Annotated in this window: 41 protein-coding genes and 5 pseudogenes (1 of these 46 running past the window's edge); 7 read left to right on the forward strand and 39 right to left on the reverse strand. The window is 34.3% G+C overall.

The window, feature by feature from the left end; all coding sequences use genetic code 11:
- Positions 1-481, reverse strand: a 481-nt coding sequence (locus RCJ96_RS16825; protein WP_446699820.1) for a lyase family protein, incomplete at its 3' end; no start/stop codon positions are given.
- Positions 482-534: 53 nt separating this feature from the next.
- The gene (gene ansA, locus RCJ96_RS16830; protein ID WP_229138121.1) at positions 535-1,539 is read right to left on the reverse strand and encodes an asparaginase; all 1,005 of its coding nucleotides are present in this window, start codon (positions 1,537-1,539) and stop codon (positions 535-537) included.
- A gap of 184 nt (positions 1,540-1,723) precedes the next feature.
- Here ansA and ansR point away from each other — a divergent pair, with 184 nt between their 5' ends.
- Positions 1,724-2,101, forward strand: coding sequence for an HTH-type transcriptional regulator AnsR (gene ansR / locus RCJ96_RS16835; protein WP_000893554.1), 378 nt, complete (start codon positions 1,724-1,726; stop codon positions 2,099-2,101).
- Between the two features lie 331 nt (positions 2,102-2,432).
- Positions 2,433-2,546: pseudogene (locus RCJ96_RS16840) on the forward strand (IS3 family transposase); the annotation flags it as partial.
- 106 nt (positions 2,547-2,652) lie between these two features.
- On the opposite strand, the gene RCJ96_RS16845 reads toward RCJ96_RS16840, so the two are convergent.
- The 8 genes and pseudogenes from RCJ96_RS16845 to RCJ96_RS16880 all read right to left on the reverse strand — a co-directional run bounded on the left by RCJ96_RS16845 (position 2,653) and on the right by RCJ96_RS16880 (position 11,869).
- Positions 2,653-3,294 (reverse strand): nucleotide excision repair endonuclease, encoded by a 642-nt coding sequence (locus tag RCJ96_RS16845; RefSeq protein ID WP_074607309.1) that lies wholly within the window; start codon positions 3,292-3,294, stop codon positions 2,653-2,655.
- 166 nt (positions 3,295-3,460) lie between these two features.
- Complete coding sequence (locus tag RCJ96_RS16850) at positions 3,461-4,876, reverse strand: amino acid permease (RefSeq protein WP_074607308.1); 1,416 nt, start codon at positions 4,874-4,876, stop codon at positions 3,461-3,463.
- A gap of 133 nt (positions 4,877-5,009) precedes the next feature.
- Positions 5,010-5,828 carry a pyrroline-5-carboxylate reductase gene (gene proC, locus RCJ96_RS16855; protein ID WP_074607307.1) on the reverse strand — a complete coding sequence of 273 codons (819 nt, stop codon included), beginning with the start codon at positions 5,826-5,828 and terminating at the stop codon, positions 5,010-5,012.
- 458 nt (positions 5,829-6,286) lie between these two features.
- A pseudogene (locus RCJ96_RS16860) lies at positions 6,287-6,546 on the reverse strand (Ger(x)C family spore germination C-terminal domain-containing protein); the annotation flags it as partial.
- A 294-nt stretch (positions 6,547-6,840) separates the two neighbouring features.
- Positions 6,841-7,785 carry a response regulator gene (locus RCJ96_RS16865; protein ID WP_000274078.1) on the reverse strand — a complete coding sequence of 315 codons (945 nt, stop codon included), beginning with the start codon at positions 7,783-7,785 and terminating at the stop codon, positions 6,841-6,843.
- Positions 7,786-7,789: 4 nt separating this feature from the next.
- Entirely contained in the window at positions 7,790-9,106 is a 1,317-nt protein-coding gene (locus RCJ96_RS16870) for a sensor histidine kinase (protein ID WP_000584796.1), read from the reverse strand.
- A 233-nt stretch (positions 9,107-9,339) separates the two neighbouring features.
- Entirely contained in the window at positions 9,340-10,320 is a 981-nt protein-coding gene (gene glsA, locus RCJ96_RS16875) for a glutaminase GlsA (protein ID WP_074607305.1), read from the reverse strand.
- Positions 10,321-10,444: 124 nt separating this feature from the next.
- On the reverse strand, positions 10,445-11,869 hold the full coding sequence (locus tag RCJ96_RS16880; protein ID WP_060631427.1) for an alanine/glycine:cation symporter family protein: 1,425 nt from the start codon (positions 11,867-11,869) through the stop codon (positions 10,445-10,447).
- A 952-nt stretch (positions 11,870-12,821) separates the two neighbouring features.
- On the opposite strand from RCJ96_RS16880, the gene RCJ96_RS16885 reads away from it, so the two are divergent.
- Positions 12,822-13,973: an anion transporter gene (locus RCJ96_RS16885; RefSeq protein WP_074607304.1), complete on the forward strand. Its 1,152-nt coding sequence runs from the start codon at positions 12,822-12,824 to the stop codon at positions 13,971-13,973.
- A 261-nt stretch (positions 13,974-14,234) separates the two neighbouring features.
- Here RCJ96_RS16885 and RCJ96_RS16890 read toward each other — a convergent pair.
- Both RCJ96_RS16890 and RCJ96_RS16895 read right to left on the reverse strand, forming a co-directional pair.
- Positions 14,235-14,493: pseudogene (locus RCJ96_RS16890) on the reverse strand (cytochrome P450).
- A gap of 341 nt (positions 14,494-14,834) precedes the next feature.
- Positions 14,835-15,992 (reverse strand): serine hydrolase domain-containing protein, encoded by a 1,158-nt coding sequence (locus tag RCJ96_RS16895; protein ID WP_416504084.1) that lies wholly within the window; start codon positions 15,990-15,992, stop codon positions 14,835-14,837.
- Between the two features lie 625 nt (positions 15,993-16,617).
- Between RCJ96_RS16895 and RCJ96_RS16900 the strand changes: the two genes are divergently transcribed.
- Positions 16,618-18,195 carry an FAD-dependent oxidoreductase gene (locus RCJ96_RS16900; protein WP_080493708.1) on the forward strand — a complete coding sequence of 526 codons (1,578 nt, stop codon included), beginning with the start codon at positions 16,618-16,620 and terminating at the stop codon, positions 18,193-18,195.
- Positions 18,196-18,505: 310 nt separating this feature from the next.
- Here RCJ96_RS16900 and RCJ96_RS16905 read toward each other — a convergent pair whose 3' ends face one another.
- The 10 genes and pseudogenes from RCJ96_RS16905 to RCJ96_RS16950 all read right to left on the reverse strand — a co-directional run bounded on the left by RCJ96_RS16905 (position 18,506) and on the right by RCJ96_RS16950 (position 30,803).
- On the reverse strand, positions 18,506-19,834 hold the full coding sequence (locus tag RCJ96_RS16905; protein WP_416504125.1) for an MATE family efflux transporter: 1,329 nt from the start codon (positions 19,832-19,834) through the stop codon (positions 18,506-18,508).
- An 872-nt stretch (positions 19,835-20,706) separates the two neighbouring features.
- Positions 20,707-20,814, reverse strand: a pseudogene (locus RCJ96_RS16910) (spore protein); the annotation flags it as partial.
- Positions 20,815-20,928: 114 nt separating this feature from the next.
- Complete coding sequence (locus RCJ96_RS16915; protein ID WP_416504083.1) at positions 20,929-22,515, reverse strand: APC family permease; 1,587 nt, start codon at positions 22,513-22,515, stop codon at positions 20,929-20,931.
- Between the two features lie 807 nt (positions 22,516-23,322).
- Positions 23,323-24,912 carry a bifunctional metallophosphatase/5'-nucleotidase gene (locus RCJ96_RS16920; RefSeq protein ID WP_000913798.1) on the reverse strand — a complete coding sequence of 530 codons (1,590 nt, stop codon included), beginning with the start codon at positions 24,910-24,912 and terminating at the stop codon, positions 23,323-23,325.
- 555 nt (positions 24,913-25,467) lie between these two features.
- Positions 25,468-27,108 carry a catalase gene (locus RCJ96_RS16925; protein ID WP_242303689.1) on the reverse strand — a complete coding sequence of 547 codons (1,641 nt, stop codon included), beginning with the start codon at positions 27,106-27,108 and terminating at the stop codon, positions 25,468-25,470.
- 113 nt (positions 27,109-27,221) lie between these two features.
- Positions 27,222-27,395 (reverse strand): annotated as a pseudogene (locus tag RCJ96_RS16930) (alpha/beta fold hydrolase); the annotation flags it as partial.
- Positions 27,396-27,470: 75 nt separating this feature from the next.
- Positions 27,471-28,421, reverse strand: a complete 951-nt coding sequence (locus tag RCJ96_RS16935; protein WP_416504082.1) for a magnesium transporter CorA family protein — start codon at positions 28,419-28,421, stop codon at positions 27,471-27,473.
- A 458-nt stretch (positions 28,422-28,879) separates the two neighbouring features.
- On the reverse strand, positions 28,880-29,905 hold the full coding sequence (locus tag RCJ96_RS16940) for a ParM/StbA family protein (protein WP_103102596.1): 1,026 nt from the start codon (positions 29,903-29,905) through the stop codon (positions 28,880-28,882).
- 35 nt (positions 29,906-29,940) lie between these two features.
- The gene (locus RCJ96_RS16945; protein ID WP_416504081.1) at positions 29,941-30,342 is read right to left on the reverse strand and encodes a peptidase U61; all 402 of its coding nucleotides are present in this window, start codon (positions 30,340-30,342) and stop codon (positions 29,941-29,943) included.
- Between the two features lie 74 nt (positions 30,343-30,416).
- Entirely contained in the window at positions 30,417-30,803 is a 387-nt protein-coding gene (locus tag RCJ96_RS16950) for a general stress protein (protein ID WP_074607292.1), read from the reverse strand.
- Between the two features lie 150 nt (positions 30,804-30,953).
- Here RCJ96_RS16950 and RCJ96_RS16955 point away from each other — a divergent pair, with 150 nt between their 5' ends.
- Positions 30,954-31,070, forward strand: coding sequence for a hypothetical protein (locus tag RCJ96_RS16955; RefSeq protein WP_001982460.1), 117 nt, complete (start codon positions 30,954-30,956; stop codon positions 31,068-31,070).
- A gap of 173 nt (positions 31,071-31,243) precedes the next feature.
- Positions 31,244-31,609, forward strand: coding sequence for a YxeA family protein (locus RCJ96_RS16960; RefSeq protein WP_000714946.1), 366 nt, complete (start codon positions 31,244-31,246; stop codon positions 31,607-31,609).
- A 38-nt stretch (positions 31,610-31,647) separates the two neighbouring features.
- Here the strand turns inward: RCJ96_RS16960 and RCJ96_RS16965 are convergent, their stop codons facing one another.
- The 12 genes from RCJ96_RS16965 to RCJ96_RS17020 all read right to left on the reverse strand — a co-directional run bounded on the left by RCJ96_RS16965 (position 31,648) and on the right by RCJ96_RS17020 (position 47,177).
- Entirely contained in the window at positions 31,648-32,358 is a 711-nt protein-coding gene (locus tag RCJ96_RS16965; RefSeq protein ID WP_074607290.1) for an alpha/beta hydrolase, read from the reverse strand.
- A 103-nt stretch (positions 32,359-32,461) separates the two neighbouring features.
- Positions 32,462-32,974: a carbonic anhydrase gene (locus RCJ96_RS16970; RefSeq protein ID WP_074607288.1), complete on the reverse strand. Its 513-nt coding sequence runs from the start codon at positions 32,972-32,974 to the stop codon at positions 32,462-32,464.
- 78 nt (positions 32,975-33,052) lie between these two features.
- Positions 33,053-35,677 carry a DUF2309 domain-containing protein gene (locus tag RCJ96_RS16975; protein ID WP_416504080.1) on the reverse strand — a complete coding sequence of 875 codons (2,625 nt, stop codon included), beginning with the start codon at positions 35,675-35,677 and terminating at the stop codon, positions 33,053-33,055.
- Positions 35,677-37,209, reverse strand: a complete 1,533-nt coding sequence (locus RCJ96_RS16980) for an NADH dehydrogenase subunit 5 (RefSeq protein ID WP_074607286.1) — start codon at positions 37,207-37,209, stop codon at positions 35,677-35,679. Before RCJ96_RS16980 ends, RCJ96_RS16975 begins: the two co-directional genes overlap by 1 nt.
- Positions 37,210-37,815: 606 nt before the next feature.
- The gene (locus RCJ96_RS16985) at positions 37,816-38,178 is read right to left on the reverse strand and encodes a DUF2294 domain-containing protein (RefSeq protein ID WP_000798158.1); all 363 of its coding nucleotides are present in this window, start codon (positions 38,176-38,178) and stop codon (positions 37,816-37,818) included.
- A 660-nt stretch (positions 38,179-38,838) separates the two neighbouring features.
- Complete coding sequence (locus RCJ96_RS16990) at positions 38,839-40,074, reverse strand: MFS transporter (protein ID WP_416504079.1); 1,236 nt, start codon at positions 40,072-40,074, stop codon at positions 38,839-38,841.
- Positions 40,071-40,931 carry an LpxL/LpxP family acyltransferase gene (locus tag RCJ96_RS16995; protein ID WP_074611040.1) on the reverse strand — a complete coding sequence of 287 codons (861 nt, stop codon included), beginning with the start codon at positions 40,929-40,931 and terminating at the stop codon, positions 40,071-40,073. The genes RCJ96_RS16990 and RCJ96_RS16995 overlap by 4 nt, the downstream gene beginning before the upstream one ends.
- Entirely contained in the window at positions 40,910-42,331 is a 1,422-nt protein-coding gene (locus RCJ96_RS17000) for a radical SAM protein (RefSeq protein ID WP_242303686.1), read from the reverse strand. Before RCJ96_RS17000 ends, RCJ96_RS16995 begins: the two co-directional genes overlap by 22 nt.
- A 657-nt stretch (positions 42,332-42,988) precedes the next feature.
- Entirely contained in the window at positions 42,989-43,900 is a 912-nt protein-coding gene (gene menA / locus RCJ96_RS17005; protein ID WP_074608335.1) for a 1,4-dihydroxy-2-naphthoate polyprenyltransferase, read from the reverse strand.
- A 306-nt stretch (positions 43,901-44,206) separates the two neighbouring features.
- Positions 44,207-45,202, reverse strand: coding sequence for a CgeB family protein (locus RCJ96_RS17010; RefSeq protein WP_242303685.1), 996 nt, complete (start codon positions 45,200-45,202; stop codon positions 44,207-44,209).
- A 336-nt stretch (positions 45,203-45,538) separates the two neighbouring features.
- The gene (locus RCJ96_RS17015; RefSeq protein ID WP_087932059.1) at positions 45,539-46,138 is read right to left on the reverse strand and encodes a DJ-1/PfpI family protein; all 600 of its coding nucleotides are present in this window, start codon (positions 46,136-46,138) and stop codon (positions 45,539-45,541) included.
- Between the two features lie 55 nt (positions 46,139-46,193).
- A complete protein-coding gene (locus RCJ96_RS17020) occupies positions 46,194-47,177 on the reverse strand; it encodes a phosphotransferase (RefSeq protein ID WP_416504078.1) in 984 nt (327 codons plus the stop codon).
- Between the two features lie 146 nt (positions 47,178-47,323).
- Between RCJ96_RS17020 and RCJ96_RS17025 the strand changes: the two genes are divergently transcribed.
- On the forward strand, positions 47,324-47,809 hold the full coding sequence (locus RCJ96_RS17025; RefSeq protein WP_416504077.1) for a hypothetical protein: 486 nt from the start codon (positions 47,324-47,326) through the stop codon (positions 47,807-47,809).
- 218 nt (positions 47,810-48,027) lie between these two features.
- Here the strand turns inward: RCJ96_RS17025 and RCJ96_RS17030 are convergent, their stop codons facing one another.
- The 5 genes from RCJ96_RS17030 to RCJ96_RS17050 form a co-directional block, all read right to left on the reverse strand.
- Positions 48,028-51,498 (reverse strand): glycosyl hydrolase family 95 catalytic domain-containing protein, encoded by a 3,471-nt coding sequence (locus RCJ96_RS17030; protein ID WP_446699821.1) that lies wholly within the window; start codon positions 51,496-51,498, stop codon positions 48,028-48,030.
- Positions 51,499-51,659: 161 nt separating this feature from the next.
- The gene (locus RCJ96_RS17035; protein ID WP_416504075.1) at positions 51,660-53,729 is read right to left on the reverse strand and encodes a bifunctional aldolase/short-chain dehydrogenase; all 2,070 of its coding nucleotides are present in this window, start codon (positions 53,727-53,729) and stop codon (positions 51,660-51,662) included.
- A 187-nt stretch (positions 53,730-53,916) separates the two neighbouring features.
- Positions 53,917-55,707: an L-fucose isomerase gene (locus tag RCJ96_RS17040; RefSeq protein WP_074608327.1), complete on the reverse strand. Its 1,791-nt coding sequence runs from the start codon at positions 55,705-55,707 to the stop codon at positions 53,917-53,919.
- 1 nt (position 55,708) lies between these two features.
- Positions 55,709-57,202, reverse strand: coding sequence for a rhamnulokinase (locus tag RCJ96_RS17045; RefSeq protein WP_416504074.1), 1,494 nt, complete (start codon positions 57,200-57,202; stop codon positions 55,709-55,711).
- Between the two features lie 28 nt (positions 57,203-57,230).
- Positions 57,231-57,671, reverse strand: partial view of a class II aldolase/adducin family protein gene (locus tag RCJ96_RS17050; protein ID WP_000953728.1) — the 3' portion only. It continues 210 nt past the right edge of the window; the window shows 441 of its 651 coding nt (coding positions 211-651); its start codon lies off the right edge, out of view; the stop codon is at positions 57,231-57,233.

Genomic DNA, 57,671 nt, shown 5'->3' on the forward strand with positions numbered 1-57,671 from the left:
CTAATGCGTTTAATGTTGCGATATGAATCGCCGTTGGGAATGCATCGTTTGTTGATTGCGCCATGTTTACATGACTATTTGGACTAATATAATGATAGTCTCCCTTTTCCATTCCTAATAATTCAAGAGCACGATTGGCAATGACTTCATTTGCATTCATGTTCATTGAAGTACCTGCTCCGCCTTGGATTGGATCTACGATAAAATGATCATGCCATTTTCCATCGAGAATTTCTTGAGCAGCTTCTGCCATCGCGCCGCCCTTGTTCAATTCCAATCTTCCTACATCTGTATTGGCAAGCGCTGCAGCTTTTTTTACAACTGCGAACGCTTTAATTAAACTTTCATGGATTTTATACCCTGTAATCGGGAAATTTTCAACAGCGCGTAAAGTTTGAATTCCGTAATATGCCTCAATAGGTAATTCCTTTCCTCCCAAAAAATCATTCTCTACTCGCACGTTCTTGTTTGTCATTGCCATTTTAATTTCTCCCCCATATTAAATGTAAAACCTAAATAAATCATATGAAGTCGTTACCAATCCTTATCAGATTTTATTGTTAAATCGTAGGCTAAAGGCTCTTCAATAATTTTTTTAATCTCTTCTAATTTATTAGTTTTTCCAAGCGTCCACATCAATTTTGCTATGATGGCTTCCGTATTCATATCTCCAGACAATATTACTTGATGTTGTGCCACTTTCCGTCCTACTTCATAGAGAAGTATGTCTTCTCCTTCTTCCAGGCATTGAGTAGTAATCACTACAGCAATCCCCATTTCAGTCAACTCTTGAATTTTCGAAAGCAAGTTCCTTCCTTCAAAAGGTAATCCACCGTTTCCAAAACTTTCAATAATAATCCCTTTATACAAATCTTTTAAACAATCAAATATCTCTGGCTTTGTACCTGGATACAATTTCATAAGAAAAACATCCGTACATAAATTAGTATTTATTGAAAGTTCATTATGTGAGGAAGTTGGCTTCCAATGATATTTCACTTCATCTTCATTTACCTCAGCAACATATGGAGAATTCACACTTTCAAATGCATCATAACTTTTTGTTCGCATTTTAACTGCTCTCGTCCCAATAATCACCCTACTATCAAAAACAATAAACACACCGCCAACATTCTCACAGGCAAACCTAAGAGCATCAGCTACATTTTTCTTTGCGTCTGTCTTTTTAAAACTAATAGGTACTTGTGAACCTGTTAAAACAACTGGTTTTCTTAAACCTTGCAGCATATAAGATAACGCAGAAGATGTATAAGCTAACGTATCCGTTCCATGTGTAATCACAAACCCGTCATAGTCATCATAGTGATTAAAAACAGCATTAGCTATTTCTTTCCAGTGCTCAGGTTGCATATTGGTACTATCAATATTCATTAAGATTTTGCAATCTATTTCTAAGTTTCGAGAAGACTTCGAAAAATAATTCAATAATTCCTCAGCGGATAATCCTGGAACAAGCCCCTCATTCCCCTCCACAGATGCAATTGTCCCACCAGTTGCAAGTAATAAAATTTTCTTCATACACAACCCCTCCATAAAATAAACAACAATATATCGTTCGCGTAATGCGTATTTATATTTATCATTATAGAACTTAATTTGAATTAATCAAGATTTTGTATTCAATGCGCGTACTTTTTTTCTATTCTTGATTCTTTTTCTATGTTATAATTAATTTAATAAAATTAGATGGGGTATGAGACGAATGCTGGAACGTTTATCTGAATTAAGAAAAAATCAAAAGTGGTCCTTACAAGAGACAGCAGATCGACTTGGGATTGCGAAAAGCACCTATGCCGGGTATGAAAATGGTTATAGATTACCTTCCTTACAATCTTTATCTAAAATAGCCGATTTATTTGATACATCTGTAGATTATATATTAGGTCGAATTGAACATTCACATCAAAACAAAGATGTAATTGATATTACAAGACTCCTAAACGATCCAGATCCAACACTTTTCATAGATGGAGAAGCACTGTCAACAGAAGAGATAATAGATTTTATTGCTTTTGTGAGAAGTAAACGAGAACTAAGTTCCAAGAGAATAGAAAATATTGAACCAACATGTAAAAGTTGATTCAATAAAAAACGAATACACTGCACTTTTAAACTAAAAAATACTTAGACAATTAATTTGTAAACGGTATATATAGGATTAGCTTTAGGAATATTATTAATCCGAATTTATTTTATTAACTTCATATTTATAAATTACATTTTAATATTTTGTATATGCAAAATATTCTTCTAAAAACAAGGACTTACCGCTATTTTAGCGTTACTTGCCCTTTTATCAGTCATATAGAACTAAAGCTTTTCAATAAAGGAACTCATTTGTAAAAAATACGTTATTCTTTCTGTAGATTTATAAGAAAGGATGGCGTTTTTGTATGTCTATTTCTGTATCGAAAGAATTTGGAAGTATAACAGATTTCAAACAAGAATTAGCAAAGTATATAGAGTACTATAATCATGAAAGAATCAAGGGAAAATCAAAGGGAATGAACCCAGTATTGTACTAGGCTCATTCCCTAAAGGCTACCTAATAAACCGATCTTTCTAAATTTCGGGGGGGGGGGGGCACATTCTAGTTGAATTGCTAAAAGCAGCGAATTTACTAATTTAAAGTTAAGTGTTTAACCTTGACGTACTTAAATTCTTTTTTCCAGATAAAGCATACATTATATCTTGATGCTTTATTGTTCTCTTATAATTATGTGGTATCGGGAATTTATTTCGGTGTTCTTTCATTAGAATTAAAGTTTGAAGTTCTATACTCAATACTTTTGCGAGAACATGATAGTTATATCCATTGTTTAACAGAGAAATTATGTCATAAAACATAGTTTTTCCACCCACTAATTTTACTAATCTATTCTTTAACTCATCCCTTTTTTCTTTTGCTTCATCCATTTCTAACAACATGGATTTTTTATTTGTTTGCTTAATGTATTGAGTATATAACTCTGGGAATTCTTTTTGGACTTCTTTGTTTAATACTGGTTTATATTTAATCATATAAGTAACTTGTAACAATGAGCGTTTTAACAAACTATCTTCAATGAGATACGCTACTTTATTAAATAAATGCACATATTCCTTAATATTGGAATAACTATTAAAATGAGCTAATACTCTACTTTTTATACTAAAAGCCTTGCCTATATAAATAATATTGTCATTATAATCTTTAATGAAATAAATACCACTGTCATCTTTTTCTAATTCATGATCCAGTTTTTCTAGACTCATAAAATGCAATTCACTCATACTTTCCTCTCCTTATTAGCTTTAAATCATGAAAAACAGGCAAGTTTTCTAAAAAAGGTACTCTGCTGTCCTAGGTTTTTTCATTTTATCTCTTGCTAAATGTCAAAAAACTGTTTCTATGTTATTCAACTATCAATATGATTATTAATAAAATTTTCTATCGTTCTTATCTCGCAATTTTATCATGTAATTTCGAGATCGTTTCCTCATTTAAATTACTGTGTTTTATCGAATAAAGGAAATATATTACTCCCCCAATAGTAATCCAAATACTAAAGTACACCCATGTGCTTAACGGTAAATTTAGCATTAAAAATACACAGCATACAATTGCAACGCATGGTAATACAGGTACAAAAGGTACCATAAATCCACGTTTTAAATTTGGGTGTGATTTACGAAGGATAATAACTGATAGACAAACTAACGCAAACGTCACCAAACTACCAATATTAACCAAATTAACTAATTCTTTCAAATCAATAAACCCAGCTATTATAGAGCTCCCTATTCCTGCTAATCCAGTTATAAAAGTGGGTGCTCCAGTTTTCTTATTAACTTTCGCAAATGATTTCGGTAACAATCCATCACGACTCATTGCAAAGAATACTCGTGTTGCTGCATACATATTGGAAAAAATAACAGCCATAAGGCCAATTACAGCACCTGCAGCAATTGCACCAGCGACTTTTCCTTGTCCTACCACTTCCATTACATAAGCCATTGCCTCAGGAACATTTAATTCTTTATAGGAAACCATTCCTGTCATAACAAGGCATACCATAATATAAATAATTGTACATATGATTAATGATGCAATAATACCGATCGGAAGATTACGTTTCGGATCTTTTACTTCTTCTGCTGAAGTTGCTAATATATCAAAACCCGTAAAAGCGAATAAAATAGCTGCTCCACCCGTAAAAACTCCACTTAAACCGTATGGTGCAATTGGTATCCAGTTCATTGGTTTTACATAGAATATACCAACCGTAATAAACAACAGAATCATTCCAATTTTAATCAATACCATTATATTATTGATTCGTTTACTTTCCTTCGTACCACGGGATAACATCCATGCTAATATCAATGTAATGATTACTGCTGGTAGATTCACAATACCACCATGCGAAGGAATCGTTACTAGAGCTTTAGGTATCTCTAATCCAAACCCTTTTATTAAATTGTGGAAATAGCCTGTCCATCCAGCAGCGACAGCCGCTGTTGCCACAATATATATTAACAGCAATGACCAACCTACTAGATGAGCAACAAACTCACCAATTGTTGCATATGAGTACGTATATACACTACCAGATGCCGGGAGTGTGGAAGCAATTTCTGCGTAACATAATGCTATAAATCCGCATATAATTGCTGCAAATACAAATGAAAAAATAACTGCTGGACCAGCATCTCTTGCTGCTACTAATCCAGTTAACACAAGAACACCTGTTCCAACTATCGAGCCTACTCCTAACATAATTAAATCAAATGCTCCTAATGTTTTCGTTAAAGTCTTGCTTTGATTATGCTCTAACAATTGTGTAACGGATTTCTTTTTTAGTAAATTACTCATATTTTCTGTATCCCCTTTAAAATAAGGTTTGTTCGTCTCGTTAGTGTTGTATATAAATTTACTTAGTTATTAACTAGCCTCATAATATTTCTTTTACATTAAATAGATTTGAAATATTATATAAATTCGCTTCTCACTTACTAGTTAAACTAGACATTTCCATAGATTTTTGCGTACAACGTTTCATAGCTGAAATGATAGCTGTTCTTAAACCTTTTTCTTCTAGTGTTGCTACGGCTTCTATTGTCGTTCCACCTGGAGAACAAACCATATCCTTCAATTCACCTGGATGTATTCCTGTTTCCAATACCATTTTTGCAGAACCTAATGCAGCCTGAGCCGCAAATTTATAAGCTTGTTTTCTCGGCATACCGCCAAGTACAGCAGCATCTGCCATGGCTTCTATAAACATATACACATATGCTGGAGAAGAACCACTAATAGATGTAACAACATCCATTAGTTTTTCATTTACGACCTCCGTCTGGCCGAAAATATTAAATATGTTCAGTACCTCTTTTATATCTTTTTCTGTAACCATTTCATTAAAACATAACGCAGACATTCCTTCTCCAACAAGTGCCGGTGTATTAGGCATTACTCTAACAACTTTTAACTTTCTACCAAATTCATTCTCAGTGCTCTTAATACTTTTTCCTGCAGCAATAGTTACAACGATTACATCATTTTTTATTTGATCTTTTATTTGGTTAATTACCGATGAGTATAAATCTGGTTTGATTGATAAAATTAAAATGTCAGCACTGTTAGCGACTTCATTGTTGTTAGTAGTTATAGTTATGCCATATTCATTACTAGCATTTTTTAAATTAAGGACGTTTAAATCTGAACAAATTATTTGATCTGGAGAAACTATATTTTTTTTAATCATCCCACCTATCATAGCAATACCCATGTTTCCACATCCGATGAATCCTATTTGTTTATTCATAATAATTTGCTCTTGCTCCTTCTACTCTAAATTTTATTGATTTTGAAATTATTATTCTAAATAAGGGCTATTACAATTACTGGGTTTATCAATAGAATTTAAAAATTCTCCTTCCTATATAGAGCTTACATATACCTCTAATAATTACTTATTTTCAAAATCCCCTTCTATTTGCACTGCTTTCGCTTGCACTTCAAACTCCCTCCTATTCAAACTTGTAAAGGATATATAACGATTCCTCTTTTTTTCCTAACGTTAAATAAAACACCATTAGTAACGGTTGTTATTTACTTTATAGTGCAAAAGAAGTGTATAGGATAAAGAATGAACTTTTAATAAAATCATTTCTTTAATCTATAATAAGAAGGACATAAAAAAACAAAAAGTTACAAAAATTTTCAAATTAAAATTTTCGTAACTTTTTGTTTTTGTGTAAATATAAGGTCAATTGAGACGTCTCACCGTTTTAAACTTGATGCTCCATAATCTTGTATAGTTACGTTTATATGATATTTAATCGGTACTTTACTAAATGTTCGATCCCAATCTTTTTTGACTTTCTCCCATGTTCTCGGGTGCTTAATTCTTAATTGGTTTCCAAAACCCGCAATATCGACTTAATATTCTTTTTGTATTTTTTTGTAACATGACGTACTAAGTGCTTTACTTCTTTTTCAATAGCTTTTTCTTTCCTTTTTAAAAATTCATTTTCAAAATTTCCTCATGAAAGAAAAAAAGATGCTAGAAGATAGCATCTTTTTTTAAATTCAACTTACTATGTATTTATATTTTATTTTGGAAATACTCATTTTTTTAATGAATATTAATATGTAAAAAATACATATTCTTTTGTTCTAAGTTAGTACATTTCTATCGAATCGATACGGAATTTTCTGATTTTAAAACCAATATGAAATAAAGGAAAATACTCTCTTAGAAAAACTATATAAAACAAATAACTTTAAAACAACTATCAATCTATTAATTGAACGTAATAATGAGCAAGAGTTTATCATCTTAATTCCAAGTGTATTCGTTTTGCTTCAAAATAAAGAACTTGAATAAATTTTTTCGTATCAATACGAGCAGGTAATGTTGGTTCATTATTCAATTCTGTCATCTTTCTCCTTACGGTAGTAAAATCAAAAAATCTAGAAGCATAATTTTCGAACTTCGGGTTTAAAAAATCAGTAAGTCCAAGGGATGCTAAATGGTCTAATGATTGATAAATTGCTCTCCGAATCCGTTGTTTGGAAGCCTCTATGAATCTTTTTAATTCGGTATCTTCAGCTGAATCCCCAAGTTTTTTTTGAGCTAAATTCATAAAAATCTCTTTTAGTGAGGGAAAACCTTGTTCCAACGTGTTATCTTGTTCATATTTATATAAATAATCTAGCATATCCATTAAATCTTTACTTCCACTTTCACTGGCTATTCCTAATTCAGACAAAAGAAAATGAATGGAATTTTGAAAATGATTAAAAGTATTTAAATGTTTTTCATTACGGTATTTTTCTTGCACACTTGAATTACTATCCAATTTTAGTACTGTATTAAGCGATTCTTGAATGTTTTTTATCGATTTTTCCAAACGAATTCGTTCAATGACTTTCCGAACAACTGTTAATACTTCAATCCGGTTAATCGGCTTAATAATATAGTATTCAACGCCAAGCGAATAAGCTTCAGCAATTAATTCTTTTGATTCTACTTGAGAGACCATGATGATTTTCCCTTTAAACGAAGGTTTTATTTGACGAATAGTTTTTATTCCATCTTGAATTGGCATTAACAAATCGATAAATAAAATGTCTATATTTTTAAGGATTAGCATTTGTTGCTCTAAAGATAAACCATCCTCAGCTTCTCCTATAACCTCCCCAAGATCTTCATCCTCGATAATTTGAGCCAACATTGAGCGAACCGCTTTTTCATCATCTACTATATAAAAATACATAGAATCACCCTTTCGAAATTATATGATCAATCCCTAATCTAATTATAAAAATTGATCCTTTTCCTTCGGTTCTGTCCTCAAGCGTAACATCACCTTCAAGTTGTTCGACCATTTCTTTAACATACGATAATCCGATACCTGTCGATGGATTGCCTAAATCATCATATTTAGAAGTAAACCCAGGCTCAAAAATTGAATCTTTATATTTTGAAGAAATACCGGGACCATTATCGCCTATTTGGAATTCAACAAAATGATGGTCTTTATTAATGTCAATTGTGATGGTTCCCATACCTTTGATAGCCTCTACAGCGTTTGTAACGATATTATTTATAATAGATAAGATTGTGTAAATATGATAATGAGGATGCACACCATCAATTTTATACACAAATTGGATGTCTTTCTCTAGCAACCGTGCATATTTCGCATTTGCCCGTATAATGATATTTACTAGTTCATGTACAGACATATAATCTGTAAAACTTTCATCAGAAATTAATTTTGAAAGTCCCGCAAAAATACGTTGGTTATCCTTTTTAACGTCATGGACCTCACCAGCAATTTGTAATGCCTGTTGCCTTAAATCCCCAAACTGAAAATCCATCTGTTTGTGCTCAAAAGAGTCTAAAGTTTTATATAAATCATAGGATTTTTTTGTTATATTCTCAGCATCTTGTAATGTTTTTTTTAAATGAACAGCATCTTCATATAAATTAGAGATGAGCATGAGCATGTGTTCATTTTGTTTCTTTATGTGTTTCTCCCTTGATTGCGCTTCATACAATTTCATCATATTGAAAAAGCTTAGAACTATAAAACTATGGGAACATGCGATAACAATGATCTCATTTATTGCCTCGGATGTGATCGATGTTTTTAATACGAAATATTGAATCATTAATTCCACACAGTCTGACAGTATTTCAATCATGCAACCAATCAAACCAATCATTAGTGGTTGATGATAAAAACGTTTAATTTTTGCTAAATGAAAGAGATACGAATAAGTAAAATAAAAGAAAAAACTAGGATAGTGAGTATGAAAAGCGGCTAGCCAATCCATATTTCCCTTTATAATGACATCCATTGAGATACGAAATACTACCACGACTATCGCTGTTAAAAAACCCGGTAAAAATGCTGGAATTCGTCGAAACAATAACAAAAAAAAGAAAAATGTTGGTGCACCAAAGCTCATTCTAAATGTTTCATTTAAAGGAAATGACTTTATTTCACCTACTAAGGGTACTGTAAGTATCATTAAAACGAGAATATAGATGTCTTTTTTTACTAAATTACTAAGATTCAAAATAATCACTTCTCACTTTCGCCTAACAGTCAGTATACAAACCTATTTGCATTAATACAATACTTACTCTATTTTTTTCAAAAACTGATAAATAAGATATAAACGAAAGCATTATAGATTGTGAGTATTCATTACACTCTTCTACTTTAGAAAGATACTTTATAACTCAAAAATGTTCAGACACAATATAAGGTCTGAACACTTTTGGACTCGCTCTAACACCAAAATATCTGTGCTCCTTTTTAAAATATACTTAAATCCCATTCTTTTGCAATATGTTCTAACAACATAATTCCTGGTAAACTATTCCCATACTCATCAATGGCTGGTCCGTAAATACCAATACCACATCCATCTTGGAACGATAAATCCTTCCTAGATTTTGAGGGAACAAGTGTCATAATTCCGCCGGATACCCCACTCTTAGCTGGTAATCCAATGAAAGCAGCAAATTTTCCAGAAGCATTGTACATTCCACAAGTAAGCATTAAAGCTTTTGTTAACCTAGCTACTTCTTTAGGGAGCACTTGTTCTTTGCGAATAGGATGATATCCATCATGTGCCAGTATAAGCCCTATTAAGGCAATATCTTCTGTATTTATTTCAATCGAACATTGTTTTAGGTAAACCTCTAGTGTCTCCTCCACATCTGATTCTAGAAAACCGTTCTCCTTTAAATAGTATGCTAATGCTCTATTACGATGAGCCGTTTCCCATTCTGATTGAAATACTATTTCATTAATAGCGGGACGCTTCTCTATCATTTTTTCAATTAATACGTATATAGATTCTAATTTTTCTTGCACCGATGTCCCTGGCAAAAGTGAAGCTATCGTAATTGCTCCAGCATTAATCATAGGATTAAAAGGTTTTCCTGGTTTATGTATCTCCAAACGAATAATCGAATTAAAGGCATCTCCAGTTGGCTCTACGTCAACTCGTTCTAATACATAAGAAATACCGCGACTTAAACAAGCGGCTATAAAACCGATTACTTTTGATATACTTTGTAATGTGAAAGGTATCTCCCAATCTCCTGACTTTATCATTGTTCCATCTGGCTTTACTATACAAATACCTAACTGCGAAACATTTATTTCCCCCAGAGCTGGAATATAACTGGCGCTTCGTCCCTTAGCTGCATACGTTCGATAATGAGCTACCCATTGATCTAAGTAAACTTTTTCTTGACCCTCAACTTGAACGCTAGAATCCTTTATCATTTAATCATATTCCCCCGTACTATTAACTTTATATAGAATGATTTTTTCTTTACTATAATCAATAATATTTGCACTAGAACCAAGAAAAATATTCAGACATATTGCAGTCTGAATATCTTTCTTATTACACACTTTTCTTTTTTGAAGTTTCCTCATAACTATCCCAACATTCAATATTTTCAAGCCCTTTAATGTTTTCTTTATAAAAAATAGGATCTTTACCAGCTTTTTTCTGGTTTATATAATCTTGTAATGCCGCAAATGCTACTTTTGAAAGTAAGGTAATAGCAATTAAATTAATAATAACCATAAAGCCCATAAATAAGTCCGCTAAATCCCATACAATTTGAATCTTTGCAACAGAACCAAATACAATCATAGCCAATACACTTATTCTGTATATCATTAACCACACTTTACTTGTATGTAAGAAGCGAATATTTGTTTCACCATAATAATAGTTGCCAATTAACGCACCAAATCCAAATAAAAAAACAAAGATAGCAAGACAACCCGATGCCCAAGGACCGATGTGTTCACTTAATGCTGCTTGTGTCAGTGCAATACCATTTAATCCCGGTTGTTTATATGCATCAGACAGCAAAATAATAAAGGCAGTGCTAGTACAAATGATTAATGTATCCGTTAATACACCAAATGCTTGAATCAGTCCTTGTTTCACCGGATGGCTTGTTGTTGCTGTTGCGGCAACGTTTGGTGCACTTCCCATACCAGCTTCATTTGAGAATAAACCGCGTTTAACTCCATTCATAAGTGCTGCACCAATTGAACCACCTGCTATTTGTTTAAAACCAAATGCGTTTTGAACAATAAGAGAAAGAACTTCCGGCATTTTTGATATGTTGGTAACTACAACAAATAATGCAACTCCAATGTATAATACCGCTAAAAATACCACCTTGTATTCAGCCATTTTTGCAATACGTTGTACACCACCAAAGATAATTGCAGCAAAAGCAATGGCCATGATTATCCCAACTGTTAGACGATCTGTACCAAATGAGTTTTGAAAAGCGATTGTAACTGTATTTGATTGTACTGAATTGAATACAAGACCGAAAGTAATTGTGATTAAAATAGAGAATAATACTCCCATCCAACGTTTATTCAACCCTTTTTCCATATAATAGGATGGACCACCGCGGAAGCCAGTTTTATCTTTTACTTTATATATCTGTGCTAATGTGCTTTCGACAAAACTGGAGGCCGAGCTAATAATAGAAATAATCCACATCCAAAATACAGCTCCAGGACCACCTAATGCAATTGCAATCGCAATTCCTGTAATATTCCCTGTTCCAACGCGGGCTGCCATACCAATACAAAACGCTTGAAAAGGAGAGATTTGATCTTTAGAACCACTTTTTCCCTCCATTAATACACGGACCATCTCTTTTAACATTCGAAACTGTACAAAATTCAATTTAAATGTAAAATAAATTCCGCAAATAACAAGCATAATAATTAACAATTTAGACCATAAAAAATCATTTGTTGATCCGACTAACTCTACAAAAAACCTTTCCATATCATCACTCCATGCCAAAATTTATCTATCATAATCTATATAAAATCACCTATATTTCCTGGTATAAATACCTCTTTCATATTCAAATACAACAAGGATAAAAATTTTCTATATGAATCGGATTGGCCTGTTTAAGCAAACATCACAACATGTAACCGTAAAACTGAAATTTTGAAGTACTTAACGCTTATGCAAACAGATGTTCTACCTCTTTCTGCAAACTAATATTTTTATCCACTAAAATTGTTGTACTATTATGTTTGTTTCGTTTACCGGTGATTTAAATCATAATAATCAATAGTGATTAAGTGGTTTTTTTTATTTTCTCAAGAACATGGAAGTATCTCCTTTCTCACTACTAATCTCAAAAATAGGCTACGTAAAAACTTTACGAAAATTCTATAAAGCGCTTTCAATCTTCAACTAAGAGAAGCTTGTCTTTAATTTATAATTAAAAGTACAGAATGTTACGAAAAAGTACAGATTTTTATAAAAACAAAAAAATATTTTAAGATTTTTCATCTAAAAAACAGTGAGATTTTGTGAATTTTATACAGTATCCAAACGTCGCAGATGCTGTTCTACCTAATCTCTGACAAGCCTCTATTTTCTTCATAAAAACATGCATATTTTTTCTCTTTTAGAAGTTCATATAAAGTATTTGAAATCAAGAATCAATAGGATATTATAAGAATATTTAAAAAATAAAACATTTAATTTATTTATGGTATCATACAAAAAACATTTGTTTTCTCAATTAATCCCCCTAGTTGGGTTCGTCTATATTGCACATATTTACAACATTAAAGACACTAAGGAAAAAAGGATTTTGTTGAAGGGATGAAAACATTACAAAACTCTTATTTAGGACCTTATGACATCCTCTTTTCTAGCAATATCGAGTTTTCCCAAAAAACGTATATTTACTAACATAGATTACAGGTGGTGTATTGTGAAAGAAATAGTATTCGTTCAAAATAAAAAAAGACTCCTTATGAAATTCGAATTTTTAAAAAAGGATTTAGTACTTACCATTTCACTGATACTAGCAATTGTAAGCTGCTTAATACATTCGCCAAAGATCGAATATATTAACTTTGAAGTGTTAATTAGCTTATTTAATCTAATGGTGGCCATTAAGGCCTTGGAACAGCTAAAGATATTAGACAAACTTGCCGTTGCAATTTTAAATAAATGCAATAACAGCAGGTCAATATCTATTATTCTAATTTTGTTATGCTTTATTTTCTCCATGTTTGTAACAAATGATGTTGCTCTCCTCACTTTTGTACCAATAACACTTGTCATTAGTAAAAAAACACAAATGAACATGATGGATACAATCATCCTGCAGACAATCGCGGCAAACATCGGTAGTAGCTTGATGCCTATGGGAAACCCACAAAATTTATACCTATATTCTTACTATGGAATTAAGCTCATCCCATTTTTAGGTTCAATTCTGCTTTTAGCTGTACTTGGAATTAGTTTGTTATTTATATTTACTCAAAAACTTCAAAAAACAGATTTGAAAATAGAACTACCTGTTATTACCGTGAAAAATCGAAAAAAAGCTACCGTCTGGATTTTGATATTTATCACTATCATTGCATCTATTTTTGGTGTTATTAATTATTACATTGCACTAATAGTCACATTGATAGCAGCATTTACGTTAGATAGAAACTTACTATTTAAGATCGATTATTTTCTTCTAATAACCTTTGTCTGTTTTTTTATTTTTATCGGAAACATTTCCCATTCGGATATGCTGGGGACATTTGCTCGCGCTAATTTAAGAGGAGATACTTCAGTCTTCTTTAGTTCTATATTTTTGAGTCAATTGATTAGCAATTTTCCTACTTCAATTCTTCTATCAAACTTTACTTCTGATTGGAAAGCTTTATTACTAGGAGTAAATATTGGAGGGCTTGGAACAATTATCGCATCTTTAGCCAGTGTAATTTCCTATAAACTATTCATTCAGGCCAATGGTAAAGAGAGTAAGGCGTATTTCATTAAATTTAGCATTTACAACTTTTCATTTTTAATCATACTTACATGTATACAATACTTTATGTTTAAATTTCTAAAATTTTTTTAAAAAATTGATTCCTTTAGAAAAACCCAAATATCTCAGCATTCAATTGAGAAATTTGGGTTTTAATATAGGTATGTTTAAAGAGATACAACAAAGTTACCATCAATTTAATATTTTTAGATTTTCTCACAGCGAAAATCTTTTAGCTTTTACGTTATTTATTAGATTTCAGTTCATTTTTTATGCACTCAGTTATATAATAAATGACTGAATTTATAGGGTAATAACTTTCAATTAACAATAGAAATATAACTTATTTCAATGTTATTTCATTTTTGAAGTCCTCTTCACAAAATCCTTAATGTCCCTCAATTTTTTCCGCTAATATTATCTTTGATGGTTGAATCTAGTTCAATTTCTAATTTTGCAAATGCTACTCCTACACAATTATAGATACTTGATCCAAAAGCAAGATGTCTTGCAGTACCACTAAATGCCTTTTTAATATCAATGTCAGGACGATAAACGTTGAATTTATCAGATCTTTCAATACGTTAGAGTCACAATTCGTTGCACCAATCATACAGTAGTATCCACATAACTAGTTACATTCTCCTTTTTTCTATTGTTAATAGCTTCGTAATAAAAGCTGTTAAACAGCAAAAGTGCGAAGTCTTAAATTAGACTTCGCATCTTATACAAATTTACAATCCGTGACGATACCAACACAAATGCAATACTATATACATACTAATCACTCATTATATCTGTTGCCCTTTTAATTGGCCAATGTAACCCCTTAGCCATCTCTCATGATTGGTTTGATCGTTTCTATATACTTAATCCCCTCTATACTCATTTCAACCGATAATCTATTCCGATTGAAATTACAAATGACAAAATTTTTTCGTTTTTCCTTTTTGCCTACTTGCTAAATTCAGCAAGTAAAATATCTTTAAAAAATTCCGGATTATTAATGTTTAAACTGTTCGAATTGATAGCGAGTGTATGTTTACCTCCAAGTGTTCCACCAACAAAAGTGGAAAACCCTGGAACGGCCCCCCTGTGTCCCCATACCGAGACACCATTTGGAAGCTTAATTTCAAGTATTCCAAGACCATATCCAGTTCCCTCTCTTTCTGTAGGAACTGTAGTAAGCATTTGTTTTAATTGCTGTTCCTTCAGTAATTTGCCACCTAGTAAGTAAGAGAAGAATTTGTTTAAGTCGTCAGCAGTAGAAATCATATCTCCATCCGAGCTACCTGGGTTAATATAAGTAACGTCTTTTAGCTCATTTGCTCCGTCTAGTTGCAAATAGCCACGGGCATGCTTTGTGCCTGGAATCACGCTTGAATTGCCAGGTAGGAATGTATTTGACAAATCAAGCGGTTCAATAATGCGATTTTCAACCTCTTCCGCATAGCTGTTTCCAGTTACTTTTTCAATAAGGATCCCCAGTAATACGTATCCTGTGTTTGAATAAGACCACGCCTTTCCTGGAGCAAAGTCTGGGGGAAGAGAAATCCCCATCTTTACAAATTCTTCAGCTGTATACGATTTTTTTATATCCGTAATATCAAAATCTTTTGAATTTATATAGTCAGCAATACCACTTGTATGATTCAATATTTGCCGGATCGTAATCTGGTTACCATCATATCCGTTTCCTTGAATGACACCAGGCAACCATTTTTCAATGGAGTCATCTAGATTCAAACGGTTCTCTCCAGATAATTGAAGTAGCACTGTTGCAATGAACGTTTTCGTCACACTGCCAATGCGAAAGCGAAAATCTGCTTTCATTGGTTTCTTAGTTCTCAGATCCGCTACCCCAGCGGTATAACTCCAAGTTTTACCACCCTTAGAAATTTGAGCGAGTATTCCCGGGTATCCAAGTTGCAGTTCATCCCGTATTGCTTTCTTAACGGAAGTACGATTACTTTGCGTACTTGTTTGTAACGAACTAGATACATTTTGCGTAGGTTCTGCTTTTACAATTGAGGCTGGTGTTATGTATAACAGGGAACTTCCAGCTATTAAAAGCGCTAGACTTGCACATGTAATTTTACTACGTATTTTCATAAAGAATTCCTCTCTTCTATTAAAATTGTATAGATAGTTGATAGCAGTGTCCTATACGAACCACACAGCTATCCATTCTCCCAATGATGAAAAGGCAACAATGTATTTGCAATCATTGTATTCATTATTTTCACAAAACACTCTTGTTACTGATTGTTTTATATGTAGGACGTACTTATTCCCCCCTTTACGCCTCCTCATATTTTTATCCTACATATTGAAAATCTCTTTTTCCTTACCTATCCCTTACAAATTCCTTACATTCGAAATTGTTTCTATAATGATAGGATTGAAGTAGCGTCTGTGCCCGAAAGTGCAAAAAAACACCGATGTTTGTCGTTTCGGTGTTTTTTTACGTTTTAAATATTGAATATTCTTTTTACTCTTAACAAGTTAAATTCTTGTTTTTTTCTAATGTGATTATTCTTCTTGCTATATCACACAAATGAAATTGCACTGCACGAACCATTCCTAATGTTGTTAAAACCACTTGTTTCTATTTATACAAAAGTACAGATAAATTGAATACGCGTCCAATCACAAGTTGCTGTTTTCTAAACTCAAAGTTTACCTCTCTAATAAATGGAAATAATAGATCTATAAACCATTGGATGGAGGATTTATAGTGACAAATAACAATAATTACGATGGAATATTACCCCATAATGCCGAGTCTTATTGGACGAACAGTATCGATTTACCAAAATACCCTTCCTTAGAAAATGACATGCAGGTCGATGTTATTATTGTAGGAGGAGGAATTACTGGCATTACTTCTGCCTATCTTTTAGTAAATGAAGGTCTAAAAGTCGCTGTTATAGAGGCAGACAAATTATTAAATGGAACGACTGGACATACGACAGCTAAAATTACTGCTCAACATGATATGATTTATGACGAGCTTATCAGATATACCGGAAGAACTACCGCAAGATTGTATTACGAAGCAAACATCGATGCTTTAAAATTCATTCAAACCACAATCAATAAACATCAAATCGATTGTGATTTCACTCAACAAGATGCTTATCTGTATGCCACAACAGAAGAATATGCATATAAGTTAGAAAAAGAAGCAGAAGCTTATAAAGAGCTTCATATTGAAGGTGAGCTTGTAAATAAACTTCCTATTGATTTAAAAATACATAATGCACTTGTTATGAGAAATCAGGCACAATTCCATCCACTTAAATATTTAGCCCATCTTTCAAATATAATTACAGAAAAAGGTGGATACATCTTTGAAAATACCACAGCAGTAAATATAAAAACAGGCGAGCAACCTGTGGTTCTTACCCGTGGAGGAGCTCAAATTACAGGGAAGTATATTCTCTCTTGTTCCCATTTCCCTTTTTATGAAGGTGCAGGACTTTACTCTACAAGAATGCATGCAGACCGCTCTTATATAATTGCCGCTAAGACAAGAACAGATTATCCAGGTGGTATGTATATTAGTGTAGATGAACCGACACGTTCTCTCCGTTCCACAACAATTAATGGAGAAGAATTTATTCTTATCTCTGGAGAAAGTCATAAAACAGGACAGGGTGGAGAAACACTAAAGCATTATGAGGCCTTGGAAATATTTGGCCAACAAGTTTTTGGACTTGAAAAAATTGCATATCGTTGGTCAGCCCAAGATTTAATTACACTAGACAAAATTCCTTATATCGGTGAAATCACATCTGATCAAAAAAACATATTAATTGCCACTGGATACAGAAAATGGGGTATGACTAATGGAACTGCAGCTGCTCTTTTATTCCGAGATATCATATTAAAAGAAAAGAACAAATTTCGGGAATTATATACTCCCTCCCGTTTCCATATGAATCCAAGTTTAAAGAACTTCTTAGTCGAAAATGCCAATGTTGTTGGTCACTTAATTAAAGGAAAGTTAGAGATTCCACAAAAATGTATTCGTGATTTATCTAACGATGAAGGGGCTGTCGTTGATATTGATGGACATAGAAAAGGAGCTTATAAAGATGCAGAAGGTAAGCTTCATATTGTAGATACAACTTGTACCCATATTGGATGTGAAGTTGAATGGAACAATGGAGAACGTTCTTGGGATTGTCCGTGCCATGGTTCGCGATTCTCATATACAGGAGAAGTACTTGAAGGGCCTGCTGAGAAACCATTACAAAAATACGATTATAAAATGATAGATAACCTTACTTCAGAAGACTCTGGTTACTAATTAAATTTATGTAAGCCAAAACAGCTACATAGCATGTAGCTGTTTTGACTTTTTTAACTCCTTATTGTCCGTAATCTCAAATCGAAATATAATCTGTCCTATTCCTATTAATTCAAGAAATATATTCTTCCCCAACATGAAAAATTGAGTTGAACTTCTAAAGATAACTATGAAAGGATGAAATTGAATTTACAATTACAACCAACATACTCCCGTTTGAGGGTAACTCGGTTTTATTCGTTTGATGATGTTATAGTCATACTCCTAAAACTGACAACTTATAAGAGAATATCATTTTTCACCTTCTATTCTAACTAACAAGTCTTGAAATTCGTTTCTTCTTCCATGAAAGTTTATAATATCCACATTGCAAAAGTAAACTTGCAATAAATGCTGCTGGATATCCAATCCATATTCCTTTTATACCAAGATTTGTATGATAAGAAAGATAATAAGCAACAGGGACTTCTACAAGCCATATTGATACGACACCGATAATAGTGGGCCATAATACAGTTCCACTTGCTCGCATTGTCGCACCAATAATTTGAGCATGACCGAAAATTAAGTAACTCCAAAGTGTAATCATCACCAAACTATGCGCAATTTCAACTGTATTCGTGTTCGTTAAGAATAATGATAAGATTTCTCTTGAAAACAAGTAAATAAAAGCAATTAATATACCACCAATTATATAATTCATAATAATTCCAGCACGAATAACTTCCTCTAATCGGTTAAATTGTTTCCCACCAATAGATTGCGCAGCAAAAATAGATACCGTAATTCCAAGGCTAACCGCAGGCATCTGAACATAACTTGCAACCTGGTTTACAACCCCATATGCAGCAGTCGCATCAGAACCGAAACGATTCACAAATGCGATTACCGCAATCTCAGATAACGAAACGAGAATCATATTAATACTCGCTGGAATTCCAAGGTGTAATAATAGTTTTAATAAATCCCAATCCATACGAAGATATTTCCGTACAGTCTCATCTAATTGCAGTGGATGATTCTTCTTCTTCAAATACATAAGCATAACAATAAATGTTACAACGGTCGAGATAACAGAAGCATAGGCAGCTCCGTACACACCAAGTTTGGGTATTCCTAGCCAACCAAAAATTAGAATAGGTAATAGAATTATATTTAAGACTGTACTAACAATTAAGAAATAAAACGGTGTCTTAGAATCTCCTGTACCTCGTATAAACGTTGTATAGGAGAAATATAGAAATAAAACTGGCATAGAAATAAATAAAATACGCGCATAATGCACACTCATATCAATTATATTCTCTGGCGTACCCATAAAACGCATAATGTTCAGAGCAAATACATTTCCCGCTATTGCCAAAATAACGCCTATTATAAAGGTAAATGTTAACGTCGTACCAACAATGGCTTTTAAACGATCTTCATTACGGGCTCCAAATGCCTGACCAATTAAAATCGAACTACCCGATCCAATCCCAATTACAAACGAAACAAGTAAAAAGAATAATGGAAAAAATGCTGAAATGGCAGCTAATTCATTCACACCAAGCCATCGTCCAACTACCACCATACCAAATAATTGTCCAACTGATTGTAATATGTTACTTAAAAGCAAGGGAACTAGAAACATAAACATTGATTTCCATGTTGCTCTCTCTCCCTTTTCTTGATTTTTTAATTTTTTACTTTTTTGAATACTATCTATCGATGATTTCACATTTGATTTCCCCTTTTATTTGGAGGAATTATGTTATTCCGAGAATAATACGTTAAAAATAAAAAAAGAAATTTTTAAATTAACGTTATTATCTTATCCATAGATTTCCCCCTACGTAATAATGATTTTTGAGAATTTGTTTATCTATTCATTCTTTCTACCATTTATCTCTTTCCCCCAAAAATTTTGATATAAACGAAATGAAGCTTTCCCCTTATAAAAACCTATTCTGATATTTCTTCTAAGCAATAGTAAACAGCTTCCTTACCCCTTCAAGTTAACTCTTCAACATCTACGGCAGTTAAATTAATTTGCGTTGCATCATTTATTTTAATAAAATTATTTATATTATTAAATGTAATAAACAATTAGGAAGCGAAATTGGTATAAAACATGTCTTTTGTTATGTTTTTAACATCGTGAATACTTAATAATTAATATTAGACCCTTTTTGCTTTATTTGTTAGAGCAATTAACATAGATTACTGTTTTCAGTTATGTTGTATATTTTTTTAAAGATGTGTCCAAAATATAACTAACCTGTTTTAGAACAAATTGGTTACCGAGTAGTTAGCTTTTGCTAACTACTTTTTATTATTAAATATGTTCTCATCAAAATGATGAATTTCTAACTATTAGCTCAGTTCTTTCTATCTAGAAGAGTAGTTTGTACTTTTACTTAAAATTCCTTGAAAACTATTTGAGCATAGATTTTTCCCATTAAAAAAGGAGAGATTATAATCCCTCCTTCTAATCCATACACTATATAATTAGCGAGTGAATCGACCATCAAGTTGTATATTGAAATTTTGTGCGATATTATATTTCATTTGATCGATTACACTTTCAGCATCACGAACTAATAATTCGTTACGGCTTCCACTATTATTGTTTGCTATTATTACGTATACTCGTTAATTTCCATGTCCATACTATTTAGCGACGGTAGTCCATGCCATTCGGATTGACCTCCAGCACATGATAAATCTATTTTTCTAATTTATGTATATTATTCAACTAATTCTACCATTAATCTTCTGTGCTACCTGTAGATCTTTTGTTTTAAATCCACTATTTATAGCCCATCTATAAAATAGAAATGAAACAATTGAAATAAGTACCATATCCCATCCATAAGTTATAATATTTAACCCACCAAATTTTTCACTTCCAATGTACGATATACAAATCATAAATAATAAATACCCTACAATCCATAATCCAGCTAAAAAATTCTTCTTAAATCCTACCCATTTTGTTTTTAATTGATAATAAAAATATATAGGTAAGCCCATAAGTATAATAAACATTACTTCTCCTGTTAACGGCCACCTTGCCCAATATAATGTTAATGATGCAAAAATGAACCCTAAAGGTGCGATAATGTTTAATCCTCTTATATAGAAAGGACGATGAAAATTAGGTGCAGTTTTTCTCAGGGTCATTACTGTTATTGGTCCAGTAACATATGAAATTAATGTAGCTACTGAAATCACTTCAGCTAAAACACCCCATCCTTTAAATAAAAATAAAAAAACAAAACAAATCATTAAATTAAACATCATGGCAAATCTAGGCACACCATATATAGGATGTAATTTCCCAAAAACTTTAGGGAAATATCCATTCTTCTCCATTCCGTACAGCATGCGTGATGTGGTTGCCATATAAGTAGTACCTGTCCCCGAAGGAGATACAAAAGCATCTAAATATAATACAATAACTAACCAATTAATATTTAGTGCTATTGCTAAATCAGCAAATGGTGAATTGAAATTTAAATTCGACCATCCGTTAATTATCATATTGGGATTTACAGCGCCGATAAAAGCAATTTGTAATAATACATATATTATAGTTGAAATTAAAATGGATCCTACAACTGCCCGAGGAATGGATTTCCCTGGGTTCTTTGCTTCACCAGCCATATTAATTGGACTCTGAAAACCATTGAATGCAAAAATAACACCGGATGTTGCCATAGCAGTTAATACATTTGACCAATTAGATACATGAAAGTCCTGATGACTAGTAAAGTTTTCTCCATGAAATCCAACGAATAGCAATGCACCAATTGTAAAACCAGGAATTATGATTTTAAATATAGTAATTAGAGAATTTACTTTTGCAAATAGACTAACAGTCCAATAGTTTAAAAAGAAATATATAATAATAAGTAAAGAAGCAGCTGCAAGACCTTTTGAAGTCAACATCCCATTGTCTACTAAATCCTTAGCCCAACTTGCCCACTCCCAAGGCCATGAACTCATATATTGTATTGAGGCTATAGCTTCAACTGGAATAACTGAGACGATAGCTATCCAATTAGCCCATGCAGCAATAAATCCTACGAAATCTCCATGTGAGTATTGGGTATATTTTACCATTCCGCCAGCCTCCGGAATCATGGCTCCTAACTCGCTATATGGTAAGGCAATAAATAATATTACAATCATTCCTAAGAGCCAAGAAAAGATAGCGGCCCCTCCTGATATTTTAGCAGCCTTCCATGCACCAAATAACCAGCCAGACCCTAAAATCGAGCCAATCCCAGTCATTGTGAGTGCAAAGGTTCCTAGCTTGCGTTTCATATTTTTCATTTTTCACACGCCCCTCGTTTACAAAATAAATAGGATTTTTTTATTTATTAACCATTTATTCATGTATACTAGCCCCCTTTTTATTTAAAGTAAGAATACAAGTTTTATAGACTCATTCACCATAAAATTTGCTGTAATTTGAAACCATAACATTCATCTCCAATCAACTCTTTATATTGTATGTATACCCTTTATAATTCTCTCTAAACCTGAAATTTTCAACTATATTTGTTACGGAAAAACATCATATCTAGTATGCCTCTATATTAAGAATATTTTAGTTCTAATAGACGAAATTTCATCTTGTCTATGGTCTTAATTTGATAGGCGATACTACTCCCAGATGCACTCAAGTTAGATAAAAACCGAAGGAAACTATTATAGAAATTTCTACATTTCTTTCGAAACATATCGCTCCCTTCTTACCAAAAACTCAATTCTAATTTAGTGAATTGTTTAAGTGTATTGGGATAAATCTTCGGCAAATAATGACAACCCTTGTTTTTTATGCATATTCATAAAAAGCACGTCACCCTTTCTCATTAATTAAGAAAATGGTAACGTGCTTTTAATCCCAAGAATAGTCCATGATGGATGTGTGGCGGTACTCCATTGCTATCGAACAAAACAATGATAGTTGCGAACGAATTAGCAATTATACGAATTTCATTTTTTCGGCATTCTGCATCTAGACGGTATACCTATTAGCCACGGTAAAACTCTATTTTAAATCAAAAAAATAGATTACCTGCACATGAAAAAGTATAGTGCACAGGTAATCTATTTGTTTTTGAGATTAATAAAAACCTAATTTATTTTTTGAATTCTTCCATCAATAATAGACTGAATTGGTTCTTTTGATTTTTTTATATAATCTACTAATGCTTCAAAATCAGTTGGTCCTGTTTCAGCATCTTTACCGTTTTTAAAGGATACAAATCCATCTCCACCTGAAGCTAGAAATGCGTTCGCAACGACGCTGTAAGTTTTAGAAGGAATAATTTCTTCTCCATTTGTTAGGCGAATACTTGTTACTTTTTCTCCATTAGGTTTGTTTGCATCCCAAGTGTATTGGATCCCTGAAATTTGAAGCATTCTTGTTATGTCTTTTTGCCATTGTTGATTTAAAATATCACGAATGTCTTGGCCTGTTAAATTTACTTTTATTAATTGATTTCCGAATGGTTGAATACCATATATCTCTCCCCATGTAATATCACCAGCATCTAAGTCATTACGAATACCACCAGGATTCATAAGTGCAATTTGAGATTGCATTGTTGCACGCTGAGCATCAGCAACTAAATTCCCAAGAGTAGATTCACCAGCTGTATTTAGTTTGCGATCTAGTGGAGCAATAGACTTACCTACAACTTCATTAACAAGAGGTGCGATTTTTGCTTGATATTTCTCCATCTTTTTCTTTATTTTTTTATCAGGTTCCATGCCTTCATGGTAAGTTGTAACAATTTCTGCTTTTTTCTCAACAATATCTTGTGTTTTACGATCAATCTTTACATCAACATCAGCAAAAGCCATACCGTAAGAATTTGCTTGTACGACAAGTTTATTATTAACAGTTCCATTTACATAAGTGTGGCTATGCCCACCAAAAATAACATCGACTTCTGGATCAGTCTCATTTGCTAATCGGACGATATCACCATTTGTTACGCCGTTCCCATCTGTTGTCCCCCCGTTATGTGCAAGAACAACGATAGATTTAACGCCTAGTTTTTTTAATTGCTTTACGGATTTGTTAATAGCTTCAACTTCATCTGTAATTTCTACATTCTTTAGCATAGTAGGCATAACAAGGTTAGGAACATCCGTTGTTACGACTCCGATAAATCCAACTGGAACTCCTTGCACCTTTTTTATAGTGAATGGTGGTAAAAATAAACGACCGGTGGATTTATTATAGAAATTTGCAGCAACATATGGGAATTTTGCTCCTTTAAATTTCCCTGTTTTCTCATGGTATCCACCATAAATAAGGCGGTTCATTTCTTCAACACCTTCATCAAATTCATGATTTCCTATCGTTCCAACATCGAATTTCAAATCATTTAGAAATTCAATGGTAGGTTCGTCTTGTAATAATGCTGAAACAGGAGTACTTGCTCCAACAACATCGCCAGCATGTACTTTTAATGTATTCGGATTTTGTTTTTCACGATCGCGTAAATAAGCCCCTAAGTACTCGATTCCCCCTGCATCTTTATTGTTAATTTTTTTTACTGTGTCTAGTTGCCCATGAAAATCGTTAATCCCGAGCATTTGCACATCTATGTAGCGGTTTGGTTCTGTACTTGCTTGGGCTGAAGGTACAGCGAATACACTAGTAAAAGTAACTGTACTTAATGCTAAAGCAACTGGAATGATTTTTTTCAACATAAAATTTCTCTCCCCTAATAATTAAAATCTTACATAATACGATGTTATTTTAATATATTAAGAGGATTATTTCTATAAAAATTCTACTAATTATAAAAATTAATAAGATTTTATCGTTTTCTGACAAAAACATTTCTTTGTTTTGAGGATTATTCAAAATATTATCTTGATAGTAATATAGCAATCCACCTAAGAGACAAAAAAACTCTAATCCATAAATTTTAGCCGTTAAGAAAAATATTCAACTCGAAACTAATAGAGATTTATCAACCTAACATTTCAATATCAATATTTAAAAATGAGCAAAAATTTCGTTATAGAAGATTTCGATTCTTTAAATTGATTACAGTGGTCCACTACGCCGCATTTAAAAAGATGCTCCTGGATTTATCCAAGAGCATCTTTTATAAAGCTTTATTTTTTACTTGTTTATCAACTATCTTATGATATTTAGCACCTCTCATATTTTTAAACAAAACCACTTTAGCAATCATATGAACGGCTACCTAACCGTTTTAACGGCACCTCTAAGTATACTATTGTGCTTACGTCTAATTAATAAGGATCTGATTCATGGCTTTTCTTCACTGCATCTTTTGTTGCTTCGTTTGCAGCTAATGAACCTTGGCCATATTTTGATTTACTTACTTCGCGGCCTGGAAGTTTGTTTTCCGTTTTAGCTTCTTTCATTTTCTTTTCAATACCTTCTTTAACACGACGGCCATAATCTTCATCAGCTTGTGTGAAGTGTTCAATCATCGCATTCTGAATTCTTTTGTCACATACTGCAAGTGCTTCAGATAGATTTTTAACCAACTCATTTCGTTCCCACTCCTCAAAACTACGATACGTGTGACCTGCTTGACCATAATTATTAGGACGATCGATTGGTGCACTCATAGCAGCCGCATTGTAAGTTGGTTGGTGTGGATGGTGCTTTTCTTGTTTTGCATCTTTATAACCACCCAGCATAGATGGCTCATAGTTAATATGCGGATTTTCTCCAGACTCTTTCGGATTACGCATATCCATTTGACCACGATGTTGATTTGTACGAACAGGTGCTTTAGGTGCATTAACAGGTAATTGCAGATAGTTTGCACCAACGCGATAACGTTGCGTATCTGAATAAGAGAAAGTACGACCTTGTAGCATTTTATCGTCTGAGAAGTCCATGCCATCAACAAGTACTCCCGTACCAAAAGCAGCTTGTTCAATGTCTGAATGGTAATCAACTGGATTACGATCAAGAACCATACGTCCTACTGGTAACCAGGGGAACTGCTCCTCTGGCCAAAGCTTCGTATCATCAAGAGGATCAAAATCGAGTTCTGGATGATAATCATCCTCCATAATTTGTACAAATAGCTCCCACTCTGGATAATCTTTGCGCTCAATTGCTTCATATAAATCTTGTGTTGCATGACTAACATTCATTGCTTGAATACTGTTTGCATCTTCTTGTGTTAAATTTCGAATTCCCTGCTTCGGCTCCCAGTGATATTTCACCAATACCGCTTCGCCTTTTTCATTTACCCATTTATAAGTGTTTACACCTGACCCCTGCATATGGCGATATGTTGCTGGAATACCCCATGGAGAAAATAAAAATGTAATCATATGCGTTGCCTCCGGGGTACGAGAAACAAAATCAAACATCCGCTCAGGATTCGCCACATTCGAAACCGGATCAACCTTAAACGCATGAATCATATCTGGGAACTTCATCGCATCACGAATAAAGAAAATTTTTAAATTATTCCCTACTAAATCCCAGTTACCATCTTCCGTATACATTTTCACTGCAAAACCTCGTGGATCCCTTGCTGTTTCTGGTGAGTCCTTAGCTCCAGCTACTGTAGAAAAACGAACCATTAACGGCGTTTTTTTACCAGCCCCTGAAAATACTTTCGCACGAGTATATTTTTCTACCGGCTCATCTCCAACTTTTCCATAGGTTTCAAAATACCCAAATGCTCCAGCTCCTCGCGCATGTACTACACGTTCCGGAACCTCTTCTCGATCAAAATGAGAAATTTTTTCGATGAAATGATAATTTTCAAGTGTTGCTGGACCACGATTCCCAATTGTTCGGATATTTTGATTATCCTTCACAGGGTGCCCCTGTCGTGTTGTCAATGTCTCACGTTTCACGTCTTGTTCATCTAGAGAATTCATGTCCTGGTTTTCTTCCATAATTGAAAACCTCCTCAAAATTATTCACCTTTAGGTATTTCCATTTATTAGAAAAAATATGTTAGAATTGCAAATTATTTATAATGTATCAATTAACAAGTATATAGTTGTAATCAGTCCTTTAAAAATAATAGGAGTGCTTCATGTGTTAATTTCCCACTATATTCAAATGGTACAGTTGCATCTGAATCATCATGAATAACAAGGGTAGGTATATTAATCTTGGCTAAATCGCCTCTGAAGTCTGTTTTGCTGAAAGCAGCGATATCCCTATTGTAAAGTCGAAATGATACTATCCCAATTAATAAATATTACTAACTATATATCTAGATTAATATCTGTCATATTTTTTATATACAGGATTAATTAGATTTAAAAAAAGATTTCTTTTTCTTTACTCGTAATAAGTCACCTGTCCACCCTTTCACTCTCATATACAAATACATACCACCTGTTGTAAAAATGATAAATAAGAGAGCGATTAAATAGCTATATTTCCATTCTAGTTCAGGCATATATTTAAAATTCATCCCCCACAATGCTCCTAAGGCCGTCAAAGGTGTACTTACAGCAGTTAATACAGTAAGAGCTTTCATAATCTCATTCCCACGATGAGAAGAAACAACTTCTTGTAAATGAATCATCGTGTCTAATTCTTCTTGGTACTCTTTAACAAGTTGTAATCCACGCTCTAATTTTACGTGTGTTTGTTTATAACAAAGGGTGTTTGTTAAGTTTTCTAACCAAGCTTCTTTCAGGCCTTGTAATACTTCTTGTATTAAGCGAAACACATGTGTGTTCATAAATAATTCATGACGAATATGATAGATTCTTTCTAAAACTGCTATGTTATTATGATGATAAAAATCCCATAATACATTTCTAAAATTGTTTTCGAAATAGTCAACCTTTCGCAAGTAGTGAGATATAAACATTGATAAGATAGCACATAATCCTTCAGCGGAACTATTACAATTTTTCACACTAAAAGAGGAATTATGTATTAATTTTTGGAAATCCTCTTCCTCTTTTTCCTGGACCGTTATGAGTATTCCATGAGCTACGAAATAATGAAGAAATTTTTGAATTTTGGCGTCCTTTTTATCTTGATCATATAAAAACGAACCATATACACAAGTTTGACTTGGTGATAACGTATAAACATATAATCCATTTTCACAAGGAGAACTTATTTTCTTTATAAATTGAGAGAGATAAGATGTTACATCACGAGGGATTATAGAAGAAAGTTTTTCAAGCTCACTAGTTTTCACATGATACCAACTCCATTTCGTCATTTTTATGCATTCCATATTATTCTTCCTTTCTGAATCGTTTTATGTTTGATCGAATCATATCCGTAATATGTAATTTGTATGCAGGTATTCATGTCTTGGAGAAAAAGTTTTTAGATTAACTAAATTACAAAACAAAGTGAAACTTTAATCGGTGGGGGTTTTCTTCATCCCCCACTGATTATTAGCCCTCACCAATCGGACTTTTAGGGGCAGCCCGACCCCCACCTAAATTCTTTGCTTTCGCTGAATTTTGAGGTGGGGGTCTTACTGCCCATTAAAGCGGGACAAATGGCATAGGAGGTCTTATTCTATTAAAAGGAAGACCCCCTATATATTAGCTATTTTTATTCTCAATTTTAAACATTTCCTCTATACAAGCACTTTTTATCTTTTCTTATAAATAATTTATTATATATGGAAAAGAAGCTAAATAATTTGGCACGTCTATTCAACGAACTCCATTTCGATTGTTATTATAATTTAGATTCATATACAGATTGATTGGTGATGTCGTCAAATACTTGACTTCCAATCATGTAGTATCCATGAAGTGCAGCCTCTTTCGAAGCGTCTACCATACGGAAAGAAGAAATTTCACCTTGTATTTTTTCAATTCGTTTTTTGTGGAGATCTACTATTCCTCCTGTCCAAATAATAGTGTCATACTGGTCTAACTTAAATTGTTCTTGTAATACACGCATAACGTCTTGGAAGTGTGCATCCAACTCTTTTTGAATTAAAGTATGAACCTGACTTGTCTGAGGATCTTCTTCTCGACCTCCATATCCTTTTTCTAATATGTTTGGCATATCGTTAATATGCAATTGATTACTTTCACCCGCATGATTCTGCACGATATTCTTAATATTTTTCAAAGGCTTGCTACATCCTAGTTCCGTCTCATAATGATTTAAAATGACATTCTGTTTCATATCTGTCATTTCTAATGTACGAAATCCACCATCAATAATTAAGATACGATCTCGTTCTTGAATGATTCCCTCTTTTAAGAAATAGGCATGTAAAGCGACCGGTTGCTGAAGAATTAAAGCATTTTCCACCGTAATAGTAATAAATTTTCCATCAATTTGCACAGAAGTTTCTTTTTTTAGTGCACGTTGTAATTGCTCATGCTGACTACCAAAATAAGTGACAGGAAGCCCGGTAACAACTAAAGGTAACACGACATTTTCTTTATAATCCTTTGCAATGCAACCAAATATTTGTTGTTTAAACCGTTCGCTTTCATAATAATTTTCTATTTCTTCGTCAAATGGAGGAAGCAATGAAGCGTCAGATTGATGCGCTTCATTTCCCATGTAGTATGCAAAATCTAAATCTATAAAACTTACCTTTGTTAAATCTTCACTTTCATCATGATTAGGTACAGGGGCTAGTGTGGAAGCTTCACTCTTAATCGTCACCTCAGAATCTACATCCTGTCGATATGCTCGCTTAGTAAAGCCGATTCCTACATCAATTGCATACAAAGATTTCATACTTTTTTCCTCACTTTCTATTTTTAGAATTAAATCTAAGCACTCTCTTCTTTCCCTTCTTTCACATATTTCTTTTCATTTTTCTTTGTTTCCCTGTCTATTTCCTTACTATTTTCATTTATTTCGTTATCCTTTTCATCTTTTTTCTTTTTGTTATTTTCGTTTTCTGTTAAATCTTTAATAGTAGAAATGACAACCGGTGTGGCTGTAAGCAGTTGTGGTAATGTTTGTTTCGCAACATTAGCTGCAGTTACAGAGAATTGTTTACTTGTTTCGGTTACCTTCTCTAATGTTTCCTTTATGTTTCCTTCTTGTAGTTTGTCTTTTACGTTTTTTCCTGTTGTTTGTATAGCTTTCCGATTTTCTTTTTTTAATAGGGAGACTATGACTCCGGTCGTAATCCCAATCACAGTATATTTAAATATTGTGTGTTTCATTTTTCTCACCCTTCTCTACTTTTAATTTCTTCCATGCTACAACTTAAAATAATTATCTTACCTATTGCAATCTATTAGAGAGAATGATAGTTTTGCGTCTGCCTATCACTCGCCGTTAGTGTTTCATCTGTTACTAGGAGTAAAATCTTCCCTTGATCTAGTTTGTCTTCATATAAGTTAGCTTCCTCCTTCGACAACCCCATTTCCTCCATTTGATTTCGGAGCTCGTCCCCTTTTTTGGAGAAAAAGTTGATAATACTTTTTCCCAATCCTTGTTCTTTTACTCCAATCGTATTTATGTTTGTATCATCCGCAATCTTTTTTGTTATATGTTTTTCATGTGTTAAGACGTAAATGTCATCTTGGTGAATCCCTTGTAATTCTAGCTCTTTTACTTTCATAACTACTTCATGTTCATTATCATATTCATGAACCACCGGTTTTCTTTCATTCTTATGCATTGTATTTTTCCTCCTTTAGATTTTTTATTTAGTTGTTATGTAATATGTAATACACCTATTTTAAAGATGTTAAACCTAAATTTTCAAAAAATTTTATGTAATAGGTTATTAATGTTTTTGAATATCCAAGCAATGTCATGAGAACTTTGCTTGGATAAAAGTGTTACAAATAACGATTTGTTTGGAAGGCAAGTCCCTTATTTTATAGAAAATTTCTATTTAGAAAAAGTTACAAAAGGAGTACAAGATACTTTTTTCGTTAATTAAATCAAAATAAAAAAACAGGTTATTTGACTATTCATTCCGTAAGCTTAATACTCAAGTTAATCTTTTTTCACACGGTTAAACTTTATTAAGAAAACTTTAAGGAATTCCCCTCTATATTTATAAGAATTTTTTTCTATACTGAATCATGTAAATGAACAAGAGGAGAAATGATTATGAAGAAATTTGTACTTTGCATACTAGGAATAGGCCTACCTATATACTTACTACCTTTCATATTACGAGGGGATTTTGATAGATTTAATCCGATTGCTGAAGAAAAAAATGTATACGCCATTGCGAAGGGGTATGGTGTTCCAGATTACCATCATAAAGGACGAGCTATGTACTCACTAAAAAGTTTTGATGAATCTGGGAGCAGGAACGAATATACAGTAGGAACTAGCACCCCTAATGATTTTATAAGAAAAACTTACTTGAGAATTCATGTAAAAGGTAAGTATGTTTACTCGTACGAGGCTATTTCTGAAAAGGATATTCCGGAGAAAATAAGGAAGCAATTAGAGGTAGAAATTAAATAAAAGAGCCCACTCGTATGAGTTGGCTCTCCCGTCTATCATTATTGTTTTAATAACCATTCTTCCATTACTTTCACTGTTTCATCTCGTTGTGCTTTTGATGTAATTAAGCTCGCATTATCACCTTTTTGCTCACCATACATACCAAAATGAGCATGGTTTCCGCCTTTTATCATGTGCATAGTTGTATTTTTTGACATGAACTTTTTATTGTTCTCTATTTTTTCTACAGTTGCTAGCGCATCTACTTCCCCATAAATAGATAACATTGGAATCGATTTCATAGAGAAATCATCTGCAGGATAAGAACCTAAGAAAATAATCCCATCTATCTTATCTTCATGTTGAAAGGCATACTTAGAAATCATAGCTCCGCCCATTGAATGCCCTGCAACATACCATTTTTGAACTTCAGGATACTTTTCAATGACACTGTCTACCTCATTGATTCCTAGTATCGCTAAATTTAATGGTAACTTCGGCATGACTACAAAATGTCCATCTTTTGCAAGAGCTTCTCCTAAGTAACTATAAGCCTCCGCTTCTACTTTAGCTCCTTGATAAAAAACAACTCCTATTTTCGCATCTTTCTCTCCAAAAACGATATGATCTTCATCTTTTTTATCTTCTATTAACAACAAAGCCTCTTTCGTTGGTTTATAACTAAACTGAGACCAAACAAAAAAACTAATACTCCCTATAAGTAAAATACCTAGTAAAGAGTACAGAATAATTTTTATCCATTTCTTCACAAAGATGACCTCCCTAAGATGTATATATTCTATATTTCAGATTACCATTCATACAAATAAAAACTCGAGCATTTTTATTGTGCTCAAGTTTTTATTTCCGTTTTTAATTTATGCATTCAGCTACTTTATTAGCTGAAACTTTAACAACTGTTTCTTTTCCACCTGTTTTAGCAATCATGAAGCCATGAACTTTAACATCAGAAGGTACTAACGGATGATGACGAATCATATCTATACTCTTCTCAATATTTTCACTAACATTTTCTTTTCCACTTAGCCATTCCTCAAGGCTACCACTTGAAAATTCAGGCATACAATTTTCAAAGAGATAGTCTAGTTCCTTGTTATTTTTTATGGAATCACGTTGAATTTGTAGATTAACTACATTAGTTTCTTTATCCTCTATTCCGACAACAACAATTTCTTCCACATTTTCTTCATAAATAGCAATAATAATAGATCTCATTATATCTCCAAAAGGATGTACAATTACGGAATCGTAGCTGTGTATAGTCAACATGTTTTCTTGTTGAATGTTAGTTACTTGTTGGATAATAGGCTCTATTCCTTGTTCCATGTCTGTTAACAATAAAACCTTTTTATGCTTTGAACTCATATATAGCACTCCTTCTTCATGATTGTATTTATGAAACTTTTAAGCTAGTAACAATAGTTGATATGCATTACATGATTGCTACCAGTTTTTCCAACGTCCCTCTGGATCCACACTGGCAAGTCTAACCCACCCATTTTGAACTTTTTCTCGAAATGTGAAATCATTATTTAGCAAATGTTCTATATATTTAGTAGGCGCTTGAATTACAATTAATAAACGAAGTGGTGAATGATACGTCTCACGATCTGACTGCATAACGGATTGCCAAGGTAAGCCTGGTAACAGGTCACTTGCATTTCCTTGCATAACACCAAGACCTGCCGTAACGGTTTGTGTTGTTTTGTTTCCACTACCATAATAATGAGGGGCTACAGTTGAAGCGTAATATTGTAGATTGATCCACTGAGCTACTGTTCCCGGTCCCGCTATGATGTTAGCTAATATATCGCCACTTTCATCCTGTTTCCAATCATAATTATGAAGGAAAGCTCTACCTTCTAAGTCACAATCCCGAGTCAATTCACGCTGTCCGATAATAAAAGATGCATTACGAGCTAATCCCCATTCCGGACGTATTTCACTCCAATCTTCTGCAAATCGGTGTGCCTCTTTAATCGGATTTTTTATTTTCGTTTTAAAATGAGGTAATTGCATTAAACGCTCTCTATTTGCATGTTGACTTACATTCGGCATAATCGACTCAATACAATTAAATGCTTCTTGCGCAGTTTCCGAAAGTTTTGGGACGTAAATCCATTCCAATTCATCCACTGTTGTTTTATGTTCAGCTGCTGCAAAAATGGTGTCATCGGGAATTTTAATACCTTCAGCAGACAACGCCTCTCTCACTTCTGGAAGATTACATAAAGTAGCGAAAACTCTTGCATTGAATCCCCCTGCTGCTCCGCCACAAGCACCACACTCAAGCGCTGCGGCATAAGGATTGTTCGTACTTTGACTACTGTGGCCGCACATTACAACTAAAGGCGCGAATTTTTCTGTCAATCCCACCATTTTTAAAGCTTGACGCACATAGTTCACTTTTTCTTCTTTCGTAAAACCGATAGGTATCTCACATTTTGTATCATGAACATGATTAAGTGAGAATGTTGTATTAGGTTTTTGCAACATATTTTTACGAAGGTTACGAATGAAGCCACCTACTCTTCTTGGCACAAAACTCCTTGTTATCATTTGTAAACCAAGTAAAGGGCCACTTACTTCAGGTAATAGCATACTTGTCAGTACATTTTGTTTCATTGTCTTAAACGTATAACTTACTGAGCTGTCTATATTCTTACGTTGCTCATAAGATTTATATTCATTTTCATCCGCGAGCTCTTTTATTTGATGTTTCGGTTTTAATATAACTGGCAAAGAAGGATGGCTGTCATTGCTACCTAGTTCAGTAGTTGCAATTGGTAACCCAAAGAAACCAGCTATTCCAAACGTTTCGAACGGACCTAATTTTTCTAGGTGGCGACGAAACGGTTCTGAACGTACATCAATACAAAATGCTAATTGAGCTACTACACGCTTTTTATCATTAGTTGCACGTTGCTTAGAAGCAATCTTCTCCTTTAATTGCTCTGCATGGGTCTGTTCCCAAGCTTCTAGCCAAAGTTTCTTGCGAGTATTTTCATCAAAGTGATAAGCGAATGCTAATAATTCACTTTGTTCAGTTGCAGACATTTGTGACCATTTCTCTACTGAAATATCCCCCCAATAAATCCAAGAAGCTATTAGTGGGACGATAGAAACTTTTTTCTCAACCTTTTGATTTTTTAAAGGTAAATACGGTTTTACAATGGCTAGCTCCATAGAAAGTCGCACTGCTAAATATTCTACGAGAAGTTCCTGTTCCTCAATTGATTGTTGCGAGCGCCATCGTATCATTCCTGCCCATCCAGGCAAAGAAAGTAAGTGCCCTTCAAGGTAAGCTTGCCTATTAGATTCAGAAATTCCTAATTCAGATAATGCTTTTGTTAAAGCTATAAGGGGATCTTCTGGCCAATCTTTTAAAACTTTACGCTCATTTTTACTGAGCGCTGGATCAAATGTAATAAGATGGTGCCATGCACGATAAAAACCTTTCTCTCGGTTTGGCATCGCCCAACTTGCCCCGGCGTCATCAAGATATAATTTACACCATTTAATAATATGATAATTGAGAATATCCGATAGGTTGTCACCATTTTGATTCTCTATAAGCGAGCTTATTGGTTGCATAGAAGAGTCTTTCATACTCCCTGTATTTACATAACTTATTTCTTCTGCCAATTTATTTAATTCTGGCGATGATAATAGACTAGAAGGTAATCTTTCTAACTTTAAAGCTGCTTGGCAAAAACGCTCTGCTGTCTCTCGCGGCATATGAAAAGATTGTGAATCAAGCCAACGAGACAAGGCAATTTGTAAAAATGATTCCTCAATCTCACCTTTCGCCTTTGCCGAATGAATCATAGAAGCACTAGGATATATATCTACATTACGAGCTTCTTTTAACCAATCTGCAACTTGTTCAAATGATTGTTTTTCAAGTCCCATCCAAGGGTGATGAGCTGCAAAGGTTGAGATAGGCCAAAGTGGCGCAATCACTCGGCTAGCAGATTCAACTAAATCATTCATATTCTTTTCTTGTATTTCAATGTTTGTATCTTTCTTTTTTAAAGTTTCTTTCGTTACGATTGACTGTATGCTCATCACTGATTACCTCCCTTTGATACATCATGTTTCAGATAGCTTGGATGACTTTCTACTGACTTTCGTCTCGCCTCACCTACTCGAACTGACCAAAGATAAAGTACAGCGGATAAAGTAGAAGATTGATTACGAGTAACGAAAGTACAAATAACACTACTAAATAGTAAGATACATATAACAAAGATAACGGCTGGAGCTGAAGGTTGAACACTTTGATACATGTCAGTGTGCAACCATTTATAAAGAGAATTATGAACGGTAAAGTAAATGAGAGAAAATCCAATCAAAACAATTAAGCCGGCAATTCGTCCCATTCTTCCCTCTCCAAAAACAACAAGCTGTTTCCATGAAAAGTATAATGACCAGCCTAAGATGAACGCACTAACTAATTGATACCCCTCTCCAGAAGTTATAAACCAGAAAGCAATTGCTATAAATAACCCTAAAACACGCCCGACTATCATCCATAAATTGGACATCTTTTCATTAGACTGCTTCACTACCTCAACACGTTGTACTGAGGAACCAGCTTGTAAAAACAGTGTGGCTTTAAATAAACCGTGTAACATTAAATGAATAACAGCTGCTAAATAAGCACCTAATGCACATTGAATCAGCATAAATCCCATTTGTGCAATCGTTGAACCTACTAGCTGACGCTTATAATCAACTTGAACTAAACTAATTCCTGTTCCTATTAAGACAGAAATACTAGAGAAAATTAGTAAAATGATTTGTGCAATATCATCATGAAAAAGTGGCGAAAATCTAGTTAACATGATACCGCCAGCATTTACTAAACCCGCATGCATAATAGCAGAAACAGGAGTCGGAGCAACAGCTGATTCAATTAACCATCTTTGAAAAGGCCATTGTGCTGCTGGAATCATCACAGCTACTATAATCAATAAGTTAATTCCTGTTTTCTCCAATGTTCCAAATTGAGCTACATTTTCATTCGTTAAAACTGATGTTAACTGCCACTGTCCAGTTATTTGAAACAGCCAAATGATAGCTGATAGTAAGGCAATCCAACTTATTGTAAATAAATAGCCTGAGATTTTTGTTGCTTCACTAACTACCTTCCACCCTTTATTTAGCCCGATGAGTAGAACCAATCCTATAAGTGTTGCACCCCAACACATAATCATGAAGCGAAGATCATCACTTAACCATGCAACTGAAGATACACCTGTAGTAAATGTAAAAAGTGCAAAGTATTTTCGATATGAGCGGTCTCCCATTAAATAACGTACAGAAAATCGCTGAATGATTAAACCAATTGTAAGAACGAAGAAAGCCATTAACCAAGCTAAAGTATCTAGATGCCAAGGCCCCACAACTCTATCTCCATTGTGATTAACAAGTGCAAGTAAAGAAACCAATGAAGGCAAAGCAGCGATACCAATATGGATATGAACAAAACGTAAAGGCATCCTTGCATGTAAAAACAATAATCCACTTAGCCAAGAAGCACTAAGCGCTATAAAAAATAATGTTAACAGTGTTGATGAACTTAGCGAAATTAACATGTAAAATACTCCCTTCCAAACGAAAATAACCTATAAAAATTCCTTTTCATTACGATAGTTTTTTTAATTTCAATTTTTATTCACTCTTTTTCGTACATCGTTTTTTCCATAAAAAAAACCGACAACTTCCATAATTCAATGATTTTATATCATCATTGAATTATGGAGATTGTCGGTTTCACTTCAACTAACTTCAATAAAGTTTTTTGAAGAGCTCCCATTTTATAGAGGATAATAATGTATGTATTAATCCTATTAAAAATAACAGTATATCTCTGATCTCCTAGATTATGCAATCAATATATCAATTTATGTTATGCGCTATCTTTCAATTAAGAAACTTTTTCATTTAGTCAATATTACATATTAAAAAAATGCTAAAGCCTTAATTATAGCAAACTGTTAAAATGAGCATCTATTAATTTTTAAAACAATTATAAGATAAACCATATTAAGCAGTTTGTCAATTTCTTTATCCGTTTTTTTAAGAGTTATTTGAATTAAGATTTATTATACCTAAATAACTTCAAGTTTTTAATTATTAGCCTGTTAATAAAGTACAAAACTTGTAGGTTTCTTAATCCTTCCACTAACCATACGGTATTTTTAAAATTTCTCCTCAAGATTATGAAACAATTTAAAAATCATTACTCGTTCACCAGTACGCGAGCTTATATCCGTATGAAAACTTTTCACTTTTTCTCCAGTTAATTCTAATATAATCTCTTTCAAATCGTCAATTCCAGATTCAACTAGCTCCGAACGATTTTTCTTTATCGTTAGCATACCGTCTTTTGTTTCGCAAACAGTATATTCAGCCGGCGTTAAAATACCTTGTAAATTTACGATAATCATATCTCGTAATATATCTGTCTTAACGGATATAGACCCGCGTCCTAGGTAGTCCTTTTCCCAGTGCGTAATTGCTTTACTTATCTCTGACTCAATAGAGCCTTTTGAGTTTTTCATTTATGTATCCTCCTTAAATAAAATGTAATTACATTTATAATTACAATAACAATATAATAATCTTGATTGATTCCATTTTCAATTACTAAGATGACATTCTTGAACATTTTTTATTTTGAACCTCTCCATAATGAGACCATTTGAATAACTATTTTTTTCATCTCAATCATTTTCCGCTTTGCTTCTTCTAGTTAAACGAAAAATTGGCATCTTTTATAATAATGAAATTCATTTTTATTATTTTTGAATAACTTGTTCTGTTGGATTGATAGGCATAAAATATCATCATATCGTTATCTAGCTAAACTTATGAAAAGTCAATTTTAAGTGAGATTTTTTTCTAATGGTTATATATATGGAATGTAAAGATTCATACATATTTAATCCGCTTGCCGCAGAAAAAAATGTATATGTCATTGCGAAGAGATATGTACTAACTAAAAAAGTGTTGGGGCATGTGGAAATGAGGAAGGATATGGAATAAGAACGAACACGCTGATGATTTTATAAAAAACTTACTTAACAATTCATGTTTCCGTTTAGTAAAGATTTGCTTATTCAGTTAATAGACATGGGGAGATTTCAAAAAGGGAGTGCAGTACAGGTCAGCATACAAGCATTCCCTTCCAATCATAATGTAAAGTTATTTGATAGAACGATTTACATACTAGTTTCTCTTTTGACATGTTGGTTCATGATTCTACCTTTTTGTATATATATATGCCACCAACCAATTAGAACTGAGATTAATGAAATCCCACAAGCCATAATTAAAATAATTTCTCCACTTAATTTGAGTAAAAGAAATCCAGCTAAAATTACACCTAATGGCTGAGCCATTGTTACTCCTGAAGCAATAAATCCCATAGTACTTCCAAGATGTTGATTCGGTATTATTTGTTGAAGTTCGGTTTGATATATTATTGATACAGGAGCGGCGAATAAACTAAATAGACCAAATAATACAATACTTATTATGATTGAGTTTGTCATAAGACCGCCTATTGCACCAAATATTGTTGAGAAAACATAGAGAACCATTGCTATGTTAAAATTTATTCTGTTTACTTTATATGTCATTGCCGCACCTAGTAAAGTTCCAATTCCCATTACTGTAAAACAAATTCCTAATGCAGCAGAACCGTTGAATTTCAATCCAGAAAAAAGATTTGGCAACAAAACATCCATAATCATAACAAATGCCATGTTGGTAAATATTGAAGATGCAATGGCACTAAATATCCACCGCTGGTGATTTAATATTTTTATAGTAGATTTGAACGCATTAATTACCCCTCTAGAATTTGATGGTGATTCCGTTAATTTAACAGTAAGGAACAGAAAAATATAACAAGCTAATGATATAATGGCCATAAAAATTGCGACGGCCATAGCTAAAGAGAATCCTCCTATCAAAAGGAAAACACCCGCTAAACTTGTTCCTATAATAGCAATACTTTGTGTGACAATACTAATAATACTATTAATAGATTTTAGCTTTTCTGGTTGAGCCAAGGACGGAATTAGTGTCCTTTCAAGAGGCGTTAATATAGCGGAAGAGATGCCCATTAAAATTACAATTACAGCATAAATCCAATATCCCATTCCTTCTGTTGAAAGATTAAGAAGACCCGCAATTAATAAAAAACAATGTGAAATTATATTACAAATACTTGCTGAAATTCCAAGAGGAATTTTTTTCATTCTATCAACTGCTATACCACTTAACATCGTAAATAAAATTCCTGGAACATAACGAAATGCCATAAGAGACCCATATATTAGTGGTGATTGAGTTATATTAGTAAAATACCATGCCATGGCTAAAAAGACTAAACTGCTTTGAAATGATTGAACTCCCATTGCAATGATAATAGAATTTATTTGTTTGTTCATTGTTTTTGTACTAAAGAAAGTTCATTTTTAATCGCCTTACTCACCATCATATCTTCCATGAATTGCCAACCAAACCATTGGTAGGGAGTATTTTGAATAAGCTGTTCGATCCAAGAAAAAAGAGGTAAGATAATGCTCCCTATTTCAGTATAATTAAGAGTAGGACCAAGATGTAATTCATATTTTTCATTATATGTCATTGCTATAGGAATTACTTTACTTTTACATAAACGACCTATATGTTCAACTCCCATTGGAACATATACTTTTTCTCCCAACAATTTTAATTCAAAGAAAGTTTTATCTTCTGATGAAGAAATTTCAGGATATATTATAGGGTAATTTCCATTGTTATAGCCACGAATAAGTTTTCTTAAAATCCATATGTCTGGAATTTTCATAAATTCCACCTGAACATTTGGTAAAATATTATTAATGCTACTATTAACACTTTCTGCATCTATGTACCCTGATGCTAGTATATGTGATTCTGGTTTAATAAAATGTCCGAGAATATGAGGTACTAACATATGTAGTCCAAAATGTGGGATTACAAATATACATGGTTCTTTAATAATTTCTGAAAGATTAGGAGGAATAGATATAAAAGATTTACTTATCCCCTGTTGTTTCAGCATTCGTAAGAACCATGCCCAATGCATTGGACGATATGCTAGGAATTCTTTGTATTTTAATATCATTTGTTCATTTTCATTAACAAATGTCGAATAAGTTTTAGGCGTGTTCCAATCTTCTGGTTTTGAACATAGATGCAAAAAGTCCTCTTTATTTAATGTTAAAAGTTCTTCTATATTGTTACTTAATTCTGGAAAACTTAGATCTTTGATTTTTCCCATATTTCATCCCTCACTTTATAACATTCTGGCATAGCGTCGTATTTGTTTAATAAAACTCTTTGAGCATAGCATCTACAAGTTTGCATTGTACAATCTCCATGGAATTTACAACCTATGCAAGCAGTTAATTCATCTAACTCCCAGCCCCCACGATAAAAATCCCATTTTCGACTATTCCATGCAGAAAGAACACCACCTTCATCTTTTACATTAGCAATAATTTGTGATGTATCACCTATGGATTCTGTACAAGGATAAATATCTCCATTTGCTCCAATTGCTAATAAGTACATTCCTTGCGGCCCAACATTGGGTGGTAATTCGAAATCATTATCTTTATTTTTAGGGCCTGGATAATAATAAGTCTGAAATTCAATTTTAGTAGAAGGATATTCTTTTGTTATTTGTATTACTTGTTTATGAAAATAATCTAATTCAGACAAAGTAAATTGAAAATAATCAGGGTTTAAACTAGCCCTTCCAGATACAGATGCTGGGTGAAAACTTATTCCATTTGCCCCATTTTCTATACAAGCTTCTACAACTTTTCTAACTCCATCAGATTTTACACAATCCGGAACTAATACTGATTCAACAATTACATAAAATTTATCTTGTGCAAATCGCTTTAAAGTATCCATAACGCGTTTATATGAACCTTTTCCACGCATTTGATCATGATAAAATTCATCACCATCTAAGGAGAGGTGTATTTGTAGCCCTCTTTGTTTTTTTTCTTTTACTTTTAATAAAGTTTGATAAACTTTATCACTTACTCTATGACCATTAGTGAAAAATTCAAAAAAACATCTTAAGGTACCTGCATGTTCTAAAATTGCACATATATCTTTTCGGGTTGTTGTTTCTCCTCCTGAAAAAGCGAGCTCTATAACGCCTAAATTGTCTAATTCAGAAAACAATTGAATTACCTCATCAGTATTAAGTTCATCAGAAATATCTACAAATGGAGATGATTCTCTTAAACAATGTTTGCATGCAAGATTGCATCTCATAGTACTAGTTATATTAACCTTTGTAGGAAATGTCATTGGTGTATATTTAAAAGAAGCGGGTGGTGATATTTTTAAGTTTGAAAGTGGCTTAGTAACATTTTCTTTTTTACTGGTTTTTAAAATTGTATTTCCTAAAATCATTTCATTAATAAACTGATTGAATTCCTCCCGTTGAGGTAATTCATTTAGTTCCATAGCGCGCTTATGATAGAACTCCCAGGCGTCCTCTATAGTTCGTGATTTCGAAAGGTATACTAATAATTCAAAGGCTGCTGCTGAAAGGAATTCTGAATGTCTAGTTTTAGCATTATAAAAAAAACGAGCTTCTGAATTTATATAGTGATGCTCATCACGTAATATAACATCCTTAGAAAGGATTATGTACATTATTCTTTCCTCCTTACAGAATATATTTTTAATTATTTTTTAAATCCACTGGGAACTAAGTAGCCCCAGTGGATTTAAAAGTTATTATGTCTAATAATGTTTAAATTTACTATTTTTGTGGTGACGGTGGTTTTTGACAGCCACAGTTGTTAAAAGCTGGTTGTGTTCCATGAATTACACTTGTGTTCTTTTTCATACTTTTCACCCCCTTCAAATTATTACCTATAAAATAACATTTTTTATAAAAAATGTAAACTAGTAAACATGAATAACAAATAGAAAATTCTGATTAATCAAACCGAAAACATATATTCGGATTTTAAAAATAACATTTATTGGATAATATGTTAAGACTAAAAAACATATAAATTATTGCTAAATATAAGTCTGAAAATTCTGTTTTTTTATTTTATAGCGCCCTATAATTTAATAATTCCTTACGACAGCACGAAATACTTTTCGTCTATAGAACCAATACACTCTATACTAACCAAGTTTCTTGTAATTGTTAATAGAATTGTTTTATCCTCATTTCAAGGAGGAAATAACTAAGTAGTTTCTAGTTTTATAGTACGAAGCGTATTTTTAACATTAAAGAAACAAAAATAAAAACCCCCAGTTTCTCTAAATTAAAATTGAGAAACTGGGGGTTTTTATTTAAAACAAGTAACTTATTAGTAATCCTGCTGATAATAAAAAGCCGAAAATCGTATTTGTCATCGCTGTTGATTTCATGGCGATGCGCATATATCCGGGATCCTTTGCACCTTTTTGGAAACTTTGAATGGCAGAGATTGGTTTTCTTAAACCTAGGAACATCACTAATGCCCAAGGGCTTATATAACCCATCAATACAATTACCGCAATCCATAAATAAGCAACGAAAAAGGCTACAGCTAGTGTTACTATTGCTTTTTCTCTCCCAAGGAGGATTACTAATGTCTTTCTTCCACCTTTAATATCTTCTTCAATATCTCGGATGTTATTTGACATGTTGATTGCACCGACTAAAATTCCAATTGGAATGGAAATCAATACACTTTCAGTCGTTATCGTATTCGTTTGAATAAAGAAAGCAATAAGTACAAAGCATGTCCCCATTAACAAGCCAGAAACTAATTCTCCAAACGGAGTGTACGCAATTGGTAATGGACCACCTGTATATAAATAGCCAACCGCCATTCCGATTAAACCGATGACGACTAACCACCAGCTACTATTCATACAAATATAAATTCCGATAAGTGCAGCTAGTACATATAATAAAAGTGCGACTGTTAACACATTTTTTGGTTTCAATCCATGACGGACAATTCCGCCACCAATTCCAACAGAATCAGCTGTATCTAATCCACGTTTGAAATCATAGTACTCATTAAATAAGTTCGTCGCTATTTGCAATGCTAAACATGCAACCATCATCGCAATAAATAAAAGCCAATCAATTTTGGCAACATAAAGTGATGCCACTGTTCCTAAAATTACAGGAGAAAACGTCGCCGTTAACGTATGCGGGCGCGTCATCTTCCATATTAATTTAGCGGAACTAATTTCTTTCTCTGTCCCCATAACTCTGTTCAATCTCCCTACATTTAAGTATAAATTACTAACAGTATCTTTCTATCTGTTTTCTGCCACGTATCCATTATATCAAAAAATGAATTGGTAATAGAACTGTAATGCTCTTGCTTATCTCTCCATCACTCTTAAATTCAGTTTTTCAAAAGAAAGCCCGTTGCTCACATTCGAACAACGGACCTTTTTTATAGTAACCAATTTAAAACGTCTTCAGCAATCTCTTCTGGTCTATCCCAGTGCATTAAACGCTTATCTTCAAGTATAATCGATGCTATTTCATGTAAGTTAATGACTAGATTACACCTTCACGCCCCTCAAATTAATATAGTTTAATAATTGTATGATTCGTTTATCATATGTGTGATGTTTCAAAGTTCTATCCAGTCCATTTTTTGCTATACGTTTTCTTTCTTGTACATGTTCCAAATAATACTCTGCTTTTTGTATAAACTCCGATGCACTATTAAAAGTTTCTATTTCAACACCTGGTATGTAATGTTTTGCTACATCTGGACGTATATCAGTTAATTGAAAAGAACCTACGGCATTAATTTCAAACGTCCTATTATTTACGGAATACGCTTGAATATTTGCAGAGTTACAATTCAATTCCTGATCAATTAGTGAACGATGCAAATTTATATTGATTTTAGTAGATACGTAAAAATGTAACGCATCTTCATACTTTGCAAGTGGCAAGATTTGTATTTTATCCTTTAACCTTTCATAACTCTTTAAATTCTCCCAACCGAAACCTACAATTTTTATATTTTTTTCTGCTAAATACTCTGAAATAGAGTCAACAAAGTTAATTCTATTTTCAAATGCGGTTCCTATAAAACTAAGATCATACTTATATGTATCTTCTTTAAGAGAAGGTTTAAACACATCTTGATTTGCTGCTAACGAGAGATGAAATACATTCTTACATCCTATCCCTCTATAAAACTTGATACAATTTAAATCTTGCGTAAATATGTAATCATAATACGGCACAAGATGTTGTGTTACATCCGTATAATAAGGATCATCTGTCAGCCAAAGTCCAGTAGTAAACCCTGCCTTTTTTAAGAATGGCATAATATGATTAAATTCTTCACTTAAACCGCTTAATACCAAAATAAAATCTGGTTTCATTTTTAACGCGGTTTTTATAGCTTTTTCTGGACTCACCATACTTGTATCGCTGTTTATCTTTTGTAAACTATTCAAAATTGCTGCTTCGATCATTGGATAATAAAAAGGAATTCCTGATTGAATAAATAAAATTTTCTTAGGAGTATTGTCTTTCATGTCCTTCCTCCTATACATATTTTCTCATCCTCAAAAAAGCACTTTATATTCTGGGTTTAGCTAAGGCCCTTTTTATGTAGGCTCTGCAATCTTTATTCATTTTCATAACATCCTACTTTATATTTATAAGCATCGTTTATGTCCATTATGTGGAACTTTCCTTATTTTATAGGCTGATGGGATTTGGGGAGGTGTCACAAAGGGAATAAAGTTAGGTTATATTCAGCCAAATTATTAAACATAGAAAATGAGCATATAAAAGAAAGAGCCTACTCGTATGAATTGGCTCTTTCTCTTTTACAATATCTACAAAAATATGATTAAGCGAATAAAAAATTATTCCCACACAACTCCCCGTCGCTCATATTCCATTCTATATTCAACAGCAGCTGCAATTTTAGAACTTGCGAACTTTTCCGTAATCCAAAGTCCTAAATCAATTCCTGAAGTAACTCCCCTTGCAGTAATAATAGCCCCTTGATCCACAATTCTGTAAGGAAGAAGTTCTGCTCCATATTTATTCATTTCACTCTGCGCCAAATGATGCATTGTTGCCTTTTTATCATTCAATATACCGGATGCAGCTAGTAGCATACCTCCTGTACAAACACCAGCAACAATCGTTCCTTCATTGTGCATCTCTCTAATCATTTTGGTTAAAGTACCAAGCTCTGCTTGCTTTCGTGCCCCGTGCTTCGCTTTATGATTCCAGCCACCACCAGGTACAATTAACAAATCTGGACGATTATCCATTCGTAAAAAATCATGTAATTGAACCGTAACTCCGAACGAGGTAGTAACTTCTTGTTTTGGTTCACTTGAAACGAATTCAACTGTAAACGGAGCCCCTTCTTCTATCGCTCTTTTCAGTACCTCAAACGGTGCGAAAGAAACAAGCTCACCAAAGCCATCAAACAATACAATTTGTATTTTCATTTTTAGAACACCTCATATGGTTTCTTATTTGAATCCCCAATTAGGAGAATACATGTTATGTACAAATTAATAATGAAGATAGTCTTTCTCCCCTCACTCTATAAACTTCCAAATGTTCTTCTAATTTCCTCTTATCACTTATTACACTTAGTGTTTTCTTCACAAAATTCCAATTTAAACTACCGGATAACCATAGTAACGAAGAAAGTCTTTTGTAATCATTTGATGTTACAATATTATGAGCCTTATACCCTTCTAAAAATGCACTAGCAACACTTGAACATACTTCATGCGAATGTATTCCTTCTGTTCGAGAATACCACTTTAGTAAAAAGGCTAGTCCTTCAATACGATCAACATATCCAATCGATTCGGCATCTACAATTCCTTTTACCTGCTCACTTGAGTCCCATAAAACATTCAAAGGATTTAAATCTGTCTGTACGATAAACTTTAATTCACCCGTATATGCACACTCTATATGATATGTAGCTAGCTTTATATACTCCCGTAATTCTTTGCATGCGCTTGCCTTACTTTCTAACATATGAATAAACTGGGCATACCCATCCAAATGTGATTTCTTTTGAAAAATCGAGCTTTGAAATGCGCAAGATATGTCATGAATCTTTCTTGCTTCCTTTCCAAAGGCTTTTGCGATAGCTTCTGTACAATGTGTAATATGTTCTCCCTCAATCCAATTAGACAAGACAAATCGGTATTGTCTCTCATTCCAAGCGACAAGTGTAAATGGCTCCCCTGCCCTATTCTTGTTTATCTGCATAAAAGGAATTCCATGTTCGCGTACATAATACGTAAACCGTACTTGCTCTATTAGTTGTTTGTTTGATAACGCTCCAAAAGCTGGATTGATCGTTCGCTTGCTACCTATAAACCTTGCGGAATACCGCTTTCCATTTACCATTATTTTATAATGCAGATCCGTATTCCAACTATCTTTATGTAACACTTCTTCCACTGCTAGTGAATGAATTTCTTTAAAATAATTCATTACTACATTTCTTATTATGTATTTCACCCCATTCTCTCCTTCCATACAAAAATTAGGATACATGCAATTCATTGCGCTTCCCATAACAAAATTTATTTCACTTAATTAAGCATAGCTAGGATATTTCAAATAGGAAATAGAATTATAGAAAATAGTAGATGGGAGGCATATTATTGAAGACCTTAAAATTCGGTATAATTGGAGCATTAAGTATCACCTTATTAATTGGATGTACAAGTAATTCAAATGAAACGAAAGCTTCCAACAAAGAAGCATCCACAGCAGTGAAAGAAAAAGAAATTGTATATGAAAACGTTATGTTTGAACAAAAAGAAATGAGAAAACTTGAGATTAGTCGCGTAAATTCAAAAGGTGTTTACAACGTCATAAATAATGAAAATATAAAAACAATTTTCACAAGTATGGAAAGCGCAGAGAAAAAAACACTCCTTCTAGATCAAGAGGCAAAAAACTATATACATTCAAAAATGAAGGTTACTTATCAAGATAATTCTATACAAGAATTCTTTGTTTGGATAGAGTCTGATAGTGACATCGTAATAGCAAAAGCGAGCGATGAAACACACGGTGAAGGTTATGATTTAAGTGAAGATAATTCTAAAAAAATCATTCAGTTTTTCGAAAAGGCATCCCAGTAATAATTACACAATAGATGAAATATACAGTAAAAAAAGAGTCAATCTCCTATGCAATAGAAGATTGACTCTTTCCTTTATTTATAAAAATTGTTTCATACATTGAAGCTCAGACTACTCTTTTTCCTACCAGATCATCAAATCCCAAATAAACATGTGAGGGTATAGTTGGGAACATATAATCGGTATGACGAAAAAGAGTAACTATTATTACATCATCCTTATTTAAAACTCAACCAAGCATCCGCCCAGTCTGCATGATCATTTCCGTTACCGTTACCAGCATCATCAACGACTAGTTTTAATTCTTTCTTACCTATAAGATCTACATCAACAAATTTTGCTGGCGTATTATAGTACATTGTACCGCTATTAAATACTTCGGCCCCATCAAGCAGTACTTTAAATACGACCGAACCGCCTTTACCACCAGGCTCCTGGTCGATTCCTACATATGAATGAAATCGTTTGTAAGTTGCATTTGATATGTCGTACGTAATTTCTGACTTCGAATGAGTACCGATCCCTTTTTTATACGTAATCGGTCCTGTCGTTCCGAGTAATGAAAGTGGGTTTTTATCAGTGCTTTTATCTTTTTGAACCGTTGCCCATCCAGCTGTTGCTTTTACCCATGAAATGTCACTAAGATAGATGCCGCCGGAAGCAACTTGCACTTTCGTTGATGTTACCACCGCATTCCCCAATTTTACAGAAACTCCAACTTCTTTTACTCCTTTAAACTCGGATGGCGGAGTTATAACAAATGAATACGTCTCCTCTCCTCCTGCCGGCAATTGAAAGTCTGTCGCTAATGGCTGTGCATTCCAGCCTTCTGGTAATTGCAATTCAATTTTTCCAGGTGTCACTTTTTCCTTTATTTCATTTTGGACCTTTACCTTTAATGTAGTCGAACCACCTTCACTACTAATTGGATTTGGGTCAATATTTGCCGAAATTAATTTTACTGCTGGCGTTACTTCTATTTGATTGGATTTACGAATCGTCCCGCTATCTGTAGTTACCTCCGCTTCAATGGAATACTTATTGGCAACTATATCAATAGGGACAGGTAAATCTACCTCAATTGTTTTCGATTGCCCTGGTTCAACGCCTTCAAAAGCTACTTGAATCGGTTTCACATTCCAGCTCTCTGGAGCCTTTATAACCACTTCTCCAGATGAAGATTTCAACGTACCAAAGTTTGATAAGTTTGCCTTTACCTTAACTGTATTTCCTGCTGTTACACCGTTCGGAGATTCTAGATCGAAACTAAGCATAGACTCAATTTTATACTTTTTACCTGCTTCCGTTTTAAATGAAATCGTATCGCCATCCTTCGTAAATGGCACCGGTGTATTCGTACCGACTCTTGTCACAGTAAACGATGTATTGAACATCGGACTTTTTAACTTTACATCGTTTCCATGATCAGAAGTCACCTGAATAACTGTAGGCGTGCCATTTTTCCAATCCGCATCAATCGTAAATGCACCGCGTGCTCTTAATCCTTTATAAGAACCGTCCTTCCACTCTTTCGGAAGTGCAGGCAATAGTTGAATAGAGTCGGTATGGCTTTGAATTAACATTTCAGCAATTCCTGATGTTGCGCCAAAATTCCCATCAATTTGAAACGGCGGATGGGTATCAAATAGGTTGCTGAGCGTACTTCCAGTAAGTTGCCCTTGCAGGATTTTATACGCATGGTCACCATCTAACAAACGTGCCCATAAGTTAATTTTATTCGCTTTACTCCAGCCTGTTCCCTCGTCACCACGATGGTTTAAAGTAACTTTAGCTGCCTCTAGCCATTCTGGTGTATTGTGATTAATCATACTTCCTGGATATAGCGCAACTAACTGGGATATATGCCTATGCGTTTCACCAGGATCATCTATATCGTCCTTCCACTCTTGCACCTGACCATATCTACCAATTTGAATTGGCGGGAATAATTTATCCCTTTTCGCCTTTAACTCATCCCGAAATACATTATCAACCTGTAAAACTTCACTCGCTTCAATTACATTAGAGAACAATTCATATACTAACTGTTGGTCAAAGGCACATCCATTAGAAATGCCACCAAGCTCTGGAGACCAGCACGGAGAAACAACTAACTTCTTATTTTGATCTTCTACTAAAAACTTACTATGAAACACTGCCGCTTCTTTCAGTATCGGATAAATCTTTTCTTGTAAGTATTGTTTATCATCCGTAAACTTGTAATGCTCCCAAAGGTTTTGACCAATAAAGGCATTCGCACTAGGTGCCCATCCCCAGCCTAATCCCCATCCAGGCGCAGTAAATCCAAATGGATTATTCATCGTGTTAACGGTCCACCCGCCGCCTGTAACACCAAAATGTTTTTCTGCTGAAACCCTTCCCGGTTCTCTCAATGAATCAACATAATCCATTAATGGCTCAGCTGTTTCAGACAGATTTGTCACTTCTGCAGGCCAATAATTCATTTGGAGATTAATATTAAAATGATAATCACTTTCCCACGGTGGTGTGTTCGAATTATTCCATACTCCTTGTAAATTTGCAGGAAGCGTTCCTGGTCTTGAAGAAGAAATGAGCAAATACCTTCCATACTGGAAGAATAGTTCTTCTAAATACTTACTGTTTTCTTTACTGTAAGATACTAGTAATTCATTTGTTGGAACGGATGGTTTTTCTCCTCCTAAATTTAAAGAAACACGATTAAATAAAGAGTAATAGTCTTTTATATGTGTATATTTTAAAACCTCATAACTCTTGTTAGAAATAGCGGACATAATTTTTTCAACCTTTTGATGTGGATCTTCCCCCTTATAACTCGGGTACTTATTTTCATAATCAGTAGCTGCAGTCATAATAATTGTTAAACTATCTGCATTTGCTACTTTAAATTTCCCATTCTCTGCTGTTAATGTACCGCCTTCATTCAGTACTTTAAATTCCGATTCATATTTCATTCCATTATTCGCTATTTGTCCTTTTATCGTGATTTTGTTATCTTTGGACGTTACTTGCCCTCCCTGTGCACTCGTTGGTCTAACATCTAATGAAAGCTGTTTCGATTCACTAGCAGTTAAACGCATGACCATAACGCGATCAGGATAACTTGCAAAATATTCCCTATTATATTGAATACCTTTATAGCTATAGGACACCGTAGAAATTCCCTCATTTAAATTTAATTCCCTGCGATAATTGGAAAATGAAGACCCATCTGGCATATTAAAATCTAAGTATATGTCCCCGAAATTTTGATAGGAACCAAAGCCTTTTTGGAGGCCTGTGAGAAATTGCGTAGATTCCCTTTCTGCTCCTGATTTATCACCTTTTGATAACTTTTCTCTAATGCTACCTAAGTGACTCGCTGCCCCATCACGATTTCCGTACGTATACTCACTTGTACTGCTTGGTCCACCAGTCCAAAGCGTTTTTTCATTAAACTGAATACGTTCTTGTTGGACTCCCCCAAAGACCATTCCACCCATATAGCCATTACCGATTGGCAATGCTTGTTTTTCCCAATCTTTTGCTGGCTCGTTGTACCAAAGTGATAGTTTCTTTCCCTCTGGTTTTGGATTTTCAATCGTAATAGGTGATGTTGCCTCTACTTTACTAAACTCTCCCGTGCTTCCTAAAGAGAATAATAGAGTACCAAAAAGCAATCCCCCCGTTAATAAGCTTTTAAGTTTCAAATTTCCATCCCCTTTTGAAAAGCGAATGTAAAATGTCCCCTTCTGCAGATTGACTTATTCTATTCTCCCAATGAAATTCGCAATTCTTTTATATGGAAGTGTAATAGACCAAAGTATTCGCCTATTACACTTCTTTTTATCCCTTTTCACAAGCGAAATAATTATCTAGTAAATGCTGCGGTTACACCACCATCAACTGTAATCATACATCCCGTTGTTTTATCTGCCTTTGAGGAGGCAAAGAAAGCAATCGATTCAGCAATATCCCTCGAATAAATATTAACTAATAATGTTGTACGTTTACGGTAATGTTCCTCTAATTGATCAGGTTCGATACCATATGCTGCGGCACGTTCTTCGCGCCACTTTGAACCCCAAATAGCTGACCCTTGCAACACCGCATCGGGAAGAACTGAATTTACACGTATGCCATACTCACCGCCTTCAGCTGCAATACATCTCGCTAAATGCGTTTCGAGTGCTTTTACAGAACTGTATGCCGAAGCATTTTTTCCGGCATACACAGAATTTTTCGAGCCGACAAATACCATATTCCCGCCAATGCCTTGCTGTTTCATTTGCTTGAACGCTTCACGCGCCACTAAAAAGTAGCCTGTTCCAAGTACGTTCATATTTAAATTCCATTCTTGAAGTGTCGTTTCATCGAATGGACTAGACGTCGCAAGTCCTGCATTATTCACGATACTATCAACGCCTCCGTAAGTAAGAGCTGCCTGCTCAAATGCCGCCTTTACTTCTTCTTCTTTTGTTACATCCATTTTCACAGCAGTAGCACGACCTTCGCCGTACTTCTCGTTAATTTCAGCCGCAACTTTTTCTGCCCCTTCAAAATTCAAGTCAGCAAGCACGACATGCGCACCTTCTGAAACGAGGCAGCGTCCCGTTTCACTTCCAATTCCGCCAGCACCACCTGTAATAAAAACAACTTTGCGAGAAAATTCCGCTTCAGCCGGTGCTAACGATAATTTATACAGCTCTAGCGGCCAGTACTCCACATTGTAAGATTCATTTTCATTTAAAGAAACAAAACGTCCGAGCGTTGTAGCACCTTTCATTACCGAAATCGCCCTATGATACAGCGCACCACTTACTTTTGACATCGCCACATTTTTACCGGTATTCACCATACCGATACCAGGAATTAAAATAACGCGAGGTGCAGATTCAAACATTTTGTCTCCTTCGTATTTGTTACGTTCAAAGTAAGCTTTATACTCATCTTTAAAGTTTGTAACACCAGATTTAATACTCTCTATTAATCCGTCTACGTTTTTTGTTTGCGGATCCCAATCAATATAAAGAGGACTGCGCTTTGTATGAACTAAATGATCCGGACAAGCTGCTCCAACTTGCGAAAGCTCTCGTGCATCGTGGCTGTTTACAAATTGAAGTACTTCATTTGTATCATCATAAGATAATAACATTTTCTTTTCGTCGCTAACTGCCCCGCGAATAATCGGCATTACTTTTGCAAGAATGCTTCTACGCTCTTCTACTGAGAGTGTTTCGTATTTTTCACCTCCGAATACAGTATTTTCATTCACTCGTTCATTGATGTATTGTTCTGCCTCATTAATAACTGCAATTGTTCTTTCATAGCTTTCCTTCGCCGTATCTCCCCAAACGACTAGGCCATGTTTTTCCATTAACACGAGTTCAGCATTTGGATTATTTTTCACACCTTCTGCAATCATTTTAGATAACGTAAATCCAGGACGCACATACGGAACCCAAACGAAACGATTGCCGTAAATCTCCTCCGCAATTTGTCTTCCATTATGTGCGCAGCAAAGACTAATAATGGCATCTGGATGTGTATGATCCACATGTTTAAAAGGTAAAAAAGCATGTAATAATGTTTCGATAGATGCACGTGGATGCTTACTGTCAATCATACAATGAGCTAAATACTCTACCATTTCTTCATCTGACATTTCTTCACGCTCCATTAATAAGCGAATGTCTTCCATTCTTAAACCTGTAAAATTTTGTGCTTTCATCGTTGCTAAATCGGATCCACTTCCCTTAACCCACATCACTTCTATATCGCGGCCGCGGAAATCTTTTTCAAATGTCTTTACCGATGTGTTTCCGCCTCCCCAATTACATACAGCACGGTCTGTTCCAATTAAATTTGAACGATATACTAATTCGTCTACTCCTTGCGATAATTGTGATGCCTTTGTTTCATTCCATAAACTGTTAACCATCTTTTTACCCCCGTTGTTTTTTTATTGTTCTATTATTTCGGATACGAAAATAGTGTGTATCCGTATGTTCAAGAGTTTCCTATTACTTGCGATTTTTTTAAACACTACAATTGTTACACTTTCATTCCAATGCAAAAAAATATGCTCTATAGTAACCCCCCGACGTACGATCAGGGGGATTTTTCACTTACTGATATAATGGACCAAAGTTTTGGCAGGCACGGTAATCTGCAGCTTCTGGATCTTTTGTTCCGAACATCCCCCATGCACTCGGTCTGAAGATTTCCTCTTCTTTGACGTTATGCATATTCACAGGAATTCGGAGCATGGAAGCAAGAGTAATTAAATCACTGCCAATGTGGCCGTAGCTTATTACACAGTGATTAGCACCCCAATTATTCATTACTGTGTAAACATCTTGAAAGGCACCTTCTCCCGTTAAATTTGGCACAAACCAAGTTGTTGGCCAAGTTGGATCTGTTCTCCCATCCAATACGTCGTGAACCTCTTCTGGTATTTCAACCGTATAGCCTTCTGCAATTTGTAAAACAGGTCCTAATCCTTTCACAAGGTTGAGGCGAGCTGCTGTTACAGGCATATTTCCTTTTGTTAAGAAATCGCTCGAGAACCCGCCCCCGCGGAAATATCCTGTTGAAGCTGGTCGCCAGGAAGTAGCTGCCAAACATTTTTGCGCTTCTTCCTCTGTAATTTCCCAAAATGGTTTTATAGCAGGCTTTCCATCTTTCGTTTGTTGTCCTGTCCCATCAAGTGCAGCTGAACCGGAGTTAATCATATGAATAAATCCATTTGCCGCCAATCCTTCAGGTTTATGTCCTGTCACGCGTTCTACTGCCTCTGGGCTCCAATACGTTCTTACATCTGCAAAAACTTGAGCTGTATTTGTTAATAAATGACCAAATAGCATCGTAACTCCATTTAAACTATCATTTTCAGTAGCCATAATGTATGGCGGGCGAATTCCGTTCCAATCAAATGAGGAATTTAAAATCGTCTCCATAAAATCACCATTCGGGAAATGATCCGTCCATTGACGCTGGCCTTGGAAACCTGCGGAAATCGCGTTATGCCCTAGCGCTTCTTCACCATAACCAAGTTCCTCTAGTTTCGGATTTCCAACCATGAGATCTCTTGCAATTAACGTCATTTTCACGCTAGTTTCCCAGTCTTTATTCTTTTGCTCCCTTGATCGTTGCATCTCTTCCGCATTATTATCTGGACCTTCTGGGCAATACTCCTTCACCCAGTTTAAAGCTCTTTCATATTCTTCCTTATCATAAATCTCTTCATCTATCCTTCTGACAAATTCGGTCATATCAATATATTCATTTCTCATTCCTAAATAATCTTGGAAAAACTCGGGGTTAACGGTACTACCGACAATCCCCATAGATACAGATCCCATCGAAAGATACGATTTTCCTTTTAAAGTAGCAACGACAAGACCAGACTTTGCAAATTGAAGTAATTTTCCCTGCACATCTTCAGGAATAGATGTATCACTTAAATCTTGCACATCTTTCCCGTATATGCCGAAAGCCGGAATACCCTTTTGATTGTGGGCAGCTAAGACAGCTGCAAGATACACTGCCCCTGGACGTTCTGTTCCATTAAATCCCCATACTGCTTTTGGAATGTCTGGATTCATATCCATCGTTTCAGAACCATAGCACCAGCATGGTGTAACAGTAATAGAAACACCAACTCCCTCTACCGCAAATTTTTCAGCCGCTTTGGCCGCTTCCGCCACACCGCCAATACATGTATCAGCGATGACACATTCTACTGCCTCGCCATTATAATGACGCAAGTTTTCGGTTAGTAGATTTGCTACCGATTTTGCAAGATTCATCGTCATATCTTCAAGAGATTCACGTACACCATTTCTTCTGCCATCAATCGTTGGTCTAATTCCGATTTTTGGTAATGTATTGTAAAATCTATTATGAACTGTTTTCATTTTAAAGCTCCCTTCTTACTACATTGTTATCGATTATTTCAAGAAAACGGCCGTATGCTTCCTGCCATTCTAATTGATTTTGAGGTTGATAATGTTTAACAGGAAACGAGTTTTCAACAATGTCTCTACCTTCCTTTAAATCCTTTATTTTTCCTAGCGCGATCCATTGCGATAATGAATTTCCAATCGCACTCGCTTCAACTGGCCCCGCTACAACAGGGCGGTTAGTCGCATTTGCGGTAAATTGACAAAAAAGATCATTCTGAATACCACCGCCGCCCATGTGGATGACTTCTATTGACTTACCAGTTAACACTTCCAGCTTCTCTAACACCCATCTGTACTTGAATGAAAGACTCTCCAAAATACAGCGGAGGAAACTCCCTTCCGTTTCAGGCGGCTGTTGACCACTCTTTATACAGAAATCTCGGATTTGTTTTAGCATATTTTCCGGATTGAAGAAAGAAGGATCATCTGGATCTATGGAATGTGCAAATGGCTTTGTATTTCGAATCAACGTTTCTTCTTCTTCGTAAGTAAAAAGCTTGCCTTCTTTTGCCCAAGTCCCCCTACATTCTTGCATGAGCCATAACCCCATAATATTTTTAAGTAGCCGAAACTCTCCATCTGCCGTTCCTTCATTTGTAAAACCCCATTCCAAAGCCTGTTCATTAATGACTGGATCCTTCACTTGAACTCCCATTAAGATCCATGTACCACAACTCATAAAAGCTGAATATTCTGACTTTATAGGCAATGCGGCAAGAGCACAGGCTGTATCATGTCCTGCACCAGCAATAACTTTAACAGGCTTCATGCCAAATTCATTATGAATAGAAGAGAGTGTCGGACCGAGAGTTGTTCCTGGCATCACAATATTTCCCATGATTTCTTTAGGTAGCTTTAACTTAGTCATAAGGGCGGTATCCCAATTATGCTCATGAATGTGAAATAATGATGTCGTTGTACTAATCGTATATTCATTCGCCTTTTCGCCGGAAAATAAATAACTCAATAAGTTTGGTGTTAATAATAGAGTTTTTGCCTTTTCTATCAAATCTGGGTTATTCTTTTTTATCGTATAAAGCTGGCAGATCGTATTAATTGTTGCTGGCGTGACTCCCGTTCGAGAGAACAAAACATCCCTCGGAATGACTTCCGTGATTTCTTTTAAACTATCATTTGTATGCGGATCTCTATAAGAATAAGGATTGCTAAGCAATTCTCCTGTTGCAGAAAGAAGTCCGAAATCAACGCCCCACGTATCGATAGATAAACTTTCGATCGACTTATGACCGTTTTGAATACTTTTCCCTATTCCATTCTTCATTTCTTGGAAGATCCTTAAAATATCCCAATAGTAATGACCAGTTGCGTAAATAGGGCGATTGGAGAACCGGTGAACTTCTTCAAGATAAAGGCGTTTCCCATCAAATCCACTTACCATTAAACGCCCATTAGATGCACCTAAATCAAAAGCCCAAACTTTTTCCATTCCTTCACACCCCTCGGAAACACTTCAATTACTCCGCATCTTTTAATAGTTGTAATCTATATTTCTCAGAAGATAGATTTCTTAATTCGTGACATTCTTCCTCTGTCAAAATTCTTGGCACGCCCACCGTCGATGCAATCGTATATACTTTGGCCGCTTCTTCTAGAATTTGCATTAGAAAATATGCTTCTTTCATTGTTTTACCAACCGTAAGTACTCCATGATTCCTCATTACGACTACATCATTTTCTTCAATCACATTTGATACAGCGTTAGCCAATACTTCTGTAGTCGGAATCATATATTCAAGATAAGATACGCTTTTGATCATTGCTGGAAAATCTGGGAATAGACTCGGAATGGTATGACCAGTACATGATACACCTACCGAATAACTTGGATGAGCATGTAAAACAGCTGTTATATCAGGACGTTTACGAAAACATTCCAGATGCATTAATATTTCAGA

Source organism: Bacillus sp. BSL6 (assembly GCF_052928345.1).

Coding starts and splice junctions, on each gene's coding strand:
- RCJ96_RS17045 (WP_416504074.1), bottom strand. CDS start 57,202: ATGGAAAAAGTTTGGGCTTTTGATTTAGGTGCATCTAATGGGCGTTTA.
- RCJ96_RS16960 (WP_000714946.1), top strand. CDS start 31,244: ATGAAGAAATTTGTACTTTGCATACTAGGAATAGGCCTACCTATATAC.
- RCJ96_RS16980 (WP_074607286.1), bottom strand. CDS start 37,209: ATGTTAATTTCGCTAAGTTCATCAACACTGTTAACATTATTTTTTATA.
- RCJ96_RS16950 (WP_074607292.1), bottom strand. CDS start 30,803: ATGCATAAGAATGAAAGAAAACCGGTGGTTCATGAATATGATAATGAA.
- RCJ96_RS17015 (WP_087932059.1), bottom strand. CDS start 46,138: ATGAAAATACAAATTGTATTGTTTGATGGCTTTGGTGAGCTTGTTTCT.
- RCJ96_RS16985 (WP_000798158.1), bottom strand. CDS start 38,178: ATGAAAAACTCAAAAGGCTCTATTGAGTCAGAGATAAGTAAAGCAATT.
- RCJ96_RS16935 (WP_416504082.1), bottom strand. CDS start 28,421: ATGGAATGCATAAAAATGACGAAATGGAGTTGGTATCATGTGAAAACT.
- RCJ96_RS16850 (WP_074607308.1), bottom strand. CDS start 4,876: ATGAGTAATTTACTAAAAAAGAAATCCGTTACACAATTGTTAGAGCAT.
- RCJ96_RS16995 (WP_074611040.1), bottom strand. CDS start 40,931: ATGGGAAAAATCAAAGATCTAAGTTTTCCAGAATTAAGTAACAATATA.
- RCJ96_RS16880 (WP_060631427.1), bottom strand. CDS start 11,869: ATGGAAAGGTTTTTTGTAGAGTTAGTCGGATCAACAAATGATTTTTTA.
- RCJ96_RS16845 (WP_074607309.1), bottom strand. CDS start 3,294: ATGAGTGAATTGCATTTTATGAGTCTAGAAAAACTGGATCATGAATTA.
- RCJ96_RS16945 (WP_416504081.1), bottom strand. CDS start 30,342: ATGAAACACACAATATTTAAATATACTGTGATTGGGATTACGACCGGA.
- RCJ96_RS17000 (WP_242303686.1), bottom strand. CDS start 42,331: ATGTACATAATCCTTTCTAAGGATGTTATATTACGTGATGAGCATCAC.
- RCJ96_RS16940 (WP_103102596.1), bottom strand. CDS start 29,905: ATGAAATCTTTGTATGCAATTGATGTAGGAATCGGCTTTACTAAGCGA.
- ansA (WP_229138121.1), bottom strand. CDS start 1,539: ATGAAGAAAATTTTATTACTTGCAACTGGTGGGACAATTGCATCTGTG.
- RCJ96_RS16970 (WP_074607288.1), bottom strand. CDS start 32,974: ATGAGTTCAAAGCATAAAAAGGTTTTATTGTTAACAGACATGGAACAA.
- RCJ96_RS16920 (WP_000913798.1), bottom strand. CDS start 24,912: ATGTTGAAAAAAATCATTCCAGTTGCTTTAGCATTAAGTACAGTTACT.
- RCJ96_RS16865 (WP_000274078.1), bottom strand. CDS start 7,785: ATGTATTTTTATATAGTAGATGATGAAAAAGCGGTTCGCTCAATGTTG.
- RCJ96_RS16990 (WP_416504079.1), bottom strand. CDS start 40,074: ATGAACAAACAAATAAATTCTATTATCATTGCAATGGGAGTTCAATCA.
- RCJ96_RS16925 (WP_242303689.1), bottom strand. CDS start 27,108: ATGGAAGAAAACCAGGACATGAATTCTCTAGATGAACAAGACGTGAAA.
- RCJ96_RS16905 (WP_416504125.1), bottom strand. CDS start 19,834: ATGTTTATGTTTCTAGTTCCCTTGCTTTTAAGTAACATATTACAATCA.
- RCJ96_RS17010 (WP_242303685.1), bottom strand. CDS start 45,202: ATGAAAGACAATACTCCTAAGAAAATTTTATTTATTCAATCAGGAATT.
- ansR (WP_000893554.1), top strand. CDS start 1,724: ATGCTGGAACGTTTATCTGAATTAAGAAAAAATCAAAAGTGGTCCTTA.
- RCJ96_RS17040 (WP_074608327.1), bottom strand. CDS start 55,707: ATGAAAACAGTTCATAATAGATTTTACAATACATTACCAAAAATCGGA.
- proC (WP_074607307.1), bottom strand. CDS start 5,828: ATGAATAAACAAATAGGATTCATCGGATGTGGAAACATGGGTATTGCT.
- RCJ96_RS16975 (WP_416504080.1), bottom strand. CDS start 35,677: ATGAGCATACAGTCAATCGTAACGAAAGAAACTTTAAAAAAGAAAGAT.
- RCJ96_RS17035 (WP_416504075.1), bottom strand. CDS start 53,729: ATGGTTAACAGTTTATGGAATGAAACAAAGGCATCACAATTATCGCAA.
- glsA (WP_074607305.1), bottom strand. CDS start 10,320: ATGATAAAGGATTCTAGCGTTCAAGTTGAGGGTCAAGAAAAAGTTTAC.
- RCJ96_RS16915 (WP_416504083.1), bottom strand. CDS start 22,515: ATGAAAAATATGAAACGCAAGCTAGGAACCTTTGCACTCACAATGACT.
- RCJ96_RS16895 (WP_416504084.1), bottom strand. CDS start 15,992: ATGAAAATACGTAGTAAAATTACATGTGCAAGTCTAGCGCTTTTAATA.
- menA (WP_074608335.1), bottom strand. CDS start 43,900: ATGGGGACAGAGAAAGAAATTAGTTCCGCTAAATTAATATGGAAGATG.